The following is a 57,671-nucleotide window of genomic DNA, read 5'->3' on the forward strand; positions in this document are numbered from 1 at the left end:
TGCGATGAAACTTAATGTGGGTGAACAGAATTTACCATTAACCTACAGCTTATTAAGCACTCAGAAACCTGGCCTGGTATTAAGTGTTCTGAAAAAGGCGGAAGATGAAGATGGATTAATCATGGGTGTTTAGAATCCCTCTTAAACAGCAACTGCAGCGGGCTCCGTTGAGTTTACAACCCCGGTTACTGAGTGGGTTGAAACCTTAATGGATGAAACGCTAAAAGCGGATGTAGCAGCACAAAAAGCACAGGATTTTGGCACATTAGCCCAGTGTCAGGCTAAAACATTCCGTGTTAAATTCTAAGTAATACTCAAATTACAACTAAACCCCCTTTGTTGATAAGGGGCTAACAGGTGAAATGATGAAAATTGTTATCGCACCCGATTCCTTTAAAGAATCGCTTTCAGCCATGGCTGTGGCAACTTGTATTGAAAAAGGTTTTTTGCAAATTTTCCCGAACAGTGACGTTATCAAGATTCCGCTTGCAGATGGCGGGGAAGGGACTGTTGATGTTCTCGTTGATGCGCTAAACGGGGAAAGACAGCATCAGGATGTACAGGGGCCTATTTCAGGTAATGTTAATGCGGTCTGGGCTTTGCTTCATGAAGGTCAGTCTAAAACGGCATTAATTGAAATAGCGGCGGCTTCCGGTCTTGATTTAATCACGCCGGAGCAACGTAATCCGCTGATCGCGACTAGCTTTGGTACGGGACAATCAATATTGCAGGCATTAGATTTAGGCGTTGAAAAAATTATTATTGGTTTAGGCGGCAGTGCAACCAATGATGGCGGCGCGGGTATTTTACAAGCCCTTGGCGGTCAATTATTGGATGCACAGGGCAATCAACTGCCCGTTGGCGGCGCTGCGCTTGTTGATTTAGCGGCTATTGATCTAAGCAATGTGGATAAACGTTGTGCAAAGATTGAATTTATCGTTGCCTGTGATGTATCAAATCCTTTAACCGGGGAGAATGGTGCAAGTCACGTTTTTGGCCCGCAAAAAGGGGCAACCCTGAGGATGGTTGAATTACTTGACCGTGCCTTAAGTCATTTTGCCGATATTGCTGCGCAGACGACCAATATCAAGCAGCACAAAAGTGCCGGATTCGGCGCTGCAGGCGGCGCACCATTAGGTTTATCTTTAGCCTTTAATGTTCAAATTCAAGCCGGTATCGACATGGTACTGGATATTTTAAAGGTGGATGATGCATTACAAGGTGCGGATTTAGTGATCACCGGTGAAGGTCAGATGGATAATCAGACACTTAACGGGAAAACACCCTTTGGTATTGCCAAGCGCGCACAGGCTCGAAATATTCCTGTGATTGCTATTGCCGGATCCTTAGGCTTCGAAGTAGAAGCGTTATATGACACCATCGGCAGTATATTTGGCACAGTTCGTTCTCCTCAGGCTTTAGCACAGGTATTAAGTGAAGCTGAAGGCAACTTAACGCGAACGGCAAGAAATATTGCAGCGACGTTAATGATGGGAAATCGCCTGCCGTTAAAGTAAAGCGCTCACTGTGGCGATTAAGATGATAAGAAAAGGAAAAGCGGTTCAAGCATAAGTTTACTTAAATCCAAAAATTAAAAAAGAAATATTGAAAAACATCTCTTTTTTTGCTTTTAATTTTTTTAATAAAGCACAAAAATTCGGCATTGCAGGTTATATGAGGGCGCGTGTTTTTGTTTTAATCCCGAAACAAGATGATGTCTAATATTCTGCTTATTAGGGCTGATATTTATGAGCCTTTACATTAAATTATAGCCCTTGCAATTAATGCCGGTCCGAAATTTTTGTTGGAGTTCCACCCTTGACGGCGTTTAAATGATGAGAAACCAAAACGCAGTTTCGCAGTTCGAGGGAGTCATGCTCTTTCAACAGCAAAATGGACGGGGAATCTGTAGCCGCATTGCTTTGGTTTTTAAAAAAAGATTGAATGTCCCGTCTTTTTTTCTATACGCAATGAAATTAATGCAAACAAACGCTCCATATTTCTAGATTCTTTATTTTGGTAAGATACACTGCGCTTAATTCGTCAAGACACCCAATAATGAGGTGTTATAAAATAGGTATACTCAATGAGCTCAGCGTTAAAAGAACAAAAAAATACGATCTTACAATACTTAGATACAACACATTACATCGAGTCCAATGCACCAAAAGCAGAAGAGAAGCGAGAAGCTAAGTATAAGATTGGTAAAGCATGCAACAAAGCAAGAGAGATCCTTTGTAGTGATGAAGCTTTTCTTGATTGGGTATGGTCAAACGTTATCGCTGAATGTTCAACGGATATTGAAGATGTGACGCCTAATACGCTGATTTCTTGGCGTATGTTGCCTAAATTTGGCACATTAGAGCAATGTGAAATAGTGGGTTTCACGCATATTTCTAAGCTACTGCTGGATAAAAATGCAGCAATGAAAGCTGAAGTGTTAGCTATTATTGCGAACAATGATCCTGAAACGGCTAACAAATTAATCAAAACGGTACTTAAGCCGGCAATTGATTTCACGCCAATTGTTGCCAACAAAAAAAATCTGGCTGAGACCGTTGAAAAGGCTGATAAGTTATCCAAAGATGCACTAGTTGCTTTAGTTAAAGCAATGCATCAACAAATGACTAAGTAATAAAGAGCTAAATAATTAAATTTTAGCCCGCAATATTTCGCAGTTAACAGGGCGTTAATACGTATTGCAGAATTTTTTTCTAATTCTGTTTGCTGCGTATATCGCCCGTAAAGCGAATAAAGAAGACAATTGTTCCGGTCGATTCTATTGGCTGCCATCCATGGCGCTTACCCTTCGGGCCAGCTAAGGCTGTTCCAATATTTTCCCGAAATATTGGTGGGAGGGGCGCTATAAATCGCAGGCTTTATTAGATGAACATGGGTTAATTACCTGCATGGCTTACGTTGATTTAAACCCGATACGCGCCCAAATGGCCAATAGCATAAACGCTCTGAATACACTTCTGCCCATGAGCGCATTCACGGTAATGCCAGTCAATACATGACTGAGGCGCCCGAAAATGGGCCCATTAAACCTTTGTATGGTTTTGTGGGCGCAAGGCATTCCTTTTTCACTGATTGATTATATGAATTACTGGATTGGATGAGCGGAGTATTACGGAATGATAAGCGGAGTGCGGTATTAGGCACTCAACCTCAATTACTTGATGTATTAGGGATTGATGATCAAACCTGGTGTGAATTAGCGAGTAGTTTTGGTGAAAATTATCAGGGTGCGTTGGGATCGTTAGAAGAATTAGCCTTTTACGCTGAACATACAGGTAAATGTTGGATTGCTAAGAAAAATGTACTGCATCGATCTTTACATTAATCCCTTGATTTGAAAATATTTTAATGACAGCTTATGCATCTCTGCTCGTTGAGGGTCTTAAACACGCGTTAAATTCAGTCCATCGAACCATTTAACCTGCTTTTCAATGAAATTTTACTCCCTACCTTAATAAATACTACTTATCAGGGCTGATATTTATGAGTCTTTACGTTAAATTATAGCTATTCTAATTAATGGATGTCCGTAATTGATAATTGATATTTCCGCAATTGATATTCATAAAATGGTGGTTCAATAACATAGTCACATTGCAATGCTGGGTTCACGCATTGAACAACCGAAGGGATGAACTGCTATGAAAAGTCTTGTTTTGATTGGAGGGGGGCATGCGCACATGATAACCCTGAGTAAATTAGAGACCTTTATATCTAAAGGCTATCGAGTAACCGTCATTCAACCTGCTGACTATCACTATTATAGTGGTATGGGACCTGGGATGCTGGGTGGTACATACGAGCCTGATGATATCCGTTTTGCGACTAAAAGACTGGTTGAAAGTAAGGGTGGCAGATTTGTTAAAGCACATGCCAGCCGAATCGATCCCGAAAAACGAATTGTGTATCTGCAGGAAAGTGATGAGGAGATTAAATATGATCTTCTCTCTTGTAATGCGGGTTCTTATGTCCCTAAAAATATGGTTGAAGGGGATAGTCATAACGTTTTTACGGCGAAACCTATTGAAGAACTAAACCTAGCCAAAGAGACCATTCTTAGGAAGTTAAGGGATGGCCCTATTTCAATCGCTGTTCTTGGCGGGGGACCTGCTGCCGTTGAAATCGCCGGGAATATTCATCAATTATGTAAAGAAAAAGCATTACACCAAGCGCATATACGGCTTTTCAGTGGAACTGGGCTAATGTCCAAGGTATCCCCTAGAGTACGAAAGCTTGTCCGTAAATTGCTGGTCCGTAAAGGGATTGAAATAATAGAAAAAGGGTATGTTGAAAAAGTAGCTAATGGCAAGATTACTGTAGCAAATGATACTAGCTATACGGCTGATATTATCTTTCCGGCGCTAGGTGTTAAGCCGTCGAAAATTTTTTCTCAATCGGGCCTGGATACGGGTCCTGAGGGCGGTTTAAAAGTGAATTCATTTTTACAATCGACCAGCCACACCAATATTTTTGGTGGGGGGGATTGTATCTATTATGCGGATCACCCACTTAATAAGGTAGGTGTTTATGCAGTGCGTCAAAATGTAGTGTTATATAATAATTTAATGGCAGCGCTGGAGGGAAAGCCGTTAGAAAAATTTTCGCCCGGGGGAGATTACCTGTTGATTTATAATCTCGGAGATGGGGAGGGAGTGTTCTCCAAATCGTTCCTTACATTCTCAGGTAAAATTGCTTTTATTATTAAAGATCACATCGATAGAAAATTTATAAAACTATTCCAAGTTTTGTAATGAGTTAACAGCTTATTATTCGGTATATGATAAAAATCAAATAAGTGAAATAAGAGCCATGAAAAAAGTCAGTTTTATAAATATTGAAGACGAGGGTATAGACTTAATATTATCATTTGCAGTCTCTGATTCAGAGCTATTCTCGATAGAAAGTCTGATCCTGATGAGGACGCCAATATATGAGCCTCTATTGGATGATCATGAGCGAGGCGTTGCCGTTTCATTCAAAAATCATGAACAAAGCTCTCTTCTAAAAAGTGTGGCGCTAGGAACTGATATTGTTGAAATTACTGATCAAAAAAATAAATATATTATGGATATGAAGCGTGTAGACAAAGAGGAGTTAAATGCATTAGAAGAAATATTGAAGAAAATGAATTTTGATAATCGATTTACTATAGTCCGCATCTAATAAGTTAGCCTCTTAGGCGCACAAAGCGGCTTAACAGTAAATTGATGTCAATTAACTGCAATGCTGGAACGATTTCGGCCCAAGCGCCTTAACTTTTTATTTTCTAATATCTATTTTCTCAGCTGACAGTTGTTATCACTATAATATTAACGGATGTTAGCAAGAAGGCGGTTCCGTAACTCGCCTAAACGACAAGCGGCCAAGCGTGTGGCCAGGCTCTCAAGGGTATTGGAGACTTTGGCCAATCTGCGGTTTTGCAGGCTGGCCAGATTAATCCAGGCAGGAGGCATTCGGTCGATCCTTCCTGCCATACCGCCCGCATCGTCATTGGCCAGATAGACTATTTCACCAATCCCGGCCAGCAGTAACCGAGTGAGACACATCGGGCATGGTTCAAGAGAGACCATCATAGTTAACCCGCTGCGATCACCATATTTGGGATATTGTAATTCAAAACGGTCAATAACCAACATTTCGGCATGCCTTGCCGAGTGAAACCCCTTGAGGAATATTTCGTTACCCGCTTCAATGAGAATATTATCAGTTTTATCGACCAGGATAGCTCCCACCCCATAACAACCGTTTTCCAGAGACACACAGGCGATTTCGCAACATCTTTTTCCTAGAGATTCTTCGGGGAAATTTCTGTCTATTCGATGGGATAGCAACGCTTTTTTTAATTCTGTCAGATCGTCCATAAAGTGATTAAGCCTCTAAATTGCTGCAAATGTAAATCTACAAAGGTTTTGACGGATAATTAGACAGATTGGATATCGAGTATTATTTAAATGTAAAATGGGACAACGGTTTCTATAATTGAATACTTATCGTGTTGAAATTTTAGAATTAGCATCTCTAGCTAACGAGATTGCTGTATTGATCATTACTTCACCGGATTCAGATAAATCAACAACGACTAATATAGGCTTATAGTTCATTGCCTTCCTCCGATTGGCTCTACCATTATTAATGGGTTTAAAATAAGTTTAGCACCAATAGCAACTCTTTCGGTTTTAATGGTCAAGTAAATCTGCCCACTGTTTTATGTTTTGTAAGGGGTTATGGGTGCGTTTGCGAATTAGTTTTCTATGGCTAAAAGGGGCACAAACTGCCTGAGAGCTTTTGCACTATTTATCTGTCGATATCACCCCATTTACGCTCGCTTTATCCCAAAATCAAAGTTCCTAGCCTGCAAAGCCGATTTAAATTTTTATGTGCGACTGAACCATTTCGCTAAGGTGTTTTCGTCCCCATAATGGGTTTCAAACCTACAAATTTGTAACCAACTAAAAGGCAAGACGCGACTCCAATAGCATTGAGATTTCAGAGAATATCGATGCTTAGATAATGGGTCAGACTCCTAACCGGTCTCTGGCAACCATGCCACCACAGCGGTCATTTAAGCTATTCATGCAAAAATCTCATAGATCAATGAAATAAAATCAATTTTATTTATGTAACGTTCCAAGTATAAAACACTCTCAGCTCTTAACTTTAGACAGTATTACAGTTGATTCTTGACTAGGCGATGAGGCACAAATAAAAAACACTGTGATGATTACAGACTGAAAAATCAGAAAATTAAATTAATAAAACCATAAAGAGCAAAGAATTTCAGGTTTTATTACAGCAAATTGGATACCAGATGATCATGAATAAAGATTTTACATTTACTATTAAGAACACTCGTTTCGATAAAAACTATCATCCTACAGACGGTACACGTCTTACGACCAACTTTGCTAATTTAGCCAGAGGAGAGAGCCGTCAACAGAACTTGAGCAACGCGTTAAAAATGATCGACAATAGCTTTAATGCCTTAGCGTATTGGGATAACCCAAAAGGCGAACGTTATTCTGTCGAGCTTGAAATCATTTCTGTTGATCTGGATATTGAAGGCAGTGGCGACACCTTTCCATCCATTGAAGTATTGAAAACAAATATTGTTGATCATCAAACCAACGAGCGCATTGAAGGCATTGTCGGGAATAACTTCTCTTCTTATGTACGAGATTATGATTTTAATGTGTTGTTGCCTGATCATAATAAAGGTCAAAGCAACTTCAGCCTTCCAGATGATTTTGGGGATCTACATGGAAAAATGTTTAAACATTTCGTGAACTCAGATACTTATAAACAACACTTTAATAAGTCACCGGTTATCTGCCTGAGTGTTTCGGGTAACAAGACCTATCAGAGAACGGGAAATCAACATCCTTTATTAGGTTTTGAATATCAACCTAATGAATCCTCTTTGACTGAGCAATATTTTAAAAAAATGGGCTTACAGGTTCGTTATTTTATGCCGCTTAATAGTGTTGCGCCTTTGGCTTTCTTTTTCTTTGGCGATTTACTTAATGATTACAGTAATCTTGAGCTGATCAGCACCATCAGCACGATGGAAACGTTTCAAAAGATTTACCGGCCTGAAATTTATAATGCGAATGCAGTTGCAGGAAATACCTATCAACCAAATTTGAACAACCAAGATCATTCATTAACTCAAATTGTTTATGACCGAGAAGAGCGCAGTAAGTTGTCTATTGAGCAGGGCAAATTTACTGAGGAGCACTTTATCAAACCGTATCAAACAGTGCTTGAGCAGTGGTCTGCTAATAACACGCTTTAATTCATCCAAAGGTACAAGAGCATTTATTATGAAAACACTTATTCAGAAAAAACTATTACCTACATCAACAGCAGGCAGTTTGCCTAAGCCTTCTTGGCTTGCACAACCAGAAGCGCTATGGTCACCTTGGAAATTGCAGGGTGAAGAATTAATTGACGGCAAACACGACGCGTTACGTCTGTCATTGCATGAACAACAACAAGCCGGAATTGATATTGTGAGTGATGGCGAGCAAACGCGCCAACATTTTGTGACTACCTTTATTGAGCACTTAACCGGCGTTGACTTTGAAAATCGTAAAACCGTTAAAATTCGTGATCGTTATGATGCGAGTGTACCGACGGTGGTTGGCGCTCTTTCTCGCCCTAAGTCCATTTTTGTTGAAGATGCTAAGCTTTTACGTCAGCAAACCGATAAACCAATTAAATGGGCTCTGCCAGGTCCCATGACAATGGTAGATACACTTTATGATGATCATTATAAAAGTCGCGAAAAGCTCGCTTGGGAATTTGCCAAAATCCTTAATCAAGAAGCCAAAGAGTTAGAAGCTGCGGGTGTTGATATTATTCAATTTGATGAGCCTGCATTTAATGTGTTTTTTGATGAGGTTAATGATTGGGGGATTGCTTGTTTAGAGAGAGCAATTGAAGGGCTTAATTGTGAAACGGCTGTACATATTTGCTATGGCTATGGCATCAAAGCCAATACAGATTGGAAAAAGACCTTGGGATCTGAATGGCGACAATATGAACAAGCTTTTCCCAAACTGCAAAAATCTAATATCGATATTATCTCGCTAGAATGTCATAACTCTAGTGTTCCCATTGAGCTACTCGAACTTATTCGAGGTAAAAAAGTGATGGTAGGTGCCATTGATGTTGCAACCAATAACATTGAAACACCAGAGGAAGTCGCCAATACCCTACGAAAAGCACTCAAATACGTAGATGCCGACAAGCTCTATCCTTGTACCAACTGTGGCATGGCCCCTTTATCTCGTGATGTAGCGAGAGGGAAACTACATGCTTTAAGTGCAGGTGCCGAAATAATCCGAAAAGAACTCTCGGCCTAGTACCAATACAATATGTATAACAGGGCTACTTTTTTGTGTTTGATGCATTGTCAAACTGGTAGCTCTTTACTAAAGGTTGAAAATAGTGAAGAGCATACCCTTTATTGTTTAACAAAAATTAACAGAGACAAAGCTTATAGGAAAAGTTGCGCCAACATGCGCAGGCCAGTCAATAGTAATACGAGGGCAAATATCTTCTTCAATTTTAGCGCATCTAATTTAGCGGCTAGTGATGCCCCTACCGGTGCGAATAATACCGTTAGTGGCACAATACAAGTGAAACCAATTAGATTGACCAAACCAAATGTACCAACGGGTGCATCGGTTGGTGTGCTGCCAAAGACCAACATAGTTAGCGCACCCGGCAGTGAAATGATTAACCCTATTGCCGCAGCCGTGCCAACGGCCTTGTGAGCGGGATAGTTATATAGGGTAAGTAATGGAACCGAAATAGTACCCCCGCCAATCCCCACCATAGAACTGAAAAAGCCAATAGATGTCCCCATCACCGTTTGTCCTACTTTATTAGGCAGTTGTTGATACAGAGCGGATTTTCCCGTTCTGAACAGCATGTTTAGTGCCGATAAGGTCGCTATAACACCAAATAATAGAGTAAGTAGGGTGCCTTCAACGCGAGTTACTAGCCAACTACCCGCCAATACACCAACAATAATAAATGCAGCCCAACGTTTGAGAAGGTCAAAATCCACATTACCTTTTTGGTTGTGCGAACGAATTGAACTAATAGACGTTGGTACTATGGTGGCAAGTGAGGTGGCTGTTGCCACTAGCATCGCTGATTCTGGTGATACACCAAAGCTCTGGAACAAAAAAAATAGTACCGGCACGATGACGATACCGCCGCCTACGCCTAATAAGCCTGCTAGAATGCCTGCAAATACTCCTGTGGTGACCAATGCTAAAAAGGTAGAGATATTATTTGTTATAAATTCAATGATATTCATTAACTACTACTTATATTTTAATTACTGACAAAGACCTTACCGTTAACACTTGGAATCGTTGCCGCCCCTGTTGTTAGACCAAAGAATTAATGAAGTGATCAATGATAGCGAAGGTAAAATCAGCACTTAAGTTGCATTTGAGAGTTGTTCTTCTTCACAAAATCCTATGGAACGATTTTGAACCGCTTTAGCTGACCACAAAGTGGTGAAAAACAGGATGTTTTGAATAAAACTCACAACGCAGTTAGGGATGATTTAAACCAGCAAGGGTGATCACCTTTTTAGTTCTTTTGGTATTAGGTCTTTAAGTAAAACAACAGCTTCAGCATCTCTCATCCGTTCGCTTCTGGTAAAACGCATGATAACGTATTGTCTTGATTATTTATTCCTATTTAGTTAATTGTAAATAAACTTGTTAGATGAAAGAAATGATATAATTTCATCAATCAATGAACATTACTCATCATTTAAATTAAAGATAGGAGTTAACAGGTGTTAGATCGGAGCCATTTAGAAATACTAACCGCAATAAAAGAACATGGAACCTTAACTAAAGCTGCTGATTCGTTACATTTATCCCAATCGGCGTTAAGTCACAGCATCAAGAAATTAGAAGGCCAAGTTGCTACTAAGATATGGAAAAAAGAGGGTCGAAATCTGCGTCTTACCGCTGCAGGTGAGCATATTCAAAAGCTTGCTAGCAGAATACTGCCTCAATTTTTACATACGGAATTATTATTAAATCAGATTACCAAAGGTGAAATGGGGTCGCTAAGAATAGGAATGGAGTGCCATCCTTGTTATCAATGGTTGCTCAGAGTCATACAGCCTTATCTTAAGCAGTGGCCGGACATCGATATGGATGTCAAACAGGAATTTCAGTTTGGCGCTTTAGGTGCATTACTTAGTTACGAAATAGATGTACTTATTACACCCGATCCGCTCTTTAAACCTAAAATAGACTACATACCTGTTTTTGACTATGAACATAGACTCGTTATTTCCGCGTCTCACAAACTGGCAACGCAAGATTTTGTATTACCCGAGCAACTAAGCGAAGAAGTGCTGTTTAGTTATCCTGTTGAGCCGATGAGGCTCGATATTTTTAGCCAATTTCTTAATCCAGCAAAATGTTCGGTAAAAAAACACAAACTTATTGAAACAACTGAGATCATGTTACAGATGGTAGCCGCTGGTCGAGGTGTTTGTGCCTTGCCTGGCTGGCTAGTAGATGAGTACTCAAAATCAATGCCAATCAAAAGCATCCGTTTGGGAGAACAAGGTATTAGTAAACAAATATTTGTAGGTATTCGCAAGGACGAACAGCAAGTTGGCTATTTAAAAGATTTCATTGCTCAAGCTAAAAAAACAAAATAATTACATCAATACACTGTTGGGGCGTTAGCGAGTTAGTTTTCTGAGTCGCAAAGGGGAACATTGCGTCTTAGAAAAATTTATGCTGTTTGTCTGTAAAATTACTCAATTTCAACTTAATGATGGCAAAAGACAAGACGCGCCCCGATTGCTCAATTAATTTAGCAGGTTCGATATTGAATAGAGCAAGTTAGATGCTGCCGACGCTGCCACTAATAGACTCGTAATTATAAACAAAGCTGAGTTTGATGCTATCAATCAGAAATTTCTATCCCGTTCCTCCTACAATTTAACTTCACTACGTAGGTCTGACCCTTTGCGGCGAGGAGCTTTCTCCTCAAAACGGACCATTTCTCGACGGTCGACCTTCTTCCTACGTTGCTCCATACGGCGTTCGAGTCCGCTATATTGTGATTCATCACCTTCAGAATGTTGATTTTCAGTGATCATTTTCTCTTCGTCATCTGACATTAATTCAAGATGCATAACCGACCTCATCTGTATGTTTTATACACTACTTCGATTTTAGTCAGCGTCTACATTTTAGGCAAGAAAGTAACAATTAAATAGCAATTTGTAGTTTGTTATCGATAAATTGAATTAACACCTTTTTTTAAAGTATTTTTTCGTTTGATGTTATTGCTTGTCATTCTGTGCCGCTTGCTGATTTTGGATCACAAATTGGATTATACTTTAACTTACGTTGCACCACGGTGGACGATGGCATTATCTGATTCAAAACATCGCAGTATCAAGGCTGCTTATATTGAAGCCTCAAAATATCTGACCGTGGTGATGGTTTAACTGTCCGTCTCACTAAAAATGCAGTGGCTATTTTTGATTTTCAATGGATTAGCAGCATTAAACCTATGTTGCTGATTATTTCAGAGGTTAGACTAGCTGAAGCGCGAGAGCAAGTGATTAAGCACAGACGTAAGCTGTTTGATGGGAATCATTATCAAAAATAACCCGATAAAGTATTTCTCTATTTAACAGATATTTCTGATCTGCTATTTTATCGCTTCTAATTGATGACTCAATCATTTTCTGCTTTATATCAATATGAGTAAATCTCGCAATTTGTACTCAGCAGATCCGTTTCAATATCGTCTTATCCGCGTTGTTATTTCATTGACAACTTAAGCCAACAATCGCGATGATGATTGCGGGTTAGCTACAAAAGTGGTTATTGGTAGCCGATGACGAAGCTCAATGGATATAGTATGAATATGAATCAATTAGTAACTTAAATCGACTAGACTGAACAAAGCATTGATTTTTATTCAATTAATTATTATTGTTGTTCAGAAATACCAACTAATAAGCTAATGGAGTTTTGCTGAAATGTATTATTTTTGGGTACCATTTTTACCCATGTTAGGGATTATTGTTCCCTTATTAACCAATAAACTCAGTCGCAGCGCTTGTGCGCTGGCTACCGCGATGCTCCCGGCTTTAGCCCTTTGCTTCATTTTGCTCGACTTGCCTGCGGTATTTGCCGGACAGTCTTTTAGCCAGAGCATTGAGTGGATCCCGCAGTTAGGTTTGGCGCTATCGTTTCGCTTAGATGGCTTGTCTGCATTATTCAGCTTACTCATTTTGGGCATTGGTTTGCTGGTGATTTTATATGCTCGCTACTACTTGTCTGAAAAAGACAATATGGGGATTTTTTACTGCTACTTAATCATGTTTATGACGGCAATGCTCGGCATTGTTATGTCAAACAACATGCTACAACTATGGTTTTACTGGGAATTAACCAGTATTAGCTCATTTTTGTTGATTGGTTTTTGGTCACACAATAGCGATGCGCGTAAAGGCGCAAGAATGGCGCTTACCATTACTGGTGCCGGTGGTTTAGCTTTATTGGCCGGGATAATATTGTTAGGCCAAGTCGTAGGTAGTTACGACTTAGATGTCGTGTTAAATAGCGGTGAGTTAGTAAAACAACACCCTTATTACTTAGCAATTTTAAGTCTATTTTTAATTGGTGCATTTACCAAATCAGCACAATTTCCGTTCCACTTTTGGCTACCCCACGCAATGGCTGCACCTACGCCCGTCAGTGCCTATTTGCACTCGGCGACCATGGTAAAGGCGGGTATTTTCTTACTGGCTCGTTTTTACCCGGTATTAGCGGGTACAGAAGTGTGGTTTGTGGTGGTCTCTCTAACCGGTTTATTCACTATGTTATTAGGTGCTTATACCGCATTATTTAAACATGATTTAAAAGGTCTGTTAGCCTATTCGACCATTAGTCACCTTGGTTTGATTGTATTGTTACTCGGTTTAAATACCGAATTGGCTGCTATTGCCGCGATATTTCACATCATGAATCATGCCATTTTTAAAGCGTCATTATTTATGGCTGCCGGAATTATTGACCATGAATCAGGCTCGCGAGATATGCGTCAACTCAATGGTTTATGGAAATACATGCCTATCACTGCCACGTTAGCGATGGTGGCATCGGCATCGATGGCCGGCGTGCCTCTGCTCAATGGCTTTTTATCTAAAGAAATGTTCTTTGCAGAAACGTTAGATCAAAGCATTTTAGGCGCCATGTCCTGGTTAATTCCAGTATTATCTACGATTGCTGCTGCCTTTGCCGTCGCTTACTCACTGCGTTTTATTCATGATGTATTCTTTAACGGTGAACCAAAGGGGTTAACCAAAACGCCACACGAGCCACCACGGTATATGCGCGTTCCCGTTGAAGTATTAGTAGCGATTTGTTTGTTGGTAGGCATCTTCCCTAATTATACCATTGGCCCGTTGCTACAAAGTGCGTCATTAACGGTGCTCAATCATCCTCTACCTGAGTATAATCTGGCCCTTTGGCATGGATTTAACATTCCATTAATGATGAGTGCTTTGGCGATTGTTGGTGGTTTAGGCATTTATCTGAACCGTAAACATTTATTCAAATTTTCAGGGATGTTCCCGGCTATTGATGCGAAAATTGAATTTGAAGGTGTTATTCAGGCCAGCGTGAAGTGGGCGCAAAAAATAACGGGAAAATTGGAAAATGGCTCTTTACAACGTTATGCTTTTTGCCTGTGTTTCTTCGCCTTATTGCTGATAGCACCTCCCTTGTTAGAGTTAGATACTACTAAAGGAATCCTATCAGGCACCCCAATGAATGGCGCAGTGATTGTCGCTGCTATTTTATTAATTGCAGGTTCGCTTGCAACCGTAATTTGGAGCCATTACCGTCTGATTGCTTTATTAATGTTGTCGTTAGTCGGTTTAGTTGTATCGATAACCTTTGCTTACTTCTCGGCACCCGATTTGGCCCTTACCCAGCTCTCGGTAGAAATTGTAACGGTGATTTTGTTATTGCTAGCGCTATATTTCTTCCCTCAACATACCCCCACCAGTAAAAGTCGGCCTAGTCACTTTGTTCGCGACTTAGCGATAGCCTCTTTAATAGGCGGTATTATCGGTAGTATTTGTTTTGCCTTAATGACCAATCCTTTGGAGAGTATTTCTGAGTTCTTCTTAGCAAATGCTAAAACAGGCGGTGGCGGTACTAACGTGGTTAACGTTATTTTGGTCGATTTCCGTGGCTTTGATACCTTTGGTGAAATTACGGTACTTGGCATTGCAGCATTAGGTATTTACAAGCTAATTGCTGGCATGCGGTTATCAATGCGCACGAAAGATCACGATGGCCGCCTATGGGCTAAAGATAAATATCCAGTATTACTATCGGTCGTATCGCAAAGCTTGTTGCCGCTTTTTTTGCTTATTTCTGCTTACATATTTATACGCGGGCATAACTTACCAGGAGGTGGTTTTATTGCCGGTTTGATTACATCAATTGCCTTAATTCAACAATACCTTGCACACGGTGTTGATTGGATGACTAAACGTGTGAGTGTTAGTTACCGCTATATGATCGCCATTGGATTAGTGACCGCCGGATTAACCGGCTTAGGCAGCTGGATTTTTGGCCGACCTTTTTTAACCTCCTGGTTTGAATATGTGTCACTACCATGGATAGGTAAATTTGAACTCACCAGTGCATTGGTATTTGACCTCGGTGTTTACTTCACCGTTATCGGTGCAACCCTGCTTATATTAGCCAGCTTAGGCCAGCTAACCACTAAAGAACGAATCACAGAAGGAGAAAGGTAATGGAACTAGTCTACGCCGTGTGTGTCGGCTTCATGAGTGCCTGTGGCATCTTTTTAATGTTACGTGGCCACACATTTACCTTGGTGATTGGCCTTACTTTATTGTCTTACGCTGTTAACCTGTTTCTATTTGCCAGTGGTGGATTAACCATAGGTGCACCAGCGGTACTTAACGGCAGTGAAAATTATGCTGATCCATTACCGCAAGCCTTGGTGCTTACTGCTATTGTTATTGGCTTTGCGATGACTGCCTTTGCAGTGATTTTGGCAATGCGTGGACGCTCGGACTTGGGTAATGACCACGTAGATGGTACAGAGCCTTTTGACCGCTTAGCTGCGGAGGAAAAATCCTAATGAGTTTGTTTGACCATTTAGTTATTTTTCCGGTTTTAATACCCTTTTTCGTCGCTGTTGCTCTGCTTTTTCCAAGCTTAAATAACTCGTTAGCCAAACAACGGATATTGACCATTGCGGCCAATATTTTAATGGTCGTCGTTGCGTTTGTGTTGCTATTAAAAGTTAAAGACCAGGGGATTCAAGTCTATGCGCTTGGTGATTGGTCCGCGCCTTTTGGCATTGTATTAATGGCCGATGCCTTCTCGGTGTTAATGGTCTGCTTAAGTGCCATTTTAGGCTTAGCGGTAACTATGTATGCCAGTGCCGGGGAAGATAAAAATGGCGCCTTTTTTCACCCACTCATTATGTTCCAATTGATGGGAATCAACGGTGCCTTTTTAACTGGCGATGCGTTTAACCTATTTGTGTTTTTCGAAATATTGCTGATTGCCTCATACTCATTAATGATGCACGGAGGTGGCAAACAGCGAATACAGGCAAGCATCCATTATGTATTTCTTAACTTAATTGGCTCGTCGCTGTTTTTGTTTGCGTTAGGTACCTTATACGGGACCTTAGGCACACTTAACTTTGCCGACATGGCTGATAGAATCCCGCTACTATCGCGCAATGAGTTACTGATCACCAAATCAGGGGCATTATTGCTATTGGCTGTTTTTGGTTTGAAAGCAGCAATGCTTCCCCTGCATTTCTGGCTACCAAAAGCTTACGCGAGCACTAGTGCTCCAGTGGCCGCGCTATTCGCAATTATGACCAAGGTAGGTATTTATAGTATTTGGCGGGTGCATGGCGTTATGTTTGGCGACCAAGCCGGTGAGCTGGCGAATATCGCCTTACCGTGGTTATGGCCTATTGCTTTATTAACCATTGCTATTGGCGCTATTTCGGTATTGGCTAGCCAAAGTTTGCGGGTGCTTTGTAGTAACTTAGTTATTGTATCAGTAGGCACTGTGCTGGTGACCATTAGCTTGAATACGGTACAGGCGAGTACAGCTGGTATTTATTACTTACTGCATAGTACAGTCGCTTGTGCCGCTATGTTCTTGCTAGCGGGATTAATTCAGCAGCAACGCGGTAAAGCGGAAGATCGATTTGTAACCGCCAGATCAATGCCACAGGCAGGCATTTTGGGCTTTATCTTTGCCTTGTTGGCGATAGGTTTAATTGGTATGCCACCACTGTCAGGCTTTGTAGGTAAAGCCTTAATTTTACAATCAGTGACCAAAGCAAGCCAAGCAATTTGGATTTGGCCACTAATATTAGGCGCAGGGCTGATTGCTTTAATCGCCTTATCTCGGGCTGGCACCTCATTGTTTTGGAGAACCACTGGCGAAAATACCAGCGCGCTAAAAGGTCATCCTATTCAGTATTTAGCCATTGGCTTATTGGTGGCAATACTACCTTTGATGGTGATTTTTGGAGGAGCAGTCAGCAATTATGCGCAATTGGCAGCAGAGCAACTTAATGCAGGTTTAAGCTTGCAACAACTTAATGAGGTAGCTAAATAATGGATAAAGTGCGTAAGTTTATTTGGTTCCCCACTCCTTACTACAGCATATTGCTATGGTTAGTGTGGCAAATTTTGCATGATTTTAGTCGTGGTCATATGGTGTTAGGGGCGGTGTTTGCCATTGTTATCCCTTGGATTGTCGCACCGCTCAGTGAGAAAGAACCGGTAGCAAAAAAGCCTCTCAAAGTATTGACGTATATCTTTCGTTTACTCTTTGACATTGTAGTATCTAATTACGACGTAGCGAAACGCGTACTGCAAAGCAACCGTAGTTTAAAGCCGGCTTTTATTGCGGTGCCTTTAGCCATTAATGAGCCTTTACCACTCACCATCTTTACTAGCAGCGTCTCATTAACACCTGGCACTGTGAGCGTAGAATTGTCGGATGACAGGCAATGGCTGTATGTACACGTGCTGCACCTTGAGGACGAGCAACAGTTAATTAACCTTATCAAAGATCGTTATGAAGCGCCTTTAAAGGAGATTTTCGAATGTTAAGTTACGCTATACTGATTTCTTGCGCCTTAATTGGTTGTGCTTTAGCTTTAAATGCTTGGCGCTTGATCATTGGCCCCACTACCCCTGACAGAATTATCGCCGTTGATACCATGTACATTAACAGTATTGCACTGATCATCTTGTTAGGGCTTTACCAAGGCTCGCCCAGTTACTACGAAGGTGCATTATTGATTGCACTGCTTGGCTTTGTAAGTACTTCGGCCTTTTGTAAGTACTTATTGCGCGGCGATATTATCGAATAAGGAAGAGTGATGAGTGTATTTTTAGAAATAGTGGTGAGTGTTTTATTGGTGTTGGGTAGCATTGTTACGCTAATTGGTTCTATTGGCTTAGCAAAATTCCCTGATTACTTTACTCGCTTGCACGCGCCAACTAAAGCCAGCACCGTAGGGGTCGGCTGTATCCTGATCGCTTCGATGATATTTTTCAGCGTTGAACTTGGCCATGTGAACTTGAAAGAAGCATTGATAAGCATATTTTTGTTGATCACCGCGCCCGTAGCCGCACATATGCTAGCTAAAGCAGGCTTACACTATAAAGTAAATATGAAGGATAACACCCAAAATCAACATTTGGCTAAAAAGGCTTACTTACACCAACGTCCTGATGATGAGTAGACGTTAGTATTGAGAACTTCTTGCAGCAGATAATCCAAACAAGCATTCCACAATGGGCCTCTCTGTCGTTTCCCGATATCCAGTTAAATATTGGCAATAGGGAAAAAACGATTGAACGGATGAAACAAGGCATTGATGATTTTTATTTATTTATACCAATTCTACTAATTAAGTGATCTGTTTAGGCGCCGGAAAAATGCATGAAAGCAAGGCATTGATTGCAGTAACTAGTTGTTCTAATTATAAAATCAATAACAAAGACTAAAACGTAGTTTTATGTCTAGCTAGCATGTATTTTAACCAGCATAAATGAACAGAAAATTAATGGATTTGGTATTAGTCATCCACCTCAGGATATTGATGCCCAAAGCTTGGCGTTTCTAGATAATCCATTGGTGGCGATTGCCCATCAAGACCATCCTCTCGTAAAAAAAGAGTCAATTAGTTTGGCTGATCTATGTGAGGTGCCATTTTTGATGCGGGGAAAAGGCTCTGGTACGCGTTATGCTCTCTGGTAGGCGTTGTGCTATTGAGACTTTCTCTAAACAGCATAAATTGTAAGCGAATATAAAAATGACCATTGAAAGTAACGCAGCGATTAATCATGCGGTCATGTCTAAATTAGGGATCTCAATTATATCTGCTCACACCCTTACTTATGGGGGACAAAGTGGTTTAGTGCGCTTACTTGTAAAAGAGTTGCCGATAGATTCCCATTGGTTTTTTATGTGCTCATCATCAAAACGCACCACTTTAATGGCTTCTGCATTTTTAAAGCATATTGAGTCGCACGGTAGGGCATTGAAGTAGCTTTGTTGTTCGTATCGATGTTTACATTAATCCCTTGATTTAAAATACTTTGATTTTCATCTAAATTTTTGTGAATTTTATATTTATTGAGCGAGGGTATGATTTTTTTAATGTAATGATTTAAAAGAATATAAGGTATGGGTGTCCAGCCTTTTCTTAATCCGTAAAGGAGTTGGAATGGTAAAATAAAACATTTTTAATTCAATGAATTGCCGAGGATACCCACTGCGATTATGGTAACACACGGCCAGAAAAAACTTCACCAACAACGAGTTCAAATACCTCGTTCCCCGATTTAAATATTTACTCTCAATCGCAGAGATAAACGCCCGGGCTTGTCCAACAATAGGATTAAGTCGTGGTTCGCGTTGCTCACACGACTTATCCTTATTAGTTATGTGCTTATTACTAGCAACGATGTATTTCTTGAACCTGACGTTCGTTTTTTGGGGTCATAAAAAGTATCAATAATTTGAAAAGAGGCTTTTCGCATCATTCCTGCAGATGCTAAATTTTCTTCGTGGCGTTCGATGTATACCTTTTCACATTGTTCTTTTTGAGCCAATTCGATTGCCTTTTGTAGTAACGTGCTGCCAATACCTTTACCACTATAATTAATGTTAACTACCACATCATTAATATATGCCATGGTTGATAAATGGGAGTGTTGACTCAGTTTTGAAGGGCATGCCTCTTTAAAGATTAAAATCGCGAACCCTGTAATTTCATTTTTTTCAGCTAAAACAGCAATTGCCTTTCCATCGCGTATTAGCTGAAATTGTAGTTCAATGCTTTCATCTGTAATGTAATTCCATTCGTTTGGACCATCTCTGAAGAGAATTTTTCTCATTTGTTCAAAATCAGCTGCATATAGCTGCCGCGAATGTACTTTCATGCTCCACCTCTATAAGGCACATAACAGCTTTATAAGCATCACTATGCACAAAAAGCCGCACTACCTATCTCAGAATAAATAATCCTAACACTATCTATTTAACCTCAGTAAATCAATGTTTTAACTAATAATTTAGTCAATTTCACTTTGGGATAGGTGTTAACGTGCCAGTTATCCCGTTTCCAAAATAGATCCTAACCTATTAATTTATAAACTAAATTTAGCTACCCATAAATATAACCTGCAGGGTGATACCTATTACTGTTAAATATCTAAAATGGCATCATGCGACTGTTTGTAAAGGCTCTTTTTTACTTCGGTATTGGTCTTTTTACTTGATTTAAAATACTTTGATTTTCATCTAAATTTTTGTGATTGTATATTTATTAAATGAGGGGGTGATTTTTTTAATGTAATGATTTAAATGAACATAAGGTGTGGGTGTCCAGCCTTTTTTTCCCCAGCCTTTTTTGATGAGGCAGTGAATAAAAAAGACGCTTGCAGATGTCTGCAAGCGCTGGTATCAAAAAAGAATTGACTGCCTAGCTTTTTGCTTGGCCTAGCATAACCATTCTTGATGCAGTTGCTGACCATCTCCTAAATAATCTAATATCCACTGCATCGCGGGGCTAATGGTTTCAGTGTTCCATGCTAAACAACAAGGACTAAGCTGAGGAGGTTGCTGTAATTGTTTTTCGACTAATTCACCAGATTGTATAAAAGGAATCGCAATATGTGACGGTACGAGACAAATACCCAATGCATCACGCAAACACTGCAGTGCACTATACCAATTAGGCACCATAATGCGGCGCTGATTATCCATCAACCAAGTCACACGTTTGGGTAAGGTACGCGAGGTATCTTCTAAACAGATAGCGGGATATTCAATCAGCTGATCAACAGATAATTTATGCTCAATATTGGCCAAAGCATGATTTTTGGAGACCACAAACTTCCAAGCTAATGACCCCATATCACGACGAGCAAAAGATCCTCCTACAGGAATAGCGGTAGTCGCACCAATTGCGATATCAACACGACCATCGGCAAGCGCATCCCACACACCATTAAAGACTTCCATTGACAGATGCAACTCTACATCAGGAAAAGCGCGGTAAAAATCGCCGACCATCTTTGAAACGCGACTTTCTCGCACCACGTTATCTAATGCAATCGATACATTTTTTGTCCAACCATTGGCGACCCTTTGCGTTTGCAAACGTATGTTATCCATCTGTTTGAGCAAGTCTCTGGCTTGTTCAACAAAGTAAATACCTGCAGTGGTAAGTTTCACTTCGCGGTGTAAGCGAACAAATAAATTGACCGATAAACGCTCCTCCATCAAACGTACGGTATAACTAATTGCGCTAGGCACTTTGTGTATTTCTTTGGCTGCACCTGAAAAGCTACCAAGACGGGCAACCACATCAATTACCTTAAGATCATTATAAGAAAACATATCAAATCAAATATTTTGAAAGCAAGGTTCAAATATTACCGTTTCACAAATAATAAAACCATCTTTAAACTGTCATTTTTATTAATAACAGCAGAGAAACATGAATCAATCTCCTTCAAAAATCACCTTAATCTGGTTTGCTTGTTTAAGCATGTTAGGATTTTTAGCAACCGATATGTATTTACCTGCATTTAGTCTGATGCAGCAAGAGTTTGCCACCTCAGAAAAACTGATTAGCTTATCATTAACGATCTATTTATTAGGGATGGCCTCTGGTCAGTTAATTTATGGACCACTATCAGATAGATTAGGGCGCATTAAAGTATTAATCGCGGGCATGGTCTTGTTTAGTACGGCCTCACTGTTATGTGCATTTGCAAGTAATATAGAAATGTTTCTGGCGGCTCGATTTTTACAGGCTTTAGGCGCTTGTAGTGCTGCGGTTATCTGGCAAGCCATTGTTATAGACCGTTATCAAGGCCAGGCTTCTGAACGTGTATTTGCCACAATCATGCCACTCGTGGCTTTATCTCCGGCGCTCGCTCCCCTCGCCGGTGTATTATTAGAAGGCGCGTATGGTTGGCGTAGTATATTTGTCTCTCTTGTTGCTTTAGGGGTACTACTGGCAATGATGTCTCTAAAAGAAAAAGAAAGCGCTCAAATAGATAAAAGCAGATCCATAAACCTAGTGACACAGTTAAAAAATGATTATCGACACATTTTTAGTTCACAAAAATTCATCGGTAATATGCTGATGTTTGGTGGATCATCAGCTATCTTTTTTGCCTATTTAACGGGCTCTCCATTTCTAATGAACGCCATGGGCTATTCAGCAAAAGAAATTGCACTTAGCTTTATTCCGCAAACTATCGGTTTTATTGTTGGGGGTTATGGCTGTCGCGCCCTGATCAGTCGTTATACAGGCAAACAAGTATTACCTTTTGCCTTGTTATTATTAATTAGTTCAGTCTTGATATTATTTACACTTTCATTGTCATTTAATATCACTACTATCTGGCCAATTTTGTTGCCATTTTGTTTAGTTGCTGTTGCCAATGGCGCAATTTACCCAATCATTATTAGCCAAGCATTGGCTGATTTTAAAGCCTGCAGTGCGACAGCTTCCGGCCTATTAAACTTTTTGCAAACCATGTTCTGCTTTGTAGGCAGTGCGATTGTCTCAGCCTTTGCCGTGCACGGTTTAATTTCAATTACGTTAGTGATGTTAGTTTCGGCCATGATTTTTGTTTTGGGTTACCTGCTGAGCAAGCGCATTAAATTAACAGATAACGACGTAGAAAGGTGTGCTGTAATATAGTCATGCATTTATCGTCTCTGTTTTACAGGACAGCTGCCAACTTTTTATTCGCAAAAAAAGTTGGTAGCTGTCCAGCCTTTTTATTAGGTGTTTTTAGTTACTGTATTAAGTTTTGCTTCTTAAGCTAATCCATCACTTTGATAGAACCTAGAGAGCAAAGAGATTTGTTTTGATAACCAATAAAATCAATTTCCTCTATTTCTGCATCTGGTAAAAGTTTTCCTTGAAAATCCGTAAAATAACACGTTAATTTCACGATAGTTTCACTATTTTTTCCATCCGGCTGGGCTCTAAATGTTTCTGCGTATCTAATTGAATTAGTAACTAAATCAACTAAAATTTTTTCTTTAATTTCGCGTACGAGCGCTTGCTCATCTGACTTGCCTTCTTCGCGCTTACCGCCAGGAATATAGAATAGCTCTTTATTTTTAGAACGAGCACTCAAAAGCTTACCTTCACGAATATACTAAATAATTAGGGTCAGGTTAAATTTAATCTGCCATTGAGTGAATTATAAACAACAATTTAATTTTAACCTGACCCCATTAATAATATTTATTGAGTGAGTGCATGATTTTTTTAACGTAATGATTTAAAAGAATATAAGGTATGGGTGTCCAGTTTTTTCTACCAACACCTTGACCACGTAACTCTTAACGCGCCCGTTTTTCCTTTTTTAATAATTGCACGGCCATTTTAATAAATGCCTGTGTCGCAGGAGAGGCTTGGCGGGTACTGTGGAGCGCTAAACCAATTGTTCGTTTGCACTGCGGCGCTAGTTGTCGAACAACATAGCCATCGGTTTGCAAAGCTTGAGGGAGTGCTAATTCAGCAACGAGGGCAACGCCTTCGCCTTTCGCAACCAACGCAATTGTAGTTATCAGTTGGGTTGTCCTGTAGCGAATATCAGGGAGCAGATTCTCGGCCGCAAATAGCTTGGAAATGAGTTGCGCTGAACCGGCTTCGGTCAGAATAAAAGGAACATGACATAAATCCTGAAGTACAATTTTATCTTTCTTCGCCAATGAATGTGCTTCAGGAATAAGGGCAACAATTTGATCTTCAATCAATGCAAAGGTATCAAAACGCTCATCAGGAAGCAGCACAAAGCCAACATCCACCCGGCGCTCTTGTAACCATTGTACGACCTGTTGGTCATTTCCTTCATCAATACGCACCTCAATATTGGGATATTGCTTACGATAACCATCCAGGATCTCTGGGAGTAAGCGCAAAGAGGAAGTTGGACCGAAAGAACCAATACGCAGACTCCCTAGTTGCAATCCCTTAATATCTGCCGATTCTTGGCGTATGGTCTCAGACAACCCCAGTATTTCTCGAGCGCGGGGAAGCAATCGAACTCCAGCGACAGTAAGTTCAGCTTGTGACTTATTGCGCTCGATAAGGCTTACCCCTAAATCCTCCTCGAGTTTTTTCAGTGCGTGCGAAACAGCTGACTGACTAATACCTAACTGTTGGGCTGCCAAGGTAAATCCACATAGCTCTGCAACTACCACAAATATTTCAAGTTGACTAAATGTCATGATCTTTTACTCATTTTACTATGACTTAACATTAGTGAAATACTATAACATATATCAAGTTACCTTTTTCTATCGAGCGACATCATGCAACCAATTACCAATACATCTAACGACTTGGCTTTATCCTCCATCTGGCCAACCTATTTCAAACTTATTCTGGTCGCCTTACTGTGGGGGGGAACTTTTATCGCAGGACGTTTGCTTGCGGGATCGCTTTCACCGTTAATGTCGGCGATAGGCCGTTTTGGTCTGGCGGTATTTATACTCATTTTGCTAACGATAAAATTTGAAGGTAGGCTACCAAAGCTATCGCTCAGACAGATTGTGATCACCTTCACTCTCGGCCTTACTGGAATATTTACCTACAATCTGTTTTTTTTTACTGCGCTCTCTGAAATGCCGGCTTCCCGTACGGCTCTATTTGTTGCGTTTAATCCTATCGCTACGGCGTTACTGATTTCCCTTTTATATCGAGAAAAAATTTCATTTCAGAAGTTGCTTGGGATCTCTGTAGCAGTATTGGGTGCACTGATCGTGATCAGTAATGGTCATCTACTTACCGTGATCCAAGATATTAGCCAGACTTTTGGTCGTGGAGAATTGTCAATGCTCTGTGCAGTACTCAGTTGGGCTATCTATACCGTCGTGGGACGGAAAGCACTGATTGGTTTATCACCTTTAGTGTCAACGACTTATGCTGCTATTTGGGGATTGCTATTGCTGTTAATGGTATGGTTTTTCAACCCAAACGTGCAGGTGCTGCCTGAGTTAAATTGGAAAATTGGTGCTGCTATTGGCTATTTGGCGGTATTTGGCACCGTTATTCCTTTTATTTGGTATTACCAAGGAATAAAAACGATTGGCGCGGCGCAAACGTCAGTTTTTACTAACTTTGTTCCGTTATTTGGTCTGTTACTCGGGGCTTTGCTACTAAATGAACAGATCTCCTCTTCGATGTTACTCGGTACCGCGCTGGTGATAACTGGAGTGGTTTTGACAAATCGGCGTTAATAGAGAACCAAGAGAAAACGAGAAAGTTGAGGCATCCACATCTTTTATGCATGACAAATACAACGAAAAGTTTTTGCTGTATTGACTGAGATTAGAAGAATTATTTATGATTTACCTTGCTAAAGCGGTTGTTCACTACAAAAATATATGTGGAAATAAAGGGGCCGAGGGTCATAATGCTGCTCACTTAAGGTGAACGGCATTAGGCATTAAGCCTTTTTTATTTTTTCTTGGAGTTTTATTAAATGGGGAAAATAATTTTCGGAATTATCTGATAAACATATTGAGTTTATTGGAGAACAAAAAATCTACTTTGTAGGGACTGCTGCTGATACCGGTAGTGTTAACTTATCACCGAAAGGTGGCGATTCTTTACGCGTAATTAATCCCACGAAAATTGCTTGGTTAAACTTGACTGGCAGTTGAAATGAATCTGCTTCTCATATACTGAAAAACAACCCTATGACATTAATGTTTTGTGCATTTGAAGGATCTCCATTAATTATTAGAACTTATGGATAAGTTAAAATGTTACATAACAAAGCTCCTGACTGGTTAATTTACTCTAATTTATTTCCAGAAAGTGTCGCTGATCGTCAGATTTTTATTTTGGATATAAATGTAGTTCAAGCTTCATGTGCTATGTCAGTGCATTACTTTAAATTCGATGGTGATCGTGATGATTTAGCTAAATGGTCTGAACGATAAGGGAATGAAGGTATTGAAAAGTATTGGCTCAAAAAAATAAGAAAAGTATCGATGGTTTTGAAACAGAAATCGCGGAACGAACAGGCTTAAAAAATCATTAATTTTGTTTCTCTCTGGCTCGCTTGGGGGCGTTAGCGAGTTACTTACGTAGAACGCTTCGGGGCGGTTGCGACTTAGCTTTCTATGGCTCAACGGGGCACAAACCGCCTTACAATATTTTTTCTGATACCTCTAAACCTGTGCTCAAATTTGCTGTACCACTACAGCTCAACGTTTGAAAGCCACAACGGATTGGACAGCTTGAATAAAACCGAGCCATAGATCTGTTAAGTTGCAGAAAGATCAGCAAAGAATTGGATTAATGTTGGTACTAAATAATTACTGAGATTTATAAAGCCAAGAGCCGTAACCATCGAAAAGAGCATAACTACACCGCATTAATTCAGATGGCTGACTGGGCTGGTGCATATTGATACCAACATTGTGATTTTTAGGTGTGTATTAACAAGCAATAAATTAACGGTTCATGTATGATTTAATACTTGGTTAAAAAACATCCAAGTAAACTTGCATACCAGCTTAATCAGAACTTACTAATGGGCGATCCCATTTACCTAGCAAATGGAGTGAGCCTATATGCCCGGTCTTTTTCATCTTTTACTCTTCTTAACCTATACCAATTTGTTGACGACTAAAATTGCTACTTGGTATCGTCAATAGATGCCACTCAATAAACGTAAAAGGGATTCTGTCATGAATACATTGTCTAAAACACTACTAGCAAGCGCTGTTATTTTGGGTTTAACAGCCTGCGGTGGCTCTGACTCTGCACCTGCAACGACTAAGGTTGATATCGGCGTTTCTGATGCGGCCATTGATGAAGTGAGTCAAGTCGTTGTGCATTACACTAAAATTGCTTTATTACCTCAAACTGAAGGCCAAGACCCAATTGTATTAGATTTTGAAGAAGAAGTGCAAGTGGTTAACCTACTTGATTTCCAAGGTAGCAAAAAATTCTTGTTACTTGATGACCAAGAAGTGCTAGTGGGTGACTACAAAGCTTGTTTATTTGTTCAAGATGGAAATACAGCCAATCCCAGCCTTTCTTCACATGTGCTACTAGCTGATACAACGACATTACAAGCACTTAACGTACAAGGTAATGGTGCGTGTCCACAGGGTGTTGGTAAAGAAGAGGGCACTGGAGTTCTGTTCTTTAACAATGCATTTACTATTGATGCAGAAAACAATAACTACGTGATTGAATTTGATCTACGTGGCCTTAAAGAAGATCCTAAAAAGGCAGATGATTATATTATTAAACGTACTTGGGTTGATATCATCAACACAAACACAACCGGTAACCTAGCAGGTAGTATCTCTGAGAATGCCTTTTTAGCTTGTGAAGCAACTTCTCCAAATACTGAAGATAATGGTTTTGCACACTCTGTTTACCTATACCCAGGAGCAACAACGGAAGGTGAAATTGGAGATGTTGATGGTGAATTAACGGGTACAGTGGCACCTATCAGTACTTCTTTATTAACTGAAGATACAACTGGAGGAGAAACGGTTTACACATATGAGTTTGGTTTCCTAGAGCCTGGTGATTACCGTGTTGCTTACACTTGCATGGCAAATGACGATGCGTCCGATACCGAAGAACCGGATGTACTAAGTGCAGATACATTCACCTTCTACAGCAAACCAGATGTTACAGCGGTTGTTAAAGGTGAGACAGCGGTTGTTACTGACATTGATGTCGTAGCACCTTAGTCTACTTTTTTGATTAAAAAGGAGCCTTTGTGCTCCTTTTTCTGGCTTGTGTCAGATCTTGCTTTTTGCCTTTTTTGATAATTAGTCTTTGTTCTAAGTCGCAATTGGGGCGATTGCGACTTAGCGTTCTAGCTCGGTTTGGGGCACAAAGCGCCCTAGTTTTTTGTTCTTTAATATCAATTTGAACAACTCAATGCAAAATGAAAGACCTGACCCGAATGGCATGTTCGTAAGCTTTCGCTTGTTAGCGCTTGGTTTAACTTTATTTGTTGGAGTTCCGCCCTTGACGGCGTGTTACTTTTCTTTCAACAGCAAAAGAAAAGTAACCAAAAGAATGCCGTTCCGAGACGTTTTTTTATCTTACTAAATAAATCCCTTTTTAACGCACCAGTCCGGACAGCACATCCCTGTGCAGAGCCGTACTTAGTAGAAACATCCATGTTTCCACTTGCTCAATCAATTCTTTTAGTAAGTGGAAACATGAAGCGAATTTCAGGCTTATGACAGGGACAGTCACTGCCTGTCCCTACAGCATTCTTTTGGGCGAGTTATGCAACAGCATAATGTCACGAGCGGCCTAAGCTCTGCGTGATCTGTTTTGTTTTTCTGTTGAAAGAGCATGACTCCCTCTAACTGCGAAACTGCGTTTCGGTTTCTCATCATCGACACGCCGTCAAGGGCGGAATTCCAACAAATAAAGTTAAACCAAAAGCCAGAAGCGAAAGCTTACTAATAAGTGATGCGCTATCAACTTTAGCAAGTCAACAACAACCTTGGGTGGCTTCGTTGTTCGGTATCGATGTTTACATTAATCCTTTGATTTAAAACACTTTGATTTTCATCTAAATTTTTGTGATTTTATATTTGTAGCTCGGTTTGACTGCAAAGTTTAATTTTCATTAAACTTAACAAATATTTCTCAAATTTATATGTAAATGTCTCCTTTTTTGATAACCTTTATTAACCAATTATATAGAGTAGAATGAGATAAATTTAATATGAAATTCCATCAACTTTTTCCTGAAGGCCAATACCCTTTCCATAGCCGGTATATTTATTTACTAACGAACATGATTACCAGTAAAGACCTAGACGTGTCGTTCGTAGATATGGAAATACTATCTCTTGCATTAGGCCATGAGGCTAGTGAGCTATTTAAATGTATTTTAAAATGTACAAGTTCGTCGGAGAAGTTAAATAGTATTGCAGTCGATGGAATACTATTAAAAGAGGCTGTTAAAAGTCGGCTTAAAGTAACGAGTTCAGAGGTCTCAAGTACTGCTAATAAGGCTGTTGTTGATGTTGTTGTTGGGCAATATCAGATGAAAATTGATGCGTTAACTCGCCATAACTCCTTGTTGTCAGATGTCAGAAAAGAAAGAATTAGACAAAAAGAATTATTAAAAGCATCAATTGGTCGACAAGAGCGAGTAAAATATAAAATCGATAAACAAGGCTTGCTAAAGGATAAACCGCAAAAACTAGAAAATAAAACAATGCCAGTCGAAAGCCGGGTTAATGTAACGAATTCAGTGATGCCAAACTCTGTTCATAAAGCGGTTGTCGATGAAAATTATCTGGATAGTATTGATAAAGTTGCCCAACCAAAATCTCCAATATCAGATACAGAAAGGGCTAGGCAGAAAAAGTTATTGGAAGAATGTATTGAACGACAAGCGCTATTTAAAAAGAAAGTCGAAGAACAGCGATTACTAAAAAATAAACAGCAAAGCCTGAAAAATATACAGCAAAGCCTAGAATATAAAAAAATAGCCGAGGAACAGAAACAAGAAAGGATTGAGCATAAAAAGCATCATATTGACTTTCCTGACTTTAATACATTTGATGTAAAGAAAAAGTCCAAACTTGCAAAACTATTAAACCAATTGCGACAAAAAGTAATCAGTGAAGATGAATTAAAGTGGTTAAAAGAGGTGGGGTTTGCTAATGAAGCTATTGAGAAAAAAAACAACCTCCATATTGCTCAAATTTATTTAACCAACTGGCTGGATAAAAAGAAACCATGGGATCTTGTTAATGCTAGTGCCGCGTATAGAAAGCTAGATATGCCAAATAGAATTAAACCTATATTAGCAGAATCATATCCTTTTAAATTTACTAATAACAATGACAATTTAAAGTCTGCATTACTCACTACTTATGGTGGGGTTTGTCGAGATTTAGATAGTAATAAGCAATCTTTGAAGCTAGGTCATGAAGCGCATCAAGTAACCCCTCTAAACTTTCGACCTTGTACTTTACTTGGTGCTGTATACATATCGACAGGAGAGTTCGGTATTGGTCATGGGTGGTATGAAAAAGCGAGGGAAAGAGGGTTTAGTCAAAGCGCTTATGATAATGACATTCGTTCTATCTACCTGAGAGCAAATCAAGAGATGAAGAAACGCTTAAAACAAAATTTAATTCAAACTGGGCATAAGTATAATTGGTTATGATGTGGAGGGAATAAAAAGGATTGTGTAATGTTGTGGCTCAGTAACATTAGCCATAACTTTGTAGTTTCTAGCTCGCTTTTTTTGGGGGGAGGGGGCGAAAGCGACTTATCTTTCTGCTGCGATGGAAAGTCCGCTGAATATGCAACAGGGCTTGTTTGATGGTTAATAAACGATTTTACAAAATTGCCTTAGTGTGTGAAACGAGGTATTAGAAAATAGCACAGAACTGTATATCACGGTTGCTCTGTGCTATTTATCAATATTAAAGACCCGATAAAGACGCCCAGGTTTTTTTACCGATTAAAGTCTCCCCTTGGTACAAAGCAATTAAATCGCCTTCCCGGTGCCTTTTAGCTTTCAACACGACGCCATCCCATACGTCAGTTTCAAGCCGGTCGCCAACCACTATTTGCTGATGATATAATTCTGAAATATCATCCTGCTCTGCCAGTGCCTCGGATTCTGTGGCAAAAAAGCAGGGCAGATTGAAGCCTTCATGCTCGAAGATAGAGATACTAAATCCATTACCAGTTGGAGTCGCATGGACAAAGAACTCACCTTTGCGAACTGCAATTTCCATGTCAAGCGATCCTTGATTGGCATCTAAAAGATGATTGAACATAACTTGAATTTCCATTTTGTAATTCCTTTTATATTGATTTTTGTACGTATATAAAAAGACCCTTTCGTGCACTTAAAGCATGCATCAAACGGGGGTTGGATTTCAATTTAAACATTAGTTTATGACAGAAATATTAAATTAGCGGGTATATTTCCAATCGGCATATTGTGAAGTAATTAAGTGAACTGGATCACTGATTGTTAGTTTTGTTAGGCGCTATGGGCCGTAAGCGACTTACATTGACAGGATCTAAAAACATACAATGTTATCAATGACTTTATTTTCTAAAAATATAAAAACGGTACAACCCATCTACAACTCTTGTTGCAGTTAGTTTTTGAGAATATTTACGTTTATACAAAGATCGCAATGCAAATACCGGCTGCGTACTTTTCAATATTAAGGGAGATGCGCAGCAGGGCGGTCGAATATCTCATCATCAGCAGGAAAAATATTTCAAACATCAGGCATCTTTAAACCAGTGTTGTGTGCTATTGGCAAAATAAACTAAAGACAGCATGACCGGGACTTCGACCAATACGCCGACTACCGTTGCCAATGCTGCGCCGGAGTGCAAACCAAACAAAGAGATTGCCACTGCGACGGCCAGTTCAAAAAAGTTTGAGGTGCCAATTAAAGATGCCGGGGCGGCAATGTTATAGGGTAGTTTAATTGCTATAGCGGCCGCATAGGCAATGGCAAAAATGCCATAGCTCTGAATCAGTAAGGGAATAGCTATTAGTAAAATGGTCTGCGGCTGCGCCAAAATCGTTTGTGCCTGAAAGCCGAACAGCAGAATAACAGTGCCTAATAAACCAACGATCGACCAGGGTTTAGCTTTCGCAAGAAAGGTAGTGACACTATTTTTGCTGTGTTTGTGGTGAAAATAATGGCGGGTACTGACCCCGGCGAGCAAAGGTAGGACCACATAGAGGATCACCGACAGTAATAAGGTTTCCCAAGGTACGGTAATATCGCTTACCCCTAACAGAAAAGCGCTGATCGGTGCAAAGGCGAAGACCATAATAATGTCATTAACCGACACCTGTACCAAAGTGTAATTTGCATCACCTTTGGTCAGCTGGCTCCAGACAAAGACCATGGCGGTGCAGGGAGCGACGCCCAGCAGGATCATTCCTGCTATATACTGATTAGCATCTTGCGGATCAACCCAATCAGCAAAGAATACTTTGAAAAATAACCAGCCCAATGCCGCCATCGTAAAAGGTTTGATAAGCCAGTTAATGGTAAGGGTAAGCATTAACCCTTTCGGTTTTTTGCCCACATTTTTTATGGAGCTGAAATCAATCTGCACCATCATTGGATAGATCATTACCCAGATTAAAAGCGCAACGACTAAATTGACATGTGCCCATTCAAGCCTGGCAATCTGCAAAAATGCGGCAGGCACTACACTGCCGAGAAACACACCGACCACGATACAAATACCAACCCAAAGAGATAAATAACGTTCAAAAATGCCCATTTAAAACTCCTTCTCTTGTCTACTTAGTAGCGCAGCTTCATCTTCATTGATTGCAGCAGCGTTGCTCTGGCCGAGTTTTTATTGGAGACAGCCGGTATCTGGAATAGTCTGTATTATTATAGGCTGTTTCTGCCGGGGCAGGATTTTCCCAATCGCTTAAAGTCGGATTCATTTGATAGAACAGCCACGGTTCCTGCGGAGGGTCTATTTTCTGTTAGCGGAAAATAGACCAAGTCGCCGGGAGGCTGAGGGGCGAATTAATGAGAGGGTGAAAAGGTCGATATGATTAACGGATAATGGGCGATTTCTTTAGCCTATCGGGCAGCCCTTTATTTTATAAAAGGAGTAAAACGGATGAAAAATTACTATCCGCCATTAACGGCAACCATTAACCGCAATCATGACTCACTTAGTGCGATAAAAGAGTCATTATTTTAAAATATTTTCACCGTTACGGGAAAATTTATTCTGAGCTGTTGATTAATCAGACATCATGGAGGCAATGCTCTGCCATCTGATAACCTAGTTTTACCATTTCTGCTGAACGCTCAAATTCCAGCGTGCCACAAGCATCTCTTGATATTTCTATAATGTAATCAGCGGGATAGGCCGCCAACTTTTGACGTGCAATAGTACTTTGCATGGCATCAATGGCCAATTCCGCAATGTTGTAGATTTTCCAGTCAATTCCCTTTTCCGCTTGCGGTTTTTTATTCGCGGTAAAATGTTTAGTGATGGCGTCTAAGTTTCCAGGAATGTTCAAGCTGTTGTGAGATTTTTGTGCTGCTTTATGTTTTTGATGATGAATGGGCCCGCCAAGATTCACGGCAATAGTTAAATCCGTATGGTCGCTAAAAGTTGGGGCAATAGGCACTGGGTTTAAAACGCCACCATCAATGAGGTCAACTCCTTTACGGACAACCGGGGTAAAAAACAAAGGCATTGCCATTGATGCGCGCAGTGCTTCAAATAGCGAACCTCTGTTTATCCAAATTTCTTTTTCATTTCTAATGTCCGATGCAACGGCAGTATAGGTGATAGGTAAATCTTCTATCTGATAATCACCGAACAAATCGACTAAAACATTCATTATTTTATCGCCGCGTGCTTCATTGTTCCAATTGACATAAAATAATTTCAATTTGTAGATAGTCGTAATACTTTCGGCCCATGCTTCAAATTCATCCAATTTCCCCGCTGCATACATACCGCCTACCAATGCACCAACAGAACTACCGGATATTGATTTTATTTCATAACCATGGGCTAATAACCAGCGTATGACGCCAATGTGCGCCATTCCCCTTGCGCCTCCACTGCCAAGCACCAGAGAAACGGTTTTTTTCTTTATTTTTGTCATGGTGAGCCTTACATGTTAAGTGTTAATCTTTGTGACTGTTTAATGCAATATTTTGTTAGACTGACTTTTTTCTGGGTAATCTATTTTAGAATAGTCAAGTTGAACTATATGTTACTGAGAACAATCCGGGTTGCCAACTGAAGAGCTTGCTCTGTCACGAAGATAGATGTTGGCCGCCTAAGGGGTTAGACTATCACTTTGAAATTGTAACCTAAAAAAACAGATAGAATAGATAAATATGACTGATAAAAATGAAATTATTTCGGCTACCCAAAATTGGGTTAGCCAGCTGGTTGTGAAATACAATATCTGCCCCTTTGCCAGGCGCGAAGTTGAACGGGGCTCGATACGTTATTGTCAGGCAGAAGATGCCCAGTGCGAGGCCGTATTACAGACCTTATTGGACGAATGCCGCATTTTAGACGCTAATAACGAGTTGGAGACAACCCTGTTAATTTTGCCCAGTGGTTATGAGGGGTTTTATGGTTTTTTAGATCTGCTTGATATAGCTAATGATTTGCTGGAGTCGGAAGGTTATGAAGGTGTCTACCAATTAGCTAATTTTCACCCTGATTATTGTTTTGCCGATGAAGTGCAAAATGCACCATCAAATTATACTAATCGCTCCCCCTATCCAACCTTGCACCTTATTCGCGAAACAAGTATGGAAATGGCAATAGCCAATCATCCCGATGTTGATAGTATTCCGCAGCGTAATATTGAATTTGCGAATAAAAAGGGCAATGCATTTTTTGCGGATTTATTGGCCGGTTGTTCAACTAAAAAATAATTTTTTTTGAGTATAAAACAAGCAACTTGAAGGTTAAAAACACAGTGCTGCTTTATTGGCGCAGGGGATTGTTATTTTAGCGATTGAAAAAGCACAATCTCCTCGAAAAGCATCGACAAATTGTCTTTATCCTTATAAATTAGCCCCAATTTATAAGGATAAACGACTTAAAGATGCTGAACGGTGCATTTCAACATCGCATTTTTAAGTTACTTGCTTATATTTATCTCTATTTTGTACAAAAGCATTCACACAAGGATTTTTTATGGCTCAGCAAGCCTATCAACTACTGCGCATTATTATCATCGACAGTTTCTGGAAAGGGCAGGTTAATGAGCTTAATTTAACCGGTCATACACAGCTTGAAGGAACCAATGGCGCGGGTAAAACGTCACTGATGCGTTTGTTGCCGCTTTTTTATGGTATGCGGCCAAGTGATATTGTCAGCAAAGTTGATCAAGCACACAATTTCGCTGATTATTACCTGCCACGTGATTCCAGTATGCTGGTTTATGAATACCAACGTCCCTTTGGTCAAACTTGTATGGTCATAGCGAGCAGTGATGGGCGTGGTGTGCATTTTAAATTTATTGACGCAGCTTATAACAGTGAATATTTTATTGCTGATAATAATAAACCTTACCCTGTTAGTGATGTTGATAAATTCTATCGTAATGCCGGTTGCGATCGTTCTGTTTTTTTAGGGGTTGATAAATACCGTCAAGTTATTCAAAACCTGCGCAGCGGGCGTAAGCTAAAAGAGGTGTATTTACTGCAAAAGCGTTATTCCTTTAGTGACCAGCCTTGCCCGCATATTGATAAAGTCATTAACGGCACCATTGAAAAGAACCTCGACTTCGATGCCGTTAAACGCATGCTGGTGGCCATTGCCAGCGATCATCTGGCGCGTAATAGTGTCGATGAAAAAGAGCAGATTAGTCTTAAAAAAGAAGAAATAAGCCATTGGCTTGCCGATATTCAGGCCGGTCGGGCAATCCAACAAGTCGCGCATAAAATAACCCTCTGGCAAAATGATTTTAGCAGTTTAGAAAGCCTGTTACTTAAATTGCAGCACTTGCATTTTGAAATTGTGAGTCATCAAACTCGCCTTGAAAGTCTGCAGAAAGAGCGCGCAGAAACAAAAAGTGATAAACGCCAATTATCAATTTCATTAGAAAAACAACTGCAGGAAGCTGTAGATCGTTTACACGGTGAATTATTTACCCTTTTAGCAAAAATTGAAGCGGATGAATGTAAAATCGCTCTTCTCGATGAAGACAAATTGATTTTTGATCAGGATGACGCCCCCAGTTACCATCTGCACGCCGCGACAGCTCCGCAGATTCAAAACGAATTAAATGAAGTGAATGCGATTATTGAAGCATTTGAGGGCAATATTAATAAAATACAGCAAAAATTTGATCGCCTGATTCAAAACAGAAAACTTGAGCATGTGACCGAGATTGCCGGTAATAAAGATAAAACGGCCAATATTAAAGAGACGGCAGCGCTGCAGTTAACCGTTATATCTGAAGTTTATCAGCAGCAGTGTAATGACTTGAATGAGCAGTTAAATCAGCAAAACTTGAACTTAAAAATCGGACAGCAACACATTGAAAATGAGCTTAAAAATGCGAAATTTCAATTAAATCAAGCCATTATTGAACCTGAGTTATTGACGGACATTGAAAATAATCAGGTCTTATTAAATGCCGCTCAGGAAAAACAAACTCAACTATTTAAAGAGCAGTCCGGTTTACAAAGTGAATTAACGCAGTTTGATAAATTGCGTGAAAAGCAAAGCGATAAACATCAACAGGAAAACCGTTATTTAGAACAGTTACGCAGTGAATGCTCAGAAGTTGAATTACAACTTATTCCTAAAACTGGCTCATTACATCATTATTTAAATAACGAGCCACTGGCAGGGGACTGGAAGCAAACTATCGGCCGTCTATTAAGCAGTGCGCAACTGGGGCGTTGTGATCTTGACCCTTCCTGGGTTGGTGGCGAATTGAGTTTCTATGGTTTGACCTTAGATTTACAGCAGATCCAACACAATGACTCGCTCTTTTTGAATGAAACACAATTGCGTGAAAAGCGTGATGCGCTTGAAACAACCTACCAGACGCAAGGTGAGAAGATCAAGCAGCTGGATGAGCAACTTGCTCAGCTGAGTAAACAGATTGAAAACCAGCAGCTTAGAATAACGCAGGCGGCGCAGGGCTTAAAACAAAATGAATTAAATTTGCAGCAGCTCAAAGTGCAGCATCAGAATCTTGCGATCAAAAAGCAACGCGCGATTAAAGCCCATATTGATAGCGTTAATGAGCAGATTCATTCACTCGAAAAACAGAAAAAAACGCATGATAAAAAACAACAGGCATTTTCGAAGCAACAACAAGGGCAGAAAAGTGAATTAAGTACGCAGATGTTGGAAAAACGGCTGGTGGTTGAAAGTGATCGAGATGTACAACTGGATTTGTTAAGTGAAGCGTTGATTGCATTAGAGTCTGGCCATAAAGCACGGATCAAAGCGCTGCAAAAACAGAACAACACGGATTTAGATAAACTTGATCCCGATGGTGAAGTGGATAAGCGCACTCGAGAAAGAAAAATGCTTATTCGATCACTTGAAAAATGTGCTGTTTTTGAGCAAAAAGCGCGCAGCTATTTTCAGTTTATGAATGAGCGTTATAGCCAGCGTGATAGCCTGGCTGAGCATAATCAAAACAGAAATATTACAAAACGTAATATTGAACAATCAATCGAAGAGGTCCAGATTAATCTGGGTAAGCAGATCAGTGATACTAAGCTTTTTATCAAAAAGCTTAATATGCAAAGTAATACTAGCGAGGATCTCTTAGTATTACTTAATGAGAGCCATCGTGATTGTGAACAAAACGGCATTAATGCGACTTTTGCTGAGCATCAACCGTCTAATCAGGCTGATCTCAGTATTAGTTTTTGTAATGATTGCCTGACGCAATTCAAAAGCATCCACAAACGTCTTAGTGAACAACTTAATAAATTTAATGACCGTTTCAAAAAGGATCATTCCGCCAGTGAGTTATATGAAAATTGGCAAAAATTAGTGGCCGATAATGATCATTATCAGGGTGCCGAATTATTATTTAAATATCGCAGTCCGATTGCTGACTTATTAAGCAGTGCGGAGCAAAAACAAAAAAGCACTTATCAATTAGTCACGGTCAATGCCAATATGATCAATGAGTTCTATCAACATATAGAAAACTTTGGTCAGCGTATTAAACAGATTGGCAAAAAGTTATCCAATAATGTTACCGCACTGACACATTTTGAAGCACTGGCAGATATCAATGTCACCACGGTAATGAAACAGGAAGAATTAGATTATTGGGGGCCGTTGCAGGTTTTTGCAAAAGCATTTGAATTATACCGTGATCAATTAAGAGAAGGCGTGGGGGAAATACCCGATGAACTGGTGCAGGCAATGCAAAGATTATCAGCATACTTACCCAGTGAAGGTTTTGTTTTAGCCCATAATAATCTTTTTGATATAGAATTTACGATCACTGAAAAAGGTCAGGTAAAGCATGCCCGTAACGCCAAACAACTTAAAAAAGTGAGTTCGACGGGACTCTCTTACCTGGCCATGCTGTCATTATTCGCAGGTCTTTTAGGCATGTTACGCGGCACGGCTGAAAACAGATCGCAAATAATTTTACCCGTTGACGAGCTTGGAGAGTTAGCGGCTGAAAATGTTGATTTGTTACTGCAGATGTTTAATGACAATAATATTAGTATGTTATCTGCATCGCCTTCGACAGACAGGCATATTCTCTCACTCTATCAGCGCCACTATAAATTAAAAGATAATAAAATTTTCCATGCCGACATTCCAACATCACGTTTAGATGAATTGTTAGCACGACGGGCAAGCGCGCAAAACCGCCACGACAGCAGCGTCATAAAAGATACGGATCATAGCGTCGCCAAAGAAAAGTTAGTGCAACAGGCCATCACGCAAAACAGTCACGATAGCAGCGTCATAAAAGACACGGATCATAGCGTCGCCAAAGAAAAGTTAGTGCAACAGGCCATCACGCAAAACAGTCACGACAGCAGCGTCATAAAAGACACGGATGATAGCGTCGCCAAAGAAAAGTTAGTGCAACAGGCAGTCATGCAAAACAGTCACGATAGCAGCGTCATAAAAGACACGGATCATAGCGTCGCCAAAGAAAAAACTGCGCAGGAGTTAAGTTAATGTTTAAACAAACGGTGCAAAAATTATTAACCGGGGCGGTTATTTGTGAAACCGCTTATCCGGAAGAGTTTGAATATTTGAAAGCAGGCAGCAATAGCGGACGTGTTGAGGATTTTTTAGCAAATTTAGATCGAAACCTGACCTGTTTAGAAAGTGCAGAAGCTTATTACTGTACCTTTACCCAAGTGGATCAGTCCAACAGTGTTGAACTGACTGCGCTTTTTACTGAGATGCGCGCTACCTTCAGACCTCTGGTTGAATTTTTAGACTTGTTATTAACCGCTTCAAATGCGGATTTGCCGGTGCGCGCAAAATCCGTGGTTAATATTAATACCCTGTTTGATCCCTTTGAGCACGATCAGACTCTGCGTGATCAGTTACGCCGTTTAACCTCAATCAAACCTTTTAAAACCAATAAAGTGGAAACCCGTGAGCAGTTGGTGATGGTTTTCCAAAAATTGGAAGAGATGCATTATTTGGTGCGCAAAAACCCCGGCAGCAGTCGTTATTATGCCACTGCAAAATTTGACCTTATTTATATTTTAATTGAATTTTTAAATGATTCTGAAAAAGTTGAATTACCAGAAGAGGCGCACAGTCAGCAAGAGGAGTTACTCTTTTAATGGCGGGTTATGATGCAGGACAGGTTGCAGAGTTATTACGTAAAATTGGCTCACACGACGAATTGTTGGCGAATGCTTATGTCTATGGCTCGGTGGTAACGGATCAAGCCGAGCAACGCACTATCAATCTGTTACATAAGGCCGGTCTGTTAAGACCCGACGACGAGCCCGGTGAATTTCGCCTCACCACGGATTTTAAACGTATGCTCAATCGTTTAATGCGTAAACAAAGCAGTTATCGTCAACTGACGGACATGGGTAAAGTCATTGAAGCATTGGATGAAACGGTTTATGACTTTCAACAAGCGGTGCAGGAAAAACAGAGTGATGATGCTGAATTTTATCTCGATCAACTGGATGATCTGCTCTATGAAACCAAAGATGGTTTAAATACTAACCTTGAAAATATGCATTATGCGATTGTCAGTCAGTTTGGTTTTGTCAGTACGCTCACCAATAAAATAAGACAAAATGAACGTTATTTGAGCCATGCACAAAATGTATTAACTGAGCTGCAGCAGATCGATCCCGAATCTTGTTATGAGTGGATTAACTGGCCTTGTCCAAATGATTTTGCACGTAAAATAACCGGTTTTATCTACTGGTTTAACCAAACATTACCGCGTTTACGTTTTATTATCGATAATATGCGCTTAAGCCTGTTTCGTTTGCGCCGGGATGAAAAACAAGCAAGTCAGTTACGTAATATGGCGCGTTATTTACGTCAGCACCCGGAATTTGAACTTAACGAGCAATTGTTTGAAGAGCCCGATTTCCCTGAATCATTGAAGTTTGCGCCGGCAATGAAATTGTGTAGTTACGTTGATCCCCATAATACGGCAATAGAAACGCCTTTAATGAATTTGGTGCAGTCATTACGTAAACAAACGAACCCGCCCGTGCATAAAGAACGAGAAAGCGCGGTAGTGGTTATTAGCAGTATTGAAAAACTTGTTTATGAAAGCGATTTTTTTGAAGAACAAACAGATTCTTTATTTGAGCGGGCAATAGAGACTGAGCAGCCCGTCTCCGCCATCGCCTTTTGGCAACAATATCAACCGGATTGGGTAAGACAAGAGCAGCATATTCATCCTAAGGCCTGGATTGAGTTAGTTTTTAGTTGTTATTGTAAATTAACTAATGAACAACAGGCTGCGCTGGATATCAAAATGAAAGGCTCACCCGATCCCGGGGTGCCGGATAATTATACTTATAATGATCTGGAGATTGTCCTGCGTTAAAGGCTAGAAGCTAGAAAGCTAGAAAGCTCGACGCTCGACGCTCGAATCTCGAATCTCGACGCTCGACGCTCGAATCTCGAATCTCGAATCTCGAATCTCGACGCTCGACGCTCGAATCTCGACGCTCGAAGGCTCGAAGGCTCGAAGCTCGAAGCTCGAAGCTCGAAGCTCGAAGCTCGAAAGCTCGAAGCTCGAAAGCTCGAAAGCTCGAATCTCGACGCTCGACGCTCGAATCTCGACGCTCGAAGCTCGAAGGCTCGAAGGCTCGAAGGCTCGCAGCTCGCAGCTCGCAGCTCGCAGCTCGAAGGCTCGAAGCTCGAAGGCTCGAAGGCTCGAAGGCTCGCAGCTCGCAGCTCGCAGCTCGAAGGCTCGAAGGCTCGAAGCTCGCAGCTCGAAGGCTCGAAGCTCGCAGCTCGCAGCTCGAAAGCTCGAAAGCTCGAAAGCTCGAAAGCTCGAAAGCTCGAAAGCTCGAAAGCTCGAAAGCTCGAAGCTCGAAAGCTCGAAAGCTCGAAAGCTCGAAGGCTCGAAAGCTCGAAGCTCGAAGGCTCGACAAGACTGGATATTTGATATTCTGTTTTATTTTTAATTCACACAATAGTAAGAGAAAAATCGCTCACTTCATCGTAGGTTGTTGTCTGGGTTATTTTATATGGGGATAATGAAAAATTTATTTATTATATTATTACTAATGCTGCCGTTAATCACTGCTGCTAATACGCTTCTTCCTTTCGCCGATCAGGTCGTGGTTGAAAAATCTAAGCGGAAAATGTATTTGATTAAGCAGGGGGTCGTCTATCGGGAGTACCCTATCTCTCTGGGTTATCGTCCGCTAGGTCATAAGGGCGAGGAAGGCGATAAAAGAACGCCAGAGGGCAGGTATGTGATTGATTATAGAAATCCTGAAAGTCGCTTTTATTTGTCTCTGCATATTAATTATCCCAGTGAAATAGATCTGCAGTCAGCTGCCGATAATGGTGTCAGCCCCGGAGGAGAAATCTTTATACATGGACAGCCAAATAACAGCAAACCTCATCCGTCTAAATTTAGAGGTCGCGATTGGACCGATGGTTGTATTGCTATTACCAACCAGGAAATAGAACAATTTTGGGCCTTGGTAAAAGACGGCACGCCAATCAACATTCGACCCTAATAAAATGTAACACTAAAAATGAATATAACGGTGGCTCACAGCTTAAACTAATTCGATTGAGTCATAGTTGATTTTGTGTCCTAAAATAAGGATCAGGTTAACCGCTATCAGAGAGGGAAGAATGGATTTTAAGAAGTACCTATTTTATAACATTAAAGTTTATATGCTGGTTATTTTATCCGGTTCGCTGCTTTTTGGTTGCACCAGTTATAATATTTCCGGTAAAAATTTTTCCACTATGGACGGTGCACTCGGTTATCAAAAAATAATGTATAAGGAACAAATCGAGGCAGTAAAAAGCAGTCAATATTTTGGCGGTTCAATCTTCATTAATGTGCCATCGGACTCGCTTTTAACACAGCCTCCTTTTGTAACGGGAGATCCGGATCCGGCACTACGGAATTATTTTTTAACCCTGTATAAACAAGATTTTAAAGCCGTAAAAAAGGCTATCGAAAAATCAAATATGTTTGACAGTGTTAAGGTTGGTCAAGTCGATTCTTCTCTGAATTATTCAACAAAGTACGGTTATCGATATTTGGCGGTGAGTAAGGGGGATGGTTCCTGGATAATTCATGATTTATTTCTTGGCGTAAATAGAGTCGCACGATTTCCAAAAAACTTTTCTTCAAGAATTCATCTGTTAGAGAGTATTATTAGAGAATTTGGAACAATAAAAAATGCTGAACAGCTTCTTTCCGAGTATATTCCAAGTAATGAAACTTTTTCTTTTGATGAGGCAACCGGAAAAGGGACCCTTTCGGTGGATGGGCAAGGCATTCAAACAAGATATTGGATGTTGAAAAAAATAGCTGACCTTACCGGTGCAAAAAAATTGCATTCCGGGGCGAATAAACACCTACCTGAACAATTATTTACCGTTTTAGATGAACAGATTCAAGATGGTTTATTCACTATTAAATTTGATACCAATGTAGCATCTTATTATTAATATTTGTATTTTTCCGCCCAATAGCCTTGCTGCTGACAGGCCGGTTATTTCATTTCCCATTTACAGCAGATCTGTTTTAAGTATTTATTGCTTGGTAATATGTTGCTTAGCTTTTACACTGCAGCCATTTCGACAATAATGAGATTTTTATGCAGCTAGTGTTAATCAATAAACAACGATATCGTCGCCATTTAAATATTGTAATAGCTGCCTGTATTGCAATTCTGGTAATAGCCAGTTTAGGCGTTGCACAACTGCTGATTTTGTTATTTCCAGATCCATCGGGTTCTCATTTTCATTGGAATTTGCTGGGGGTAATCGTGGCTTGCTTATTATTAGCCTCTCTATTATTGAAATTTAAAGAGCATGATTTCATGACCGAAGTGGCTTATGTTTGGGACTTAAAGCAGTCCTTGAATAAAATAACCCGCGCGATGAGAAAATTGAAGATGGCAGCAAACCAGGGTGACCAAAATGCGATGAACGCACTGCAGTTTAGTTATGATGGCTCGCGTCAGTTATGGTTATTAGACGATAATGTCCTGACCTTAGAAAGTTTAGAGCATAGTCAAAAAGAGCTGGATCAATTGGCCATTAAGTATGATTTTCTGCTGGATGCTAAAAACTACCACAGTGATCTGTTAAAAACCTTGTAATACCAGCCGTTTTCTTAATAGTTGTCAGGGTATTTCTTTGCTGGTGGCTATTAGGGAGGTTGTATAATAAACAATCATGTGAAAAAATGTTGTGAATAAATTTATAATGTTTTTATTTACAATGATTTATCCCCCATATTCTCAATTTTAATATAAAATAGTCAAATCATTTTCTGCTAAACCAATATTGTGGTGTGTCATGTCTAATAAATTCTACCGACAAATCAATCAGCAAATCGAACAAGTCAAAAATGATGGCCTTTATAAATCAGAGCGAATCATTACATCAGCTCAACAAGCCTTAGTCTCAATAGCAAGTGGTGAGCAGGTGCTTAATTTTTGTGCCAATAACTATCTTGGTTTAGCAAACCATCCTGATTTGATTACAGCAGCTAAAAAAGGGCTGGATCAACAAGGTTTTGGCATGGCCTCGGTACGTTTTATTTGCGGCACCCAAGACAAGCATAAAGCCCTGGAAGCTAAGCTCTCTGCATTTTTAGGCATGGAAGATACGATTCTTTATACTTCCTGCTTTGATGCCAATACCGGTTTATTTGAAACTATTTTAGACGCCAATGATGCCATTATTTCAGATGCGTTAAATCATGCCTCGATCATAGATGGTGTGCGTTTATGTAAAGCGAAACGCTTCCGTTATGCAAACAATGATATGGCTGAATTAGAAGAGCAGTTAATTGCCGCAGATAGCGCAGGCGCGCGGCATAAATTGATTGTTACCGATGGCGTTTTTTCAATGGATGGGGTGGTCGCAAATTTACCTGCTATTTGCGACTTGGCCGATAAATATGATGCACTGGTGATGGTTGATGATTCCCATGCCGTTGGTTTTATGGGGGCCCATGGTCGTGGTACCCATGAATATCATAATGTGATGGGCCGTATTGATATCATTACCGGCACCTTGGGTAAGGCTATGGGTGGCGCTTCCGGCGGTTATACAGCGGCTAAAAAAGAAGTGATTGATTGGTTACGTCAGCGCTCGCGTCCTTATCTTTTTTCAAATTCTCTTGCCCCTGCCATTGTTACGGCTTCCATTGAGGCGCTCGATTTACTGGCTAAAAGTGATGCGCTGCGTGCGCAACTTTGGGAAAACGCTGCGCACTTTCGTGGTCGCATGACCGACGCGGGATTTACCATGGGCGGCAGTGACCATGCTATTATTCCGATCATGTTAGGGGATGCCAAAATAGCCGCAGAGTTTGCGGAAAGAGCCCTGGCGAAAAAAGTTTATGTGGTGGCTTTCTCATTTCCTGTTGTACCCAAAGATCAGGCACGTATCCGCACGCAAATGTCTGCCGCACATACGATTGAGCAGCTTGATTATGCGATTGATGTCTTTATTGAAGTCGGTAAAGAGATGGGCTTAATTTAATTGGAGAGCAAAATGAAAATAAAAGCGCTAGCAAAATTAAAACCAGAAGTGGGTATTTGGATGACTCACGTCGATAAACCTGAGCCCGGGCATAATGATCTGCTGATTAAAATCCATAAAACAGCCATCTGTGGCACCGACATTCATATTTATAACTGGGATGAATGGTCACAAAATACGATTCCTGTCCCGATGGTTGTCGGCCATGAATATGTCGGCGAAGTGGTTGGAATGGGTCAGGAGGTTCGCGGCTTTACAGAGGGTGACCGAGTATCGGGCGAAGGCCATATTACCTGCGGTTATTGCCGTAACTGCCGGGCAGGGCGTACGCATCTTTGTCGTAATACTATTGGTGTTGGGGTGAATCGCACGGGTGCATTTGCAGAGTATTTGGTTATTCCTGCTTTTAATGCCTTTAAAATACCGGCGGGTATCAGTGATGATTTAGCCGCAATCTTTGACCCCTTTGGTAATGCCGTGCACAGCGCTTTATCCTTTGATGTGGTTGGTGAAGATGTGCTTATTACCGGTGCCGGCCCGATTGGTATTATGGCGGCAGCCGTTGCCAAACATGCCGGTGCGCGTTATGTGGTGATCACGGATATTAATGAATACCGATTAGATCTGGCCAGACAAATGGGCGTGACCCGTGCGGTTAATGTCGCTCAGCAAAAACTTGAAGACGTGATAGCACAACTGGGCATGACGGAAGGTTTTGATGTTGGACTCGAGATGTCCGGCGCGCCCGTCGCCTTTAATAGTATGCTTAAAAATATGAGTCATGGCGGTAAGATTGCACTGTTAGGTATTCCGCCTTCTGATATGTCCATTGACTGGAATATGGTTATTTTTAAAGGGTTGGTTATTAAAGGTATTTATGGCCGGGAGATGTTTGAAACCTGGTATAAAATGGCCAGTTTAATACAATCCGGTTTAGATTTGGATCCCATCATAACCCATACTTTTCCCGTGGATAAATTCCAGGAGGGCTTTGATATGATGCGTTCCGGTAAATCGGGTAAAGTCATTCTTGATTGGACCATTTAGCTACTGATGTTATGCAGTCCCCAGATAGAATAGGGCTTACTGCAATGTCTAAAAATAGTAACTTATGGATTCATAATAATGTGCTGCGTAACGTCAGTTAGTTATTTAAATGATACCCAATCCACTGCTAGGTAGTCTATTTAGTGGATTGGGTATTAGCTGATTAGCGCTGTTTCCTATTGTGGAAAGTGATGAATAACCAACTATGAATAAACAAGTTTTTGATTATTGTAAACGCCTGCTACAGAAACACGATCAGGGAGGAGCGGTTAAATTAAGCCCTTCTGCTCGTACTCTGCACCTTGAATACGGATTTGGTGAGATTGACCGAGCTTATTTGCATTTTAGCTATGATCAACGTATCTCTCTTATTCAGGATATAAAAAGACACTTAGCATTGGATGTGCTGTCGCAGGAGTATCAAGCAAAATCTCGGCAGGAGAATGCCAGACACAAGCGTAATGAAAAAGACAATAGTTATGCCGTTGGTCGAGATTTTGTGCTTATTAATAGTCTGGAAAGTTTTCAATTTAACGGGCAAGTTTACCCCGCGATGCCTCTTACATCATTAGGCTTATACGTTAAAGCGGAGGAGATTAAATCTATACAGCATAAGCAAATTGTGTTGGTTGAAAATTTAGAAATAATGGCTAATCTGGCGGCACTGAATTTGCCGAAACAATTGGACAATCCCTTATGGCTTTACCGTGGTGATAGCCAGGAAAAACAACAAACGGGGACGGCTTATGGGTTCTTTAAACGTTTTAATAATGATCAACACCAATTAATCTGCTTCAGTGATTTAGATCCGGCCGGCATTCAAATTGCGCTGACCTGTACTGCCGCCTATTGGTTAACCCCTAAGGACAGTGCGGTAATTGAATTTTCAGTGGCTAAGGATGTTGAAAAAGAGTGGTTTAAACAGAATGCTGCCGTTCAATATCTGAAAAATGTTAAAAATCTACCCGATAAATGCCAAACGGCTTTTGAGCTAATGCAGCACAATCGTAAAACACTCAAACAAGAACATATGCTCGCCCATCAAATTCCGCTTGGGCTTTACACGTTATAAAAAGGAAAATAAAATGAACCAAGCCTTTGACGGTTTTGTAAAAGAACTTTGCAGTGCCAATGTAAACTTAAACGAACCGGTTTTTTTCGCAAAAAGTGCTGTTTTTTTAGAGCAGCAATTGACCTGTTATCTAAAGATAGAAGGTCAACATAAGCACTCATTACGTTTTTTAATCTTGTCGGCAAAGCAATTAAAAAACAGCGAAACCGATAACAAATTTTGGAATGCTTTATTAGCCTTTAACCACTTAATTGAAGCGGCCATTGAATCTAAATGCACCTCACAAAACAGTGCACATTGGCTTCGATTTATCAATATCATTGAAAACCTCCAGGGTTATAAAGGCAGTCAAATATTTACCACAACTAATATCAAACAAAAAAGAAAACTGCGTTTGTATTTTTCTTTTATGCTGACCTGGGAACATATAGGCTATATTGCAGGAAAAGAGGATGATTACTCACCCAGTAGTCAGATTTTAGATGCTTTTTCAGCGTTAGAAGAAGAGGATGAGCATGCTCATTGCCACGACCACGACCACGATAATTGCCATGAACATTAACGGTATGGCAGACCGCTTCGCGACCTTTACATTCACCGTTATTTTTATAAATGAGAGTCTAGTATGTTAATTAACAAAAATTCAGTCGTTGAATTCCATTACACATTAAGAGATGCAGAAAAACAACTTGAAAACAGTTATGACGGTAAGCCGTTAATTTATTTACATGGTTTTAAGGGGTTATTTGAAACACTGGAAAATGCCCTCGTTGGTAAAACAGTCGGCGACAAATTAGAGGTGACATTAACGCCTGAGCAAAGTTACGGTCAACGTAGAGAAGGTGCTTTACAACGCATTCCTATTAAACACCTGCAGGGGGCAAAAGTCTGGAAACCGGGTATGACAGCGGTTGTTGAATCAAATCAGGGGCGTGAGCAGGTGACCATAGTAAAAGTGGGGCGCTTTAATGCAGATTGTGATTTAAATCATCCCCTTGCAGGAAAAACCTTAACCTTTGCTATTGAAGTCGTTACGCTGCGCGAGGCGACAGCGGAAGAAGTCACTCATGGCCATGTACATACTAAAGGCGGATGTGGACACTAATTCTTACTTTTAAAAAGGGGCTGCATATCTAGCCTAGGGAACATACTAAAGGCGGATGTGGGCACTAATCCTTACTTTTAAAAAGGGGCTGCATATCTAGCCTAGGGGACATACTAAAGGCGGATGTGGACACTAATCCTCACTTTTAAAAAGGGGCTGCATATCTAGCCTAGGGGACATACTAAAGGCGGATATTGACACTAATACTCGCCGTTTAAATGGCTTACACAAAAAGGCGCAGTTGCGCCTTTATGCTTACCCTAAATCGTTTTTATCCTTCCTTTATAATATGATAAACAGATTAATTTCACCTGCTCAGCTTTCCCTCGCCGGGCAGAAAATGTGCAATTTCGGTTATTGAAGATACTTTACCAATTATTTTGAGCTAAGTTAATTTTATGTCAGGAACAGTGCGCCATCAAATTACAGGGTTAATCCTCACACGCCGGCAATATGAAACGCCGCAAGGTGTGGCGTTGGAGTTGTGGCTTGCAAGCAATCAAGGGCCCTGCAAAGTTATTCTACCTGCACAACGTTATGTACTTCTTATTCACCAGCGGGAGCTTGTTAGGGCGCAGGCTCTGTGGTCAGCAGCCCATTTGACCCCCGATGAAATTCGGCCTCTCTCTTTGACCTCTTTTAACGGACTATCCGTTAGCGCTGTTTATTGCCTGGAAAATAAAATTTTCAGAAAGCTTCAGGATATTTTAACGGCTGCGTCCATTGCTATTTTCGAAGCCGATATCAGAGTATGTGACCGTTATCTGATGGAACGTTTTATCTATGGGACTGTCTCTGTGCAGGGTAAGTTCCATTGGCAGGGGAGTTACTGGCACTGCCAGGCCGAAAAACTTTCACCTGCCACGTTAACACCTAAGCTTAAACAGGTTTCATTGGATATTGAATGCAGCCCTTTGGGGGAACTTTATTCCGTTGGACTTAGCTATGGCAACGGATCAACCGATAATGGCTCAACCGATAATAGTGCTGCTAAGTTGCACACCGAGCGCTGCGCAACTGTATTGATGATAGGGGAATGTCAGCACGGTGATGATATAAACATTCAATGGCTTGCAAATGAACATGCCTTATTGTGTGCATTAGAAGCCTGGTTTCAATTAAACGATCCGGATGCGGTCATTGGCTGGGCCGTTGCCCGTTTTGATCTTCGCCTGCTAGCCAAACGCGCTGAAGCACATAATATGCCCTTAAGACTCGGGCGAGATGGTTCGGCATTACGCTGGTTATCACACAGTAGCGATCCTGATCAAGGCACGGTTATTTTAAATGGCAGAGTGGTTTTGGATGGCATTGATCAATTTAAAAATGCGGGCTGGATGTTTGAAAGTTTTAGTCTGGAATTTGTTAGTCAAGCACTCTTATCGACAGGAAAACTGATTACCAATACGCATCACTATACCCATAATAAGGGGCTGGAGATAAAACGCCAATTTGAGCAGGAGCCTGTCTCACTGGCGCGTTATAATCTGCAGGACTGTTTGCTTGTTGAACGACTATTTGCCAAAGCGCAGTTAACGGAATATACGATACAACGTGCTCAATTAACCGGTTTGGCACTGGATCGCAGGGGCGCATCGGTTGCCGCTTTTACTAATCTGTATCTGCCGTTATTACATCGTAGCGGTTACATCGCACCTAATATTGGTGATATTGAAGCCCAACATTCACCCGGTGGGTTTGTCATGGATTCCACACCGGGTCTTTATGATTGGGTCTTAGTGCTGGATTTTAAATCATTATACCCCTCCATTATTCGTACCTTTAAGATTGATCCGATGGGCATGATTGAAGGACTTAAGGAAACTGATTCTATTCCCGGTTTTAGAGGGGCAAGGTTTAGCCGCCATAAACATCATTTGCCGGATATTATCACTAAGCTGACGGCGGCAAGGGAGTCAGCTAAAAGAGAGAATAATCAGCCCTTTCAGCATGCGATTAAAATAATTATGAACAGTATGTACGGGGTGCTGGGATCAGCGGGCTGCCGTTTTCACGATACGCGCCTGGCCAGTTCTATTACCCTGCGCGGCCATCAAATTATGCAGGAAACCCGCGATTTTATTGAACGACAGGGAGATCAGGTGGTCTACGGGGATACCGATTCAACCTTTGTTTGGTTACAGCACTGCACCAATGCCATTGACGCACAAGCGCGGGGAAAGGTACTTGAAAAACGCATTAATCAATATTGGTCCGATAAACTGCGCCTTGAATACCAATTAGATTGTTTTCTGGAAATTGAATTTGAAACCTGTTTCAGGAAATTTTTTATGCCGACATTACGGGGCTCCGAGACCGGCTCTAAAAAACGTTATGCCGGATTGAAAGTAACCACTGATGGTGAGTTGATGTTATTTAAGGGGTTAGAGACGGTGCGCTCCGATTGGACCGAACTGGCTCAGGATTTTCAGAAAAAGTTGTATGCTAAAGTGTTTGCCAAGGAGCCGATAGACAGTTTGATAAGCGAGACGATCGCGCTTTTAAATAAGGGGCAGCTGGATCAGCAGTTAATTTATCACAAGCGTCTGGGTCGTCCTTTGAATGCGTATCTTAAAAATGTGCCTCCGCAGGTACGTGCTGCACGTTTAGCCGATAAGATTAACGCAAGTTTAGGCCGTCCACTGCAATACCAGCGTTCAGGGCGGATTGCTTATCTGATCACTGTCAATGGACCCGAGCCTGCCGATTATCTGCAATCCGGGATTGATTATCAGCACTATATAGACAAGCAGCTGAAACCAATAGCAGAAGCTATTCTACCGCTGCTTGGCAAAAACTTTGATGAAATGATCTCAAATCAAATGCGTTTATTTTAATCCCATTAAACCGCTATTAATAAAATGATGCCGCATTTCAGCGAGGTTAACGGATTTTTTAACATAAGAAGAAGGTCTCGTTCGAATGACACGCTTGTTTTAGTCCTTATGTTGTATATTATTTGTACACAGTGACTCAACAAACAATTTTTTGCATTCAAACTGGTTTGTCCTATAAGAAACCACATATCTTTAAAAAATTAAGGGAAAACTCAATCATGAAAAAATATCTCTATATATTTATCTGCCTGTTGATCTCATCTTCTTTTTTTGCCAATGCATCTACTTTGCAGAAAGCGGCGCAAGGTGACGTCGATTCGCAGTACCAACTCGGTGAAATGTATTACAGCGGAACCGGGCTGACTCAGAATTATAAATCCGCCGCAAACTGGTATCAAAAAGCAGCTCAGCAGGGTGATTCGAAAGCACAATTTAAACTGGCTGAAATGTACTACAGCGGAACCGGGCTGACTCAGAATTATAAATCCGCCGCAAACTGGTATTTAAAAGCGGCACAGCAGGGTGATTCGAAAGCACAATTTAAATTGGGTTTGATCTACTTGATTGGTGAAGGAGTCATTCAAAATATTAAAGTAGCGACTGTCTGGGTCAATTTATCTGCATCTAACGGTTATCATAATGCCCGTAAAGTGAAAAAAATTTTGTTAATGCGCACTGCCTAATTGATAACATAGTCATGCGACTAAGCGACTACTACCAAGCAATAAATATTAAGCGAAAATACTATGAATGAACTTGATTCCCAGAAAGTGCACTGCCCCTATTGTGGTGAAGTAATTGAACTTGTGGTCGACTGTTCTGTTGAACAACAAAGTTATATAGAGGACTGCGAGGTCTGCTGCTGCCCAATCGGTGTGGATGTCAGTATAGATAATGAAGGGCAAGTATTGCTTAATGTCTCACATGAAAATGAATAGATAATTTTGCTGGTGGGACTATTGCCGGCATTCAGTAGCAGTAAGGTGGCCCTGCAACATGCGAAAATAAAAAGCATGTTGCATCTTGTTAGTCGTATGCCGAAGGCAATCCAAGTGTCTTTTCTTTAATGCAGCAAGCTATACAATTTACGGCGATATTCGCTGACTAAAGCTGAATCATCTATGGTAGCGAGAATGTCTATCATGGCCTTTTTGGGCGATCCGTTATCGTAGTCTAAATTTTTAACTAACAGGTTGTATAATAACGCTAATGCTTCTTTATTACGATTAGCATGGTTGTATTGAATGGCGAGTTGATATTCAATGGCCATTTTATCCTGTGCAGTTTCAAGTTGTTTTTCTAACGCAGTTATTTCAGGCGTTTGTGATGATTGCTGCGCTAATTCTAATTGTGAGATTAAACTATGGTAGATCATGTTTTGATTGGCCATCGGAATAATATTCAAAATAGGTTTGGCATCCTCATGTTGGTCCATTGCAAGGTAAGTCTGCGCTAACGCTAATTTGATATCGTTATTCTCAGGCGCCATTCTGGTAGCTTCAATAATCTTTTCTTTTGCTTCTGCTAATTTCCCTTGTGCGAATAATGTTTGTCCCTCATGCAGTAAAACCTGACTTGGGTCGGGAGTATGCTTGCTGATAAAAGTACGTATAAACTCTTCACTTTGCTCTCCGGCAAAGCCATCTACCCCTTGCCCGTCGACGAACATAAAGACACTGGGAACACTTTGCACGCCAAAGTGGTTTACTATCTGCTCTTCTTGATCGCAATTTATGCGTGCCAGCGTAAATGCCTGTTCATTTTCAGCATGTAATTTGTCCAGTAAAGGTAGTAAAGTATTACAAGGTTCGCTTTGCGGGGACCAGAAAACCACTAATACAGGGTTTGTTTTTGAACCTTCGATAATAATTGATGGGAAAGTAGAGACGGTAATATCATGATTATTAGTATGCATTTTATCCTCAAAAGTTAGCTGCTATTCATTTTCAGGCTAGATTATCGTTTAAAAAGAGGAACGCAAGCACCAATCTCTTATTTTTGCTTTAAGAAGTCGAATCTATCCGCTTTATTGCTTGTTTTTAAGTGCATGCAAAAGTAACATTGATGAACTAATAAAGAGGAGCTTTAAGATGTTAACAGGCAGTATAGTCGCACTCGTGACACCCATGGATAAAACCGGTGAAATTGATTTCCTTACTCTAAAACAACTTGTAGAATTTCATATAAAATCTGGAACCGCTGCTATCGTAGCTGTTGGCACCTCGGGGGAATCGGCAACATTAGATGTTGATACCCACGCAAAAGTTGTGATCAAAACGCTGGAGTTTGCTAATGGACGCATTCCAATTATTGCGGGCAATGGTGCAAATTCAACCTCAGAAGCTATTTTGTTAAGTAAACGTTTTGCCGATAGCGGCATTATAGCGGGTCTTAACGTCACTCCTTATTACAACAAACCGACTCAAGAGGGGCTGTTTCAACACTTTAAAGCGATTGCTGAGTCCTGTGATTTACCGCAAATATTATACAATGTCCCGGGTCGAACATCTGTTGATATGTTGCCGGAAACGGTTGCGCGTCTTTCTAAAATAAAAAATATCATCGGTATCAAAGAAGCCACGGGTGATTTAAATCGTCTTGCGGAAATTAAAGCCTTAGTTGATGATGATTTTGCTTTATACAGTGGTGATGATGGCACCGGTTGTGATTTTCTTCTTCAGGGCGGACATGGTGTTATTTCTGTAACCACTAATATCGCGCCGGTTGAAATGGCTAAAATGTGTGAATATGCATTAAACGGCCAGGCTGATTTAGCTAAAAAAGTAGATAATCAGTTAGCGCCCGTGCATAAATATTTATTTATTGAATCTAATCCAATTCCGGTGAAGTGGGCCTGTGCAGAAATGGGATTAATACCCTTCGCTGACTGTCGTTTACCATTAATGATTTTAGATAAAAAATATCAGCCGATTGTCCGTAACGCCTTAATTGAAGCTAAACTAATTTCATGATCAAACTCTATAAGTCAGGCCGGGTAACAACAGCCGTTATTGTTGCTTTATCGTTAAGTGCTTGTGCTCGTTTTGATGCCAGAACACAAGCCAATGGGGATTTTGATTACGTTCAAACGCCCTTGGGTGAAAACTACCAAACGGCCCGTTTTACTCAGAATGAAGCAAGAGATCTTTATGATATTCCGGTGTTAACTGAGCAGCAGAAACGTATTGGTTTTTTATCGTCAAATGTTGATATTCGTCCTCCAACTCAGTTAATCCCTGTGATTGACGGGGTAGTGCTTGAGACAAATAATAGCGATAAAACAACGATATTATTTAATGCATTCGATCACACTGAAAATATGAAAGACAAGGTTTGGGAACTGCTTGAGTCATATATAGCCGAAAATAATATTGAAGTTGCTGCAAAAGACAGTCGCCTTGCACAGATCGAAACAGGGATTTTTCGCCAGCAACAGGCCTATGGCAGTTTTTTCTTCAGTAAGGAAGTATTAAGGGAATCCAGTTACCGCTTTACTTTGACTCAGCCAAAAGGGGAAGGCAATGCAGCTTTGACCGTTGAAGCGTTAAGTTATTCTGAAAAAAATGACAATGCGAATCTAAAAGTTAATTTGACTGCAAGAAGTAAAAAAAGTATTGAACTGCGTCTGGTGAATGATCTGTTAAAATATGCTTATCAATTAAAAGCAACCAGTGAGTTACAAGTCGCCAGTTCGCAACCACTGCCCATAAAATTGGGTTATGATGATAACAATCAAATGGCTTGGATTGTGGATGCTGATTTTCTTGTTAGTTGGACTAAATTACCTGATTTGTTGGCATTGCTAAGATTTGAACAGGTTGATGCAGATAAGAATCTGGGTTATTACTTGGTTAAATTTAAAGCGCCTAATGCTAAATACTGGCCGGAAAACAACCTCAATCCATTTAAGCTTGATAATGCAGAATACTTTATTCAGTTGGGTGAATTGGACAGTGGCAGTACTTCGATAACTTGGTTGAATGCTGATAAAAAACCTTTAGCAGATGAAAAAGTAACAGAAATTTATTTCAGTATCACCTCGAAAATACGCGATGTTTTATTGTTAAATGAAAACCAAAGTAAAGCGTTATAATTGCCTTCCGGTAATAAAATAAACAGAAAAAGCCATTAGATTATTTGTCTTTTGGTTTTTCCTCTTCCTGTAATGCTTTTTCTTCTCTTTCTTTTATTGCGCGCAACACAGCCTCAGGTACTTTCATATTAGCCGTTTGTTTTAAGAGCAATAAGTTGGCGATTATGATGCCTAAAATAAAGATGATAATTAATGCTACTGCCCAGCCGTTCATAATAATGTCCTTAATATATACCCATGTTACTTCAAGATGCTTTGTCAGGCGCAAGCTCTTCGATCAGAGCAAGACGCAACATGAGGTAATGGTTATTCCCTTTGCGATGGGTGCAACGCAGCGCTGGTTTTCGAGCTCGCGCCCCGTAGGGCAAGGCGAATTGTACCAATCTGCGTTGTTATAAAATCTCTCTGTAGAATAACTAACCTTCAATTTTATGCCTAGCATCTCGGCACAATTTGCCTTGCTGACTTTGCATCTTGAAGTATCACGGGTATAAAACCAGTCGCTTTATTGATTATAGCAATACGCATATTAATGGATCTGTTTTTATACCAATTCCATTCATATTTAAGAAGTGCCTATGTTGCACTTTTTAAAAAAGGCGACTATTAAGCGCTAAGCATAAAAAAGCAGGGAAAATCCCTGCTACTGTGCATTATTCTACAATATTTCTAATCAATTAAACCATACTGCTGATCAAGAATCTCAATGATTTCAGCTTTAGGGTTATTCGAGAGTACTATTTTATGACCAATGATTTTTTCAGCAATGCCGGTATAGGTTGCAGATATTTTCATTAATACTTCCGCCGGAAGGGCATTATTTTCAGCGAGTGCACTTCTCTCGACCATACGATCTTTGTTTAACAGAATATCAGGATCAGGGAAGTGATTTAATAATAACTGACGAAAATCTTCTTTAGAGTTTTCTACAATTTTACCTTTTTGGTATTCTGCCGCATCCCAAATCCGTGATGAATCAGGTGTACCCACTTCATCCATATAGATTAGTTTCTCATTACCCGCCTTATCATTCACATAACCAAATTCGAATTTAGTATCGACGAAAATCTGACCGATTTTTTCTAATTCATGGCTTATAACATTAAAGCCTTCTTTTAATAATTTCTCATAAAGGGCAATATCTTGTGCTTTAGTAAAGTTAAAAGCCGCAAAGTTATCTTCTATATTTTGACGGGTAATATTGACATCATCCACCGCTGCTACGCCAGGAATGCCCTCAAGAATACCTTTGGTGGAAGGGGTGGTCAGTAATTCGGGTAATTTCTGATCTTTATTTAATCCTTCTGCGATTTGAATACCACAGAATTCACGTTCGCCCTTTTCGTAAGCGCGCCACATTGAACCGGTAATATATTGACGGCAAATCGCTTCAATCATTACTGGTCGGGCTTTTTGTACTATCCAGACTAACGGATGGGGGATATCTAGAATATGACTGTCCGCTAACCCCTGCTCCTTGAACAGTTTGAACCAATGGTTAGAAATAGCATTAAGGGCAGCCCCTTTGCCCGGTACGCCATTCATGCCACCTTCCGCGTGCCAAATGCAATCAAAAGCCGAGATACGATCACTGATCACCATAATAGCCAGCGGCGCATCGGCAGCAACATCATAACCCTTTTCTGCGATTAAACGGCGGCTATCGGATTCTGTTAACCAATAAACCGAGCGTACTTTACCACTGTGCACAGGTTGTGCGGAGCGAATGGGTAGATCATTATTAACCGCTAATACTTTATCGGCAAGATTCATAAACAACTTCCTATATATAAATTTGAATGAAACAAGTGTGCCTTGTCTCGGAATAGATTAGATGGGTCATAATAGCAGAATAGATTTAGCGGTGCATTTCAAAAATAACAGTTAATAATACAAATAAATTTATCTTAAAATCTATTTTTTGAAGCCGTGCTGAGTAATGATTATCGTTTACTGTTAGTGTTTTAGGTTTTGAACCCTTCGATAAAATTAAAATAAGCAGACTAAATAACTATATTGAATAATTAGACTAAATAAGAATGATACTTAACTATGACAGATAATAAGCTTTCTAAATGTAATAAGCTCAGTTTCAGACGGCGCTTATTGGTTATCATGACTTTTTCCGGCTTAATTCAACTTTTAATTTTATCTGTTGCCGGTTTTATGTATTTAAAAGATTGGGAGGCACAGGATAGCGGTAATACCGCGTTAGGCATCGCAAAATTTTTAGCGACTACCCCAATGGTGCTTGATGCGCTGCAGAATGAAAACATTGACTTAATCCAGCATGATATTGAGAAGATGCGCCATTCAATCAATGCGGCATTTATTGTGGTTGGTGATATAAACGGTATTCGCTATTCACATCCGGTTGCCGAGCGAATTGGTCATAAGATGCAGGGAGGTGATAATGATGATGCGTTGATAGAGGGACTCTCCTATGTTTCTTATGCAAAAGGCTCCTTAGGTAATTCGGTCCGCGGGAAAACGCCTGTTTATGATCCCGCCGGCAATATCATCGGGGTGGTCTCGGTCGGCTATTTGGTCAGTACTATTGATGATAAAGTTTATCCTTTCCTGTTCTTTTTGATAACCATGGCATTGCTGGTCGTGCTTGCCAATGCCGTTATTTCTAATTTAACC

The 57,671-nt window shown here is 40.4% G+C and carries 53 protein-coding genes (1 of these 53 running past the window's edge); 40 read left to right on the forward strand and 13 right to left on the reverse strand.

Going from position 1 to position 57,671, the window contains the following annotated elements; genetic code table 11:
* Positions 1–365 precede the first annotated feature (365 nt).
* The 5 genes from CXF72_RS07060 to CXF72_RS07080 all read left to right on the forward strand — a co-directional run bounded on the left by CXF72_RS07060 (position 366) and on the right by CXF72_RS07080 (position 5,184).
* Entirely contained in the window at positions 366–1,517 is a 1,152-nt protein-coding gene (locus CXF72_RS07060) for a glycerate kinase (protein WP_101038081.1), read from the forward strand.
* 569 nt (positions 1,518–2,086) lie between these two features.
* Positions 2,087–2,635, forward strand: coding sequence for a hypothetical protein (locus tag CXF72_RS07065; RefSeq protein WP_101038083.1), 549 nt, complete (start codon positions 2,087–2,089; stop codon positions 2,633–2,635).
* Between the two features lie 483 nt (positions 2,636–3,118).
* Complete coding sequence (locus tag CXF72_RS07070) at positions 3,119–3,346, forward strand: hypothetical protein (protein WP_101038085.1); 228 nt, start codon at positions 3,119–3,121, stop codon at positions 3,344–3,346.
* 316 nt (positions 3,347–3,662) lie between these two features.
* Entirely contained in the window at positions 3,663–4,772 is a 1,110-nt protein-coding gene (locus CXF72_RS07075) for an NAD(P)/FAD-dependent oxidoreductase (RefSeq protein ID WP_101038087.1), read from the forward strand.
* Between the two features lie 58 nt (positions 4,773–4,830).
* On the forward strand, positions 4,831–5,184 hold the full coding sequence (locus CXF72_RS07080) for a hypothetical protein (protein WP_101038089.1): 354 nt from the start codon (positions 4,831–4,833) through the stop codon (positions 5,182–5,184).
* A 146-nt stretch (positions 5,185–5,330) separates the two neighbouring features.
* Here the strand turns inward: CXF72_RS07080 and CXF72_RS07085 are convergent, their stop codons facing one another.
* On the reverse strand, positions 5,331–5,882 hold the full coding sequence (locus CXF72_RS07085) for a nucleoside deaminase (RefSeq protein ID WP_101038091.1): 552 nt from the start codon (positions 5,880–5,882) through the stop codon (positions 5,331–5,333).
* 953 nt (positions 5,883–6,835) lie between these two features.
* Here CXF72_RS07085 and CXF72_RS07090 point away from each other — a divergent pair.
* Both CXF72_RS07090 and CXF72_RS07095 read left to right on the forward strand, forming a co-directional pair.
* Complete coding sequence (locus CXF72_RS07090; protein ID WP_101038227.1) at positions 6,836–7,813, forward strand: DUF1852 domain-containing protein; 978 nt, start codon at positions 6,836–6,838, stop codon at positions 7,811–7,813.
* A gap of 28 nt (positions 7,814–7,841) precedes the next feature.
* Entirely contained in the window at positions 7,842–8,885 is a 1,044-nt protein-coding gene (locus tag CXF72_RS07095) for a methionine synthase (protein WP_101038093.1), read from the forward strand.
* Between the two features lie 134 nt (positions 8,886–9,019).
* On the opposite strand, the gene CXF72_RS07100 is transcribed toward CXF72_RS07095, so the two are convergent.
* Positions 9,020–9,850 (reverse strand): sulfite exporter TauE/SafE family protein, encoded by an 831-nt coding sequence (locus tag CXF72_RS07100; protein WP_101038095.1) that lies wholly within the window; start codon positions 9,848–9,850, stop codon positions 9,020–9,022.
* 492 nt (positions 9,851–10,342) lie between these two features.
* On the opposite strand from CXF72_RS07100, the gene CXF72_RS07105 reads away from it, so the two are divergent.
* A complete protein-coding gene (locus tag CXF72_RS07105; RefSeq protein WP_101038097.1) occupies positions 10,343–11,227 on the forward strand; it encodes a LysR family transcriptional regulator in 885 nt (294 codons plus the stop codon).
* Positions 11,228–11,506: 279 nt separating this feature from the next.
* On the opposite strand, the gene CXF72_RS07110 is transcribed toward CXF72_RS07105, so the two are convergent.
* On the reverse strand, positions 11,507–11,722 hold the full coding sequence (locus CXF72_RS07110) for a hypothetical protein (protein WP_157823209.1): 216 nt from the start codon (positions 11,720–11,722) through the stop codon (positions 11,507–11,509).
* 183 nt (positions 11,723–11,905) lie between these two features.
* Here CXF72_RS07110 and CXF72_RS20005 point away from each other — a divergent pair, with 183 nt between their 5' ends.
* The 9 genes from CXF72_RS20005 (at position 11,906) to CXF72_RS20015 (ending at position 19,176) form a co-directional block, all read left to right on the forward strand.
* Positions 11,906–12,028 carry a hypothetical protein gene (locus CXF72_RS20005; protein ID WP_269801159.1) on the forward strand — a complete coding sequence of 41 codons (123 nt, stop codon included), beginning with the start codon at positions 11,906–11,908 and terminating at the stop codon, positions 12,026–12,028.
* Positions 12,029–12,568: 540 nt separating this feature from the next.
* Entirely contained in the window at positions 12,569–15,364 is a 2,796-nt protein-coding gene (locus CXF72_RS07115; protein WP_101038101.1) for a monovalent cation/H+ antiporter subunit A, read from the forward strand.
* Positions 15,364–15,717 (forward strand): Na+/H+ antiporter subunit C, encoded by a 354-nt coding sequence (locus CXF72_RS07120; RefSeq protein ID WP_101038103.1) that lies wholly within the window; start codon positions 15,364–15,366, stop codon positions 15,715–15,717. Before CXF72_RS07115 ends, CXF72_RS07120 begins: the two co-directional genes overlap by 1 nt.
* A complete protein-coding gene (locus CXF72_RS07125; RefSeq protein WP_101038105.1) occupies positions 15,717–17,228 on the forward strand; it encodes a monovalent cation/H+ antiporter subunit D in 1,512 nt (503 codons plus the stop codon). Before CXF72_RS07120 ends, CXF72_RS07125 begins: the two co-directional genes overlap by 1 nt.
* Positions 17,228–17,728: a Na+/H+ antiporter subunit E gene (locus tag CXF72_RS07130; RefSeq protein ID WP_101038107.1), complete on the forward strand. Its 501-nt coding sequence runs from the start codon at positions 17,228–17,230 to the stop codon at positions 17,726–17,728. Before CXF72_RS07125 ends, CXF72_RS07130 begins: the two co-directional genes overlap by 1 nt.
* Complete coding sequence (locus CXF72_RS07135; protein WP_101038109.1) at positions 17,722–17,991, forward strand: K+/H+ antiporter subunit F; 270 nt, start codon at positions 17,722–17,724, stop codon at positions 17,989–17,991. Before CXF72_RS07130 ends, CXF72_RS07135 begins: the two co-directional genes overlap by 7 nt.
* Positions 17,992–18,000: 9 nt before the next feature.
* Positions 18,001–18,366 (forward strand): Na+/H+ antiporter subunit G, encoded by a 366-nt coding sequence (locus tag CXF72_RS07140; RefSeq protein WP_101038111.1) that lies wholly within the window; start codon positions 18,001–18,003, stop codon positions 18,364–18,366.
* Positions 18,367–18,761: 395 nt separating this feature from the next.
* Complete coding sequence (locus CXF72_RS20010) at positions 18,762–18,884, forward strand: LysR substrate-binding domain-containing protein (RefSeq protein WP_269801163.1); 123 nt, start codon at positions 18,762–18,764, stop codon at positions 18,882–18,884.
* Positions 18,885–18,939: 55 nt separating this feature from the next.
* Positions 18,940–19,176 carry a LysR substrate-binding domain-containing protein gene (locus CXF72_RS20015; RefSeq protein WP_269801161.1) on the forward strand — a complete coding sequence of 79 codons (237 nt, stop codon included), beginning with the start codon at positions 18,940–18,942 and terminating at the stop codon, positions 19,174–19,176.
* 394 nt (positions 19,177–19,570) lie between these two features.
* Here the strand turns inward: CXF72_RS20015 and CXF72_RS07150 are convergent, their stop codons facing one another.
* Both CXF72_RS07150 and punR read right to left on the reverse strand, forming a co-directional pair.
* Positions 19,571–20,071 (reverse strand): GNAT family N-acetyltransferase, encoded by a 501-nt coding sequence (locus CXF72_RS07150; protein WP_101038113.1) that lies wholly within the window; start codon positions 20,069–20,071, stop codon positions 19,571–19,573.
* A 559-nt stretch (positions 20,072–20,630) separates the two neighbouring features.
* On the reverse strand, positions 20,631–21,533 hold the full coding sequence (gene punR / locus CXF72_RS07155) for a DNA-binding transcriptional activator PunR (RefSeq protein ID WP_101038115.1): 903 nt from the start codon (positions 21,531–21,533) through the stop codon (positions 20,631–20,633).
* Positions 21,534–21,633: 100 nt separating this feature from the next.
* On the opposite strand from punR, the gene punC reads away from it, so the two are divergent.
* Positions 21,634–22,851: a purine nucleoside transporter PunC gene (punC, locus tag CXF72_RS07160; RefSeq protein ID WP_101038117.1), complete on the forward strand. Its 1,218-nt coding sequence runs from the start codon at positions 21,634–21,636 to the stop codon at positions 22,849–22,851.
* Between the two features lie 124 nt (positions 22,852–22,975).
* Here punC and CXF72_RS07165 read toward each other — a convergent pair whose 3' ends face one another.
* Together CXF72_RS07165 and CXF72_RS07170 are read right to left on the reverse strand one after the other, a co-directional pair.
* Positions 22,976–23,296 (reverse strand): NUDIX hydrolase, encoded by a 321-nt coding sequence (locus tag CXF72_RS07165; RefSeq protein ID WP_232784903.1) that lies wholly within the window; start codon positions 23,294–23,296, stop codon positions 22,976–22,978.
* Positions 23,297–23,504: 208 nt separating this feature from the next.
* Positions 23,505–24,395, reverse strand: coding sequence for a LysR family transcriptional regulator (locus tag CXF72_RS07170; protein ID WP_101038121.1), 891 nt, complete (start codon positions 24,393–24,395; stop codon positions 23,505–23,507).
* Positions 24,396–24,479: 84 nt separating this feature from the next.
* On the opposite strand from CXF72_RS07170, the gene CXF72_RS07175 reads away from it, so the two are divergent.
* The 4 genes from CXF72_RS07175 (at position 24,480) to CXF72_RS07190 (ending at position 30,346) form a co-directional block, all read left to right on the forward strand.
* Positions 24,480–25,406 (forward strand): DMT family transporter, encoded by a 927-nt coding sequence (locus tag CXF72_RS07175; protein WP_101038123.1) that lies wholly within the window; start codon positions 24,480–24,482, stop codon positions 25,404–25,406.
* 528 nt (positions 25,407–25,934) lie between these two features.
* Positions 25,935–26,114, forward strand: coding sequence for a hypothetical protein (locus CXF72_RS19780; protein ID WP_232784904.1), 180 nt, complete (start codon positions 25,935–25,937; stop codon positions 26,112–26,114).
* A gap of 753 nt (positions 26,115–26,867) precedes the next feature.
* Entirely contained in the window at positions 26,868–27,890 is a 1,023-nt protein-coding gene (locus CXF72_RS07185) for a DUF4382 domain-containing protein (protein ID WP_157823211.1), read from the forward strand.
* 1,109 nt (positions 27,891–28,999) lie between these two features.
* Positions 29,000–30,346 (forward strand): hypothetical protein, encoded by a 1,347-nt coding sequence (locus CXF72_RS07190; protein ID WP_157823212.1) that lies wholly within the window; start codon positions 29,000–29,002, stop codon positions 30,344–30,346.
* Between the two features lie 262 nt (positions 30,347–30,608).
* On the opposite strand, the gene CXF72_RS07195 is transcribed toward CXF72_RS07190, so the two are convergent.
* The 3 genes from CXF72_RS07195 to CXF72_RS07205 form a co-directional block, all read right to left on the reverse strand.
* Positions 30,609–30,983, reverse strand: a complete 375-nt coding sequence (locus tag CXF72_RS07195; RefSeq protein WP_101038129.1) for a hypothetical protein — start codon at positions 30,981–30,983, stop codon at positions 30,609–30,611.
* Between the two features lie 448 nt (positions 30,984–31,431).
* Entirely contained in the window at positions 31,432–32,454 is a 1,023-nt protein-coding gene (gene arsB, locus CXF72_RS07200) for an ACR3 family arsenite efflux transporter (protein WP_101038131.1), read from the reverse strand.
* A gap of 484 nt (positions 32,455–32,938) precedes the next feature.
* Positions 32,939–33,814 (reverse strand): patatin-like phospholipase family protein, encoded by an 876-nt coding sequence (locus CXF72_RS07205; RefSeq protein ID WP_101038133.1) that lies wholly within the window; start codon positions 33,812–33,814, stop codon positions 32,939–32,941.
* A 238-nt stretch (positions 33,815–34,052) separates the two neighbouring features.
* Here CXF72_RS07205 and CXF72_RS07210 point away from each other — a divergent pair, with 238 nt between their 5' ends.
* From CXF72_RS07210 to CXF72_RS07285, 15 genes are all read left to right on the forward strand, one after another.
* Positions 34,053–34,604, forward strand: a complete 552-nt coding sequence (locus tag CXF72_RS07210) for a DUF1415 domain-containing protein (RefSeq protein ID WP_101038135.1) — start codon at positions 34,053–34,055, stop codon at positions 34,602–34,604.
* A 265-nt stretch (positions 34,605–34,869) separates the two neighbouring features.
* Positions 34,870–38,856, forward strand: a complete 3,987-nt coding sequence (locus tag CXF72_RS07215) for an ATP-binding protein (protein ID WP_232784905.1) — start codon at positions 34,870–34,872, stop codon at positions 38,854–38,856.
* A complete protein-coding gene (locus tag CXF72_RS07220) occupies positions 38,856–39,479 on the forward strand; it encodes a hypothetical protein (RefSeq protein WP_101038136.1) in 624 nt (207 codons plus the stop codon). Before CXF72_RS07215 ends, CXF72_RS07220 begins: the two co-directional genes overlap by 1 nt.
* Complete coding sequence (locus tag CXF72_RS07225) at positions 39,479–40,720, forward strand: hypothetical protein (RefSeq protein ID WP_101038138.1); 1,242 nt, start codon at positions 39,479–39,481, stop codon at positions 40,718–40,720. The genes CXF72_RS07220 and CXF72_RS07225 overlap by 1 nt, the downstream gene beginning before the upstream one ends.
* A gap of 658 nt (positions 40,721–41,378) precedes the next feature.
* Positions 41,379–41,870, forward strand: a complete 492-nt coding sequence (locus CXF72_RS07235) for a L,D-transpeptidase family protein (RefSeq protein ID WP_232784906.1) — start codon at positions 41,379–41,381, stop codon at positions 41,868–41,870.
* Positions 41,871–41,991: 121 nt separating this feature from the next.
* On the forward strand, positions 41,992–42,822 hold the full coding sequence (locus tag CXF72_RS07240) for a hypothetical protein (protein ID WP_101038142.1): 831 nt from the start codon (positions 41,992–41,994) through the stop codon (positions 42,820–42,822).
* Positions 42,823–42,971: 149 nt separating this feature from the next.
* On the forward strand, positions 42,972–43,478 hold the full coding sequence (locus CXF72_RS07245; protein ID WP_101038144.1) for a DUF3087 domain-containing protein: 507 nt from the start codon (positions 42,972–42,974) through the stop codon (positions 43,476–43,478).
* A 199-nt stretch (positions 43,479–43,677) separates the two neighbouring features.
* Positions 43,678–44,871, forward strand: coding sequence for a glycine C-acetyltransferase (locus CXF72_RS07250; protein WP_101038146.1), 1,194 nt, complete (start codon positions 43,678–43,680; stop codon positions 44,869–44,871).
* Positions 44,872–44,883: 12 nt separating this feature from the next.
* Positions 44,884–45,918: an L-threonine 3-dehydrogenase gene (gene tdh, locus CXF72_RS07255; protein ID WP_101038148.1), complete on the forward strand. Its 1,035-nt coding sequence runs from the start codon at positions 44,884–44,886 to the stop codon at positions 45,916–45,918.
* Between the two features lie 205 nt (positions 45,919–46,123).
* On the forward strand, positions 46,124–46,990 hold the full coding sequence (locus CXF72_RS07260) for a DUF7281 domain-containing protein (RefSeq protein WP_101038150.1): 867 nt from the start codon (positions 46,124–46,126) through the stop codon (positions 46,988–46,990).
* 13 nt (positions 46,991–47,003) lie between these two features.
* Complete coding sequence (locus CXF72_RS07265) at positions 47,004–47,552, forward strand: hypothetical protein (RefSeq protein ID WP_101038152.1); 549 nt, start codon at positions 47,004–47,006, stop codon at positions 47,550–47,552.
* Positions 47,553–47,615: 63 nt separating this feature from the next.
* The gene (locus tag CXF72_RS07270) at positions 47,616–48,095 is read left to right on the forward strand and encodes an FKBP-type peptidyl-prolyl cis-trans isomerase (protein ID WP_101038154.1); all 480 of its coding nucleotides are present in this window, start codon (positions 47,616–47,618) and stop codon (positions 48,093–48,095) included.
* A 398-nt stretch (positions 48,096–48,493) separates the two neighbouring features.
* The gene (locus CXF72_RS07275) at positions 48,494–50,932 is read left to right on the forward strand and encodes a DNA polymerase II (RefSeq protein WP_101038156.1); all 2,439 of its coding nucleotides are present in this window, start codon (positions 48,494–48,496) and stop codon (positions 50,930–50,932) included.
* Between the two features lie 218 nt (positions 50,933–51,150).
* Positions 51,151–51,615 carry a tetratricopeptide repeat protein gene (locus CXF72_RS07280; protein ID WP_101038158.1) on the forward strand — a complete coding sequence of 155 codons (465 nt, stop codon included), beginning with the start codon at positions 51,151–51,153 and terminating at the stop codon, positions 51,613–51,615.
* A 63-nt stretch (positions 51,616–51,678) separates the two neighbouring features.
* A complete protein-coding gene (locus CXF72_RS07285; RefSeq protein ID WP_101038160.1) occupies positions 51,679–51,870 on the forward strand; it encodes a CPXCG motif-containing cysteine-rich protein in 192 nt (63 codons plus the stop codon).
* Positions 51,871–51,995: 125 nt separating this feature from the next.
* Here CXF72_RS07285 and CXF72_RS07290 read toward each other — a convergent pair whose 3' ends face one another.
* A complete protein-coding gene (locus CXF72_RS07290; RefSeq protein ID WP_101038162.1) occupies positions 51,996–52,847 on the reverse strand; it encodes a thioredoxin family protein in 852 nt (283 codons plus the stop codon).
* A 175-nt stretch (positions 52,848–53,022) separates the two neighbouring features.
* On the opposite strand from CXF72_RS07290, the gene dapA reads away from it, so the two are divergent.
* Together dapA and bamC are read left to right on the forward strand one after the other, a co-directional pair.
* The gene (gene dapA, locus CXF72_RS07295) at positions 53,023–53,904 is read left to right on the forward strand and encodes a 4-hydroxy-tetrahydrodipicolinate synthase (protein ID WP_101038164.1); all 882 of its coding nucleotides are present in this window, start codon (positions 53,023–53,025) and stop codon (positions 53,902–53,904) included.
* A complete protein-coding gene (gene bamC / locus CXF72_RS07300) occupies positions 53,901–55,025 on the forward strand; it encodes an outer membrane protein assembly factor BamC (protein ID WP_101038166.1) in 1,125 nt (374 codons plus the stop codon). Before dapA ends, bamC begins: the two co-directional genes overlap by 4 nt.
* A 40-nt stretch (positions 55,026–55,065) precedes the next feature.
* Here bamC and CXF72_RS07305 read toward each other — a convergent pair whose 3' ends face one another.
* The gene (locus tag CXF72_RS07305) at positions 55,066–55,239 is read right to left on the reverse strand and encodes a DUF2897 family protein (RefSeq protein ID WP_101038168.1); all 174 of its coding nucleotides are present in this window, start codon (positions 55,237–55,239) and stop codon (positions 55,066–55,068) included.
* Between the two features lie 455 nt (positions 55,240–55,694).
* Entirely contained in the window at positions 55,695–56,798 is a 1,104-nt protein-coding gene (locus CXF72_RS07310) for a phosphoribosylaminoimidazolesuccinocarboxamide synthase (RefSeq protein WP_101038170.1), read from the reverse strand.
* A gap of 279 nt (positions 56,799–57,077) precedes the next feature.
* Here CXF72_RS07310 and CXF72_RS07315 point away from each other — a divergent pair, with 279 nt between their 5' ends.
* Positions 57,078–57,671: the 5' portion of an ATP-binding protein gene (locus CXF72_RS07315; RefSeq protein ID WP_232784907.1), read on the forward strand. Its footprint extends 1,050 nt past the window's final position; 594 of the gene's 1,644 nt are visible here — the first part of the coding sequence; it begins with the start codon at positions 57,078–57,080; its stop codon lies beyond the right edge, outside the window.

The organism is Psychromonas sp. MB-3u-54 (genome assembly GCF_002836415.1).
Classification (GTDB): domain Bacteria; phylum Pseudomonadota; class Gammaproteobacteria; order Enterobacterales; family Psychromonadaceae; genus Psychromonas.

Coding starts and splice junctions, on each gene's coding strand:
- CXF72_RS07135 (WP_101038109.1), top strand. CDS start 17,722: ATGTTAAGTTACGCTATACTGATTTCTTGCGCCTTAATTGGTTGTGCT.
- CXF72_RS07090 (WP_101038227.1), top strand. CDS start 6,836: ATGAATAAAGATTTTACATTTACTATTAAGAACACTCGTTTCGATAAA.
- CXF72_RS07205 (WP_101038133.1), bottom strand. CDS start 33,814: ATGACAAAAATAAAGAAAAAAACCGTTTCTCTGGTGCTTGGCAGTGGA.
- CXF72_RS07195 (WP_101038129.1), bottom strand. CDS start 30,983: ATGGAAATTCAAGTTATGTTCAATCATCTTTTAGATGCCAATCAAGGA.
- CXF72_RS07125 (WP_101038105.1), top strand. CDS start 15,717: ATGAGTTTGTTTGACCATTTAGTTATTTTTCCGGTTTTAATACCCTTT.
- CXF72_RS07305 (WP_101038168.1), bottom strand. CDS start 55,239: ATGAACGGCTGGGCAGTAGCATTAATTATCATCTTTATTTTAGGCATC.
- bamC (WP_101038166.1), top strand. CDS start 53,901: ATGATCAAACTCTATAAGTCAGGCCGGGTAACAACAGCCGTTATTGTT.
- CXF72_RS07290 (WP_101038162.1), bottom strand. CDS start 52,847: ATGCATACTAATAATCATGATATTACCGTCTCTACTTTCCCATCAATT.
- CXF72_RS07245 (WP_101038144.1), top strand. CDS start 42,972: ATGCAGCTAGTGTTAATCAATAAACAACGATATCGTCGCCATTTAAAT.
- CXF72_RS19780 (WP_232784904.1), top strand. CDS start 25,935: ATGTTACATAACAAAGCTCCTGACTGGTTAATTTACTCTAATTTATTT.
- CXF72_RS07185 (WP_157823211.1), top strand. CDS start 26,868: ATGAATACATTGTCTAAAACACTACTAGCAAGCGCTGTTATTTTGGGT.
- CXF72_RS07240 (WP_101038142.1), top strand. CDS start 41,992: ATGGATTTTAAGAAGTACCTATTTTATAACATTAAAGTTTATATGCTG.
- CXF72_RS07215 (WP_232784905.1), top strand. CDS start 34,870: ATGGCTCAGCAAGCCTATCAACTACTGCGCATTATTATCATCGACAGT.
- CXF72_RS07265 (WP_101038152.1), top strand. CDS start 47,004: ATGAACCAAGCCTTTGACGGTTTTGTAAAAGAACTTTGCAGTGCCAAT.
- tdh (WP_101038148.1), top strand. CDS start 44,884: ATGAAAATAAAAGCGCTAGCAAAATTAAAACCAGAAGTGGGTATTTGG.
- arsB (WP_101038131.1), bottom strand. CDS start 32,454: ATGGGCATTTTTGAACGTTATTTATCTCTTTGGGTTGGTATTTGTATC.
- CXF72_RS07235 (WP_232784906.1), top strand. CDS start 41,379: ATGAAAAATTTATTTATTATATTATTACTAATGCTGCCGTTAATCACT.
- CXF72_RS07095 (WP_101038093.1), top strand. CDS start 7,842: ATGAAAACACTTATTCAGAAAAAACTATTACCTACATCAACAGCAGGC.
- CXF72_RS07250 (WP_101038146.1), top strand. CDS start 43,678: ATGTCTAATAAATTCTACCGACAAATCAATCAGCAAATCGAACAAGTC.
- CXF72_RS07275 (WP_101038156.1), top strand. CDS start 48,494: ATGTCAGGAACAGTGCGCCATCAAATTACAGGGTTAATCCTCACACGC.
- CXF72_RS07210 (WP_101038135.1), top strand. CDS start 34,053: ATGACTGATAAAAATGAAATTATTTCGGCTACCCAAAATTGGGTTAGC.
- CXF72_RS20015 (WP_269801161.1), top strand. CDS start 18,940: ATGACCATTGAAAGTAACGCAGCGATTAATCATGCGGTCATGTCTAAA.
- CXF72_RS07130 (WP_101038107.1), top strand. CDS start 17,228: ATGGATAAAGTGCGTAAGTTTATTTGGTTCCCCACTCCTTACTACAGC.
- CXF72_RS07085 (WP_101038091.1), bottom strand. CDS start 5,882: ATGGACGATCTGACAGAATTAAAAAAAGCGTTGCTATCCCATCGAATA.
- CXF72_RS07060 (WP_101038081.1), top strand. CDS start 366: ATGAAAATTGTTATCGCACCCGATTCCTTTAAAGAATCGCTTTCAGCC.
- punR (WP_101038115.1), bottom strand. CDS start 21,533: ATGTTTTCTTATAATGATCTTAAGGTAATTGATGTGGTTGCCCGTCTT.
- CXF72_RS07270 (WP_101038154.1), top strand. CDS start 47,616: ATGTTAATTAACAAAAATTCAGTCGTTGAATTCCATTACACATTAAGA.
- CXF72_RS07120 (WP_101038103.1), top strand. CDS start 15,364: ATGGAACTAGTCTACGCCGTGTGTGTCGGCTTCATGAGTGCCTGTGGC.
- CXF72_RS07100 (WP_101038095.1), bottom strand. CDS start 9,850: ATGAATATCATTGAATTTATAACAAATAATATCTCTACCTTTTTAGCA.
- CXF72_RS07065 (WP_101038083.1), top strand. CDS start 2,087: ATGAGCTCAGCGTTAAAAGAACAAAAAAATACGATCTTACAATACTTA.
- CXF72_RS07150 (WP_101038113.1), bottom strand. CDS start 20,071: ATGAAAGTACATTCGCGGCAGCTATATGCAGCTGATTTTGAACAAATG.
- CXF72_RS07260 (WP_101038150.1), top strand. CDS start 46,124: ATGAATAAACAAGTTTTTGATTATTGTAAACGCCTGCTACAGAAACAC.
- CXF72_RS07310 (WP_101038170.1), bottom strand. CDS start 56,798: ATGAATCTTGCCGATAAAGTATTAGCGGTTAATAATGATCTACCCATT.
- CXF72_RS07075 (WP_101038087.1), top strand. CDS start 3,663: ATGAAAAGTCTTGTTTTGATTGGAGGGGGGCATGCGCACATGATAACC.
- CXF72_RS07115 (WP_101038101.1), top strand. CDS start 12,569: ATGTATTATTTTTGGGTACCATTTTTACCCATGTTAGGGATTATTGTT.
- CXF72_RS07080 (WP_101038089.1), top strand. CDS start 4,831: ATGAAAAAAGTCAGTTTTATAAATATTGAAGACGAGGGTATAGACTTA.
- CXF72_RS07170 (WP_101038121.1), bottom strand. CDS start 24,395: ATGACATTTAGTCAACTTGAAATATTTGTGGTAGTTGCAGAGCTATGT.
- CXF72_RS07140 (WP_101038111.1), top strand. CDS start 18,001: ATGAGTGTATTTTTAGAAATAGTGGTGAGTGTTTTATTGGTGTTGGGT.
- CXF72_RS07285 (WP_101038160.1), top strand. CDS start 51,679: ATGAATGAACTTGATTCCCAGAAAGTGCACTGCCCCTATTGTGGTGAA.
- CXF72_RS07110 (WP_157823209.1), bottom strand. CDS start 11,722: ATGAGGTCGGTTATGCATCTTGAATTAATGTCAGATGACGAAGAGAAA.
- CXF72_RS07175 (WP_101038123.1), top strand. CDS start 24,480: ATGCAACCAATTACCAATACATCTAACGACTTGGCTTTATCCTCCATC.
- dapA (WP_101038164.1), top strand. CDS start 53,023: ATGTTAACAGGCAGTATAGTCGCACTCGTGACACCCATGGATAAAACC.
- CXF72_RS07280 (WP_101038158.1), top strand. CDS start 51,151: ATGAAAAAATATCTCTATATATTTATCTGCCTGTTGATCTCATCTTCT.
- CXF72_RS07190 (WP_157823212.1), top strand. CDS start 29,000: ATGGAAATACTATCTCTTGCATTAGGCCATGAGGCTAGTGAGCTATTT.
- punC (WP_101038117.1), top strand. CDS start 21,634: ATGAATCAATCTCCTTCAAAAATCACCTTAATCTGGTTTGCTTGTTTA.
- CXF72_RS07225 (WP_101038138.1), top strand. CDS start 39,479: ATGGCGGGTTATGATGCAGGACAGGTTGCAGAGTTATTACGTAAAATT.
- CXF72_RS07220 (WP_101038136.1), top strand. CDS start 38,856: ATGTTTAAACAAACGGTGCAAAAATTATTAACCGGGGCGGTTATTTGT.
- CXF72_RS07070 (WP_101038085.1), top strand. CDS start 3,119: ATGAGCGGAGTATTACGGAATGATAAGCGGAGTGCGGTATTAGGCACT.